This window comes from Streptomyces silvisoli (genome assembly GCF_029269905.1).
In the GTDB taxonomy this organism is placed as follows: Bacteria; Actinomycetota; Actinomycetes; order Streptomycetales; family Streptomycetaceae; genus Streptantibioticus_A; species Streptantibioticus_A silvisoli_A.
Genome location: NZ_JARJBC010000027.1, coordinates 55,729 through 111,547 on the forward strand (window position 1 = coordinate 55,729; position 55,819 = coordinate 111,547).

At 72.5% G+C, this 55,819-nt stretch carries 56 protein-coding genes, 2 pseudogenes and 1 riboswitch (2 of these 59 running past the window's edge); of the genes and pseudogenes, 31 read left to right on the plus strand and 27 right to left on the minus strand.

The window, feature by feature from the left end:
* The 4 genes in view from P3G67_RS30895 to P3G67_RS30910 are tightly spaced (at most 40 nt apart) and all read left to right on the plus strand, a layout consistent with a single transcriptional unit that may run on beyond the window.
* Window positions 1-794, plus strand: partial view of an ABC transporter ATP-binding protein gene (locus P3G67_RS30895; RefSeq protein ID WP_276096442.1) — the 3' portion only. 97 nt of this gene lie to the left of the window's left edge; 794 of the gene's 891 nt are visible here — the last part of the coding sequence; its start codon lies off the left edge, out of view; the stop codon is at window positions 792-794.
* The gene (locus P3G67_RS30900) at window positions 791-1,645 is read left to right on the plus strand and encodes an ABC transporter permease (RefSeq protein WP_276096443.1); all 855 of its coding nucleotides are present in this window, start codon (window positions 791-793) and stop codon (window positions 1,643-1,645) included. The genes P3G67_RS30895 and P3G67_RS30900 overlap by 4 nt, the downstream gene beginning before the upstream one ends.
* A gap of 3 nt (window positions 1,646-1,648) precedes the next feature.
* Entirely contained in the window at window positions 1,649-2,095 is a 447-nt protein-coding gene (locus P3G67_RS30905; protein WP_276096444.1) for a hypothetical protein, read from the plus strand.
* Window positions 2,096-2,135: 40 nt separating this feature from the next.
* On the plus strand, window positions 2,136-4,919 hold the full coding sequence (locus P3G67_RS30910; RefSeq protein ID WP_276096445.1) for a bifunctional YncE family protein/alkaline phosphatase family protein: 2,784 nt from the start codon (window positions 2,136-2,138) through the stop codon (window positions 4,917-4,919).
* A 9-nt stretch (window positions 4,920-4,928) separates the two neighbouring features.
* On the opposite strand, the gene P3G67_RS30915 is transcribed toward P3G67_RS30910, so the two are convergent.
* The 12 genes and pseudogenes from P3G67_RS30915 to P3G67_RS30970 form a co-directional block, all read right to left on the minus strand.
* Window positions 4,929-5,159, minus strand: a complete 231-nt coding sequence (locus tag P3G67_RS30915) for a ribosomal protein L7/L12 (protein WP_276096446.1) — start codon at window positions 5,157-5,159, stop codon at window positions 4,929-4,931.
* Window positions 5,160-5,170: 11 nt separating this feature from the next.
* Window positions 5,171-6,241: an Rv2231c family pyridoxal phosphate-dependent protein CobC gene (gene cobC / locus P3G67_RS30920; RefSeq protein WP_391858386.1), complete on the minus strand. Its 1,071-nt coding sequence runs from the start codon at window positions 6,239-6,241 to the stop codon at window positions 5,171-5,173.
* The gene (locus tag P3G67_RS30925; protein ID WP_276096447.1) at window positions 6,238-6,999 is read right to left on the minus strand and encodes a sirohydrochlorin chelatase; all 762 of its coding nucleotides are present in this window, start codon (window positions 6,997-6,999) and stop codon (window positions 6,238-6,240) included. The genes cobC and P3G67_RS30925 overlap by 4 nt, the downstream gene beginning before the upstream one ends.
* 115 nt (window positions 7,000-7,114) lie before the next feature.
* Window positions 7,115-7,498: pseudogene (locus P3G67_RS30930) on the minus strand (cobalamin biosynthesis protein); the annotation flags it as partial.
* 11 nt (window positions 7,499-7,509) lie between these two features.
* Window positions 7,510-8,904 (minus strand): cobyrinate a,c-diamide synthase, encoded by a 1,395-nt coding sequence (locus P3G67_RS30935; RefSeq protein WP_276096448.1) that lies wholly within the window; start codon window positions 8,902-8,904, stop codon window positions 7,510-7,512.
* Window positions 8,898-9,494 (minus strand): cob(I)yrinic acid a,c-diamide adenosyltransferase, encoded by a 597-nt coding sequence (cobO, locus tag P3G67_RS30940; protein ID WP_269854510.1) that lies wholly within the window; start codon window positions 9,492-9,494, stop codon window positions 8,898-8,900. Before cobO ends, P3G67_RS30935 begins: the two co-directional genes overlap by 7 nt.
* Window positions 9,494-11,506: a putative cobaltochelatase gene (locus P3G67_RS30945; protein WP_276096449.1), complete on the minus strand. Its 2,013-nt coding sequence runs from the start codon at window positions 11,504-11,506 to the stop codon at window positions 9,494-9,496. Before P3G67_RS30945 ends, cobO begins: the two co-directional genes overlap by 1 nt.
* A 29-nt stretch (window positions 11,507-11,535) precedes the next feature.
* On the minus strand, window positions 11,536-13,044 hold the full coding sequence (locus tag P3G67_RS30950) for a cobyric acid synthase (RefSeq protein ID WP_269854512.1): 1,509 nt from the start codon (window positions 13,042-13,044) through the stop codon (window positions 11,536-11,538).
* Window positions 13,041-13,991, minus strand: a complete 951-nt coding sequence (locus P3G67_RS30955) for a cobalamin biosynthesis protein (RefSeq protein WP_276096450.1) — start codon at window positions 13,989-13,991, stop codon at window positions 13,041-13,043. Before P3G67_RS30955 ends, P3G67_RS30950 begins: the two co-directional genes overlap by 4 nt.
* A gap of 120 nt (window positions 13,992-14,111) precedes the next feature.
* Window positions 14,112-14,237: riboswitch (cobalamin riboswitch) on the minus strand.
* Between the two features lie 146 nt (window positions 14,238-14,383).
* Entirely contained in the window at window positions 14,384-14,578 is a 195-nt protein-coding gene (locus P3G67_RS30960; protein WP_269854514.1) for a hypothetical protein, read from the minus strand.
* Entirely contained in the window at window positions 14,575-15,804 is a 1,230-nt protein-coding gene (locus P3G67_RS30965; protein WP_276096451.1) for an inorganic phosphate transporter, read from the minus strand. The genes P3G67_RS30960 and P3G67_RS30965 overlap by 4 nt, the downstream gene beginning before the upstream one ends.
* A gap of 201 nt (window positions 15,805-16,005) precedes the next feature.
* Window positions 16,006-17,397, minus strand: coding sequence for an NAD(P)/FAD-dependent oxidoreductase (locus tag P3G67_RS30970; RefSeq protein ID WP_276096452.1), 1,392 nt, complete (start codon window positions 17,395-17,397; stop codon window positions 16,006-16,008).
* Between the two features lie 105 nt (window positions 17,398-17,502).
* On the opposite strand from P3G67_RS30970, the gene P3G67_RS30975 reads away from it, so the two are divergent.
* From P3G67_RS30975 to amaP, 11 genes and pseudogenes are all read left to right on the plus strand, one after another.
* Window positions 17,503-18,150: a class II aldolase/adducin family protein gene (locus P3G67_RS30975; protein ID WP_276096453.1), complete on the plus strand. Its 648-nt coding sequence runs from the start codon at window positions 17,503-17,505 to the stop codon at window positions 18,148-18,150.
* A 97-nt stretch (window positions 18,151-18,247) separates the two neighbouring features.
* Complete coding sequence (locus tag P3G67_RS30980; protein ID WP_276096454.1) at window positions 18,248-19,378, plus strand: alpha/beta hydrolase; 1,131 nt, start codon at window positions 18,248-18,250, stop codon at window positions 19,376-19,378.
* 76 nt (window positions 19,379-19,454) lie between these two features.
* On the plus strand, window positions 19,455-20,828 hold the full coding sequence (locus P3G67_RS30985; protein ID WP_276096455.1) for a hypothetical protein: 1,374 nt from the start codon (window positions 19,455-19,457) through the stop codon (window positions 20,826-20,828).
* A gap of 197 nt (window positions 20,829-21,025) precedes the next feature.
* On the plus strand, window positions 21,026-22,624 hold the full coding sequence (gene abc-f / locus P3G67_RS30990; RefSeq protein WP_276096456.1) for a ribosomal protection-like ABC-F family protein: 1,599 nt from the start codon (window positions 21,026-21,028) through the stop codon (window positions 22,622-22,624).
* Between the two features lie 414 nt (window positions 22,625-23,038).
* Complete coding sequence (locus tag P3G67_RS30995; RefSeq protein ID WP_043263790.1) at window positions 23,039-23,260, plus strand: helix-turn-helix domain-containing protein; 222 nt, start codon at window positions 23,039-23,041, stop codon at window positions 23,258-23,260.
* A gap of 117 nt (window positions 23,261-23,377) precedes the next feature.
* Window positions 23,378-24,196, plus strand: coding sequence for an enoyl-CoA hydratase/isomerase family protein (locus P3G67_RS31000; RefSeq protein WP_269854521.1), 819 nt, complete (start codon window positions 23,378-23,380; stop codon window positions 24,194-24,196).
* Window positions 24,197-24,311: 115 nt separating this feature from the next.
* The gene (locus P3G67_RS31005; protein ID WP_276096457.1) at window positions 24,312-24,773 is read left to right on the plus strand and encodes an Asp23/Gls24 family envelope stress response protein; all 462 of its coding nucleotides are present in this window, start codon (window positions 24,312-24,314) and stop codon (window positions 24,771-24,773) included.
* Between the two features lie 16 nt (window positions 24,774-24,789).
* The gene (locus tag P3G67_RS31010; RefSeq protein ID WP_276096491.1) at window positions 24,790-24,978 is read left to right on the plus strand and encodes a hypothetical protein; all 189 of its coding nucleotides are present in this window, start codon (window positions 24,790-24,792) and stop codon (window positions 24,976-24,978) included.
* A pseudogene (locus P3G67_RS31015) lies at window positions 24,975-25,262 on the plus strand (hypothetical protein); the annotation flags it as partial. The gene P3G67_RS31010 and the pseudogene P3G67_RS31015, both read left to right, overlap by 4 nt.
* Window positions 25,238-25,912, plus strand: coding sequence for a DUF6286 domain-containing protein (locus tag P3G67_RS31020; protein ID WP_391858387.1), 675 nt, complete (start codon window positions 25,238-25,240; stop codon window positions 25,910-25,912). The pseudogene P3G67_RS31015 and the gene P3G67_RS31020, both read left to right, overlap by 25 nt.
* Before the next feature lie 7 nt (window positions 25,913-25,919).
* Window positions 25,920-26,516: an alkaline shock response membrane anchor protein AmaP gene (gene amaP / locus P3G67_RS31025; RefSeq protein ID WP_276096460.1), complete on the plus strand. Its 597-nt coding sequence runs from the start codon at window positions 25,920-25,922 to the stop codon at window positions 26,514-26,516.
* An 11-nt stretch (window positions 26,517-26,527) separates the two neighbouring features.
* Here the strand turns inward: amaP and P3G67_RS31030 are convergent, their stop codons facing one another.
* The 4 genes from P3G67_RS31030 to P3G67_RS31045 form a co-directional block, all read right to left on the minus strand.
* Window positions 26,528-27,289 (minus strand): SDR family oxidoreductase, encoded by a 762-nt coding sequence (locus tag P3G67_RS31030; protein WP_276096461.1) that lies wholly within the window; start codon window positions 27,287-27,289, stop codon window positions 26,528-26,530.
* A gap of 79 nt (window positions 27,290-27,368) precedes the next feature.
* A complete protein-coding gene (locus P3G67_RS31035; protein ID WP_276096462.1) occupies window positions 27,369-28,202 on the minus strand; it encodes an SURF1 family cytochrome oxidase biogenesis protein in 834 nt (277 codons plus the stop codon).
* A gap of 42 nt (window positions 28,203-28,244) precedes the next feature.
* Complete coding sequence (locus tag P3G67_RS31040; RefSeq protein ID WP_269854525.1) at window positions 28,245-28,496, minus strand: hypothetical protein; 252 nt, start codon at window positions 28,494-28,496, stop codon at window positions 28,245-28,247.
* Between the two features lie 87 nt (window positions 28,497-28,583).
* Window positions 28,584-29,564: a DEDDh family exonuclease gene (locus P3G67_RS31045; RefSeq protein WP_276096463.1), complete on the minus strand. Its 981-nt coding sequence runs from the start codon at window positions 29,562-29,564 to the stop codon at window positions 28,584-28,586.
* A gap of 166 nt (window positions 29,565-29,730) precedes the next feature.
* Between P3G67_RS31045 and P3G67_RS31050 the strand changes: the two genes are divergently transcribed.
* Both P3G67_RS31050 and moaA read left to right on the plus strand, forming a co-directional pair.
* Entirely contained in the window at window positions 29,731-30,774 is a 1,044-nt protein-coding gene (locus P3G67_RS31050; protein WP_269854527.1) for a zinc-dependent alcohol dehydrogenase family protein, read from the plus strand.
* 386 nt (window positions 30,775-31,160) lie between these two features.
* A complete protein-coding gene (moaA, locus tag P3G67_RS31055) occupies window positions 31,161-32,150 on the plus strand; it encodes a GTP 3',8-cyclase MoaA (protein WP_276096492.1) in 990 nt (329 codons plus the stop codon).
* Window positions 32,151-32,162: 12 nt separating this feature from the next.
* On the opposite strand, the gene P3G67_RS31060 is transcribed toward moaA, so the two are convergent.
* The 4 genes from P3G67_RS31060 to P3G67_RS31075 all read right to left on the minus strand — a co-directional run bounded on the left by P3G67_RS31060 (window position 32,163) and on the right by P3G67_RS31075 (window position 36,107).
* Complete coding sequence (locus P3G67_RS31060) at window positions 32,163-32,390, minus strand: hypothetical protein (protein ID WP_276096464.1); 228 nt, start codon at window positions 32,388-32,390, stop codon at window positions 32,163-32,165.
* A 225-nt stretch (window positions 32,391-32,615) separates the two neighbouring features.
* Entirely contained in the window at window positions 32,616-33,002 is a 387-nt protein-coding gene (locus P3G67_RS31065; RefSeq protein WP_276096465.1) for a DUF3099 domain-containing protein, read from the minus strand.
* 184 nt (window positions 33,003-33,186) lie between these two features.
* Window positions 33,187-34,581: a metallopeptidase TldD-related protein gene (locus P3G67_RS31070; protein ID WP_276096466.1), complete on the minus strand. Its 1,395-nt coding sequence runs from the start codon at window positions 34,579-34,581 to the stop codon at window positions 33,187-33,189.
* Window positions 34,578-36,107: a TldD/PmbA family protein gene (locus P3G67_RS31075; protein ID WP_276096467.1), complete on the minus strand. Its 1,530-nt coding sequence runs from the start codon at window positions 36,105-36,107 to the stop codon at window positions 34,578-34,580. The genes P3G67_RS31070 and P3G67_RS31075 overlap by 4 nt, the downstream gene beginning before the upstream one ends.
* A 198-nt stretch (window positions 36,108-36,305) precedes the next feature.
* Here P3G67_RS31075 and fabG point away from each other — a divergent pair, with 198 nt between their 5' ends.
* Together fabG and fabI are read left to right on the plus strand one after the other, a co-directional pair.
* Window positions 36,306-37,025, plus strand: a complete 720-nt coding sequence (fabG, locus tag P3G67_RS31080) for a 3-oxoacyl-[acyl-carrier-protein] reductase (protein ID WP_276096468.1) — start codon at window positions 36,306-36,308, stop codon at window positions 37,023-37,025.
* Window positions 37,026-37,030: 5 nt separating this feature from the next.
* Window positions 37,031-37,792: an enoyl-ACP reductase FabI gene (gene fabI / locus P3G67_RS31085; RefSeq protein ID WP_269854533.1), complete on the plus strand. Its 762-nt coding sequence runs from the start codon at window positions 37,031-37,033 to the stop codon at window positions 37,790-37,792.
* A gap of 99 nt (window positions 37,793-37,891) precedes the next feature.
* Here fabI and P3G67_RS31090 read toward each other — a convergent pair whose 3' ends face one another.
* On the minus strand, window positions 37,892-38,584 hold the full coding sequence (locus P3G67_RS31090) for a FadR/GntR family transcriptional regulator (RefSeq protein WP_276096469.1): 693 nt from the start codon (window positions 38,582-38,584) through the stop codon (window positions 37,892-37,894).
* Window positions 38,585-38,665: 81 nt separating this feature from the next.
* On the opposite strand from P3G67_RS31090, the gene P3G67_RS31095 reads away from it, so the two are divergent.
* From P3G67_RS31095 to P3G67_RS31110, 4 genes are all read left to right on the plus strand, one after another.
* Entirely contained in the window at window positions 38,666-39,943 is a 1,278-nt protein-coding gene (locus tag P3G67_RS31095; protein WP_276096470.1) for a CynX/NimT family MFS transporter, read from the plus strand.
* A 57-nt stretch (window positions 39,944-40,000) separates the two neighbouring features.
* Complete coding sequence (locus P3G67_RS31100) at window positions 40,001-40,123, plus strand: SGM_5486 family transporter-associated protein (protein WP_269854536.1); 123 nt, start codon at window positions 40,001-40,003, stop codon at window positions 40,121-40,123.
* 195 nt (window positions 40,124-40,318) lie between these two features.
* Complete coding sequence (locus P3G67_RS31105; protein WP_276096471.1) at window positions 40,319-40,546, plus strand: hypothetical protein; 228 nt, start codon at window positions 40,319-40,321, stop codon at window positions 40,544-40,546.
* 50 nt (window positions 40,547-40,596) lie between these two features.
* Window positions 40,597-41,115 carry a SixA phosphatase family protein gene (locus P3G67_RS31110; protein WP_276096472.1) on the plus strand — a complete coding sequence of 173 codons (519 nt, stop codon included), beginning with the start codon at window positions 40,597-40,599 and terminating at the stop codon, window positions 41,113-41,115.
* A 139-nt stretch (window positions 41,116-41,254) separates the two neighbouring features.
* Here the strand turns inward: P3G67_RS31110 and serB are convergent, their stop codons facing one another.
* Window positions 41,255-42,523, minus strand: coding sequence for a phosphoserine phosphatase SerB (gene serB / locus P3G67_RS31115; protein WP_276096473.1), 1,269 nt, complete (start codon window positions 42,521-42,523; stop codon window positions 41,255-41,257).
* 474 nt (window positions 42,524-42,997) lie between these two features.
* Window positions 42,998-44,371 (minus strand): streptophobe family protein, encoded by a 1,374-nt coding sequence (locus tag P3G67_RS31120; RefSeq protein ID WP_276096474.1) that lies wholly within the window; start codon window positions 44,369-44,371, stop codon window positions 42,998-43,000.
* A 231-nt stretch (window positions 44,372-44,602) separates the two neighbouring features.
* Here P3G67_RS31120 and P3G67_RS31125 point away from each other — a divergent pair, with 231 nt between their 5' ends.
* Window positions 44,603-47,176 carry an FHA domain-containing protein gene (locus P3G67_RS31125; RefSeq protein WP_276096475.1) on the plus strand — a complete coding sequence of 858 codons (2,574 nt, stop codon included), beginning with the start codon at window positions 44,603-44,605 and terminating at the stop codon, window positions 47,174-47,176.
* A 60-nt stretch (window positions 47,177-47,236) separates the two neighbouring features.
* Here P3G67_RS31125 and P3G67_RS31130 read toward each other — a convergent pair whose 3' ends face one another.
* Window positions 47,237-48,274, minus strand: a complete 1,038-nt coding sequence (locus tag P3G67_RS31130) for an S-adenosylmethionine:tRNA ribosyltransferase-isomerase (RefSeq protein ID WP_276096476.1) — start codon at window positions 48,272-48,274, stop codon at window positions 47,237-47,239.
* Entirely contained in the window at window positions 48,271-48,969 is a 699-nt protein-coding gene (locus tag P3G67_RS31135; protein ID WP_276096477.1) for an SDR family NAD(P)-dependent oxidoreductase, read from the minus strand. Before P3G67_RS31135 ends, P3G67_RS31130 begins: the two co-directional genes overlap by 4 nt.
* Before the next feature lie 188 nt (window positions 48,970-49,157).
* Between P3G67_RS31135 and P3G67_RS31140 the strand changes: the two genes are divergently transcribed.
* The 4 genes from P3G67_RS31140 (at window position 49,158) to P3G67_RS31155 (ending at window position 51,835) form a co-directional block, all read left to right on the plus strand.
* On the plus strand, window positions 49,158-50,306 hold the full coding sequence (locus P3G67_RS31140; protein ID WP_276096478.1) for a GAF domain-containing sensor histidine kinase: 1,149 nt from the start codon (window positions 49,158-49,160) through the stop codon (window positions 50,304-50,306).
* Complete coding sequence (locus P3G67_RS31145) at window positions 50,299-50,967, plus strand: response regulator (RefSeq protein ID WP_276096479.1); 669 nt, start codon at window positions 50,299-50,301, stop codon at window positions 50,965-50,967. Before P3G67_RS31140 ends, P3G67_RS31145 begins: the two co-directional genes overlap by 8 nt.
* Before the next feature lie 141 nt (window positions 50,968-51,108).
* Entirely contained in the window at window positions 51,109-51,351 is a 243-nt protein-coding gene (locus tag P3G67_RS31150) for a chaplin (RefSeq protein WP_269854546.1), read from the plus strand.
* A gap of 220 nt (window positions 51,352-51,571) precedes the next feature.
* Window positions 51,572-51,835: a chaplin gene (locus P3G67_RS31155; protein WP_276096480.1), complete on the plus strand. Its 264-nt coding sequence runs from the start codon at window positions 51,572-51,574 to the stop codon at window positions 51,833-51,835.
* Between the two features lie 247 nt (window positions 51,836-52,082).
* On the opposite strand, the gene P3G67_RS31160 is transcribed toward P3G67_RS31155, so the two are convergent.
* Complete coding sequence (locus P3G67_RS31160; protein WP_276096481.1) at window positions 52,083-52,889, minus strand: hypothetical protein; 807 nt, start codon at window positions 52,887-52,889, stop codon at window positions 52,083-52,085.
* Between the two features lie 107 nt (window positions 52,890-52,996).
* Here P3G67_RS31160 and P3G67_RS31165 point away from each other — a divergent pair, with 107 nt between their 5' ends.
* The 3 genes from P3G67_RS31165 (at window position 52,997) to P3G67_RS31175 (ending at window position 55,349) form a co-directional block, all read left to right on the plus strand.
* Window positions 52,997-53,788, plus strand: coding sequence for an ABC transporter ATP-binding protein (locus P3G67_RS31165; protein ID WP_269854549.1), 792 nt, complete (start codon window positions 52,997-52,999; stop codon window positions 53,786-53,788).
* Between the two features lie 69 nt (window positions 53,789-53,857).
* Entirely contained in the window at window positions 53,858-54,280 is a 423-nt protein-coding gene (locus P3G67_RS31170; RefSeq protein ID WP_276096482.1) for an NfeD family protein, read from the plus strand.
* Window positions 54,281-54,395: 115 nt separating this feature from the next.
* The gene (locus tag P3G67_RS31175) at window positions 54,396-55,349 is read left to right on the plus strand and encodes an SPFH domain-containing protein (RefSeq protein ID WP_269854551.1); all 954 of its coding nucleotides are present in this window, start codon (window positions 54,396-54,398) and stop codon (window positions 55,347-55,349) included.
* A gap of 17 nt (window positions 55,350-55,366) precedes the next feature.
* Here P3G67_RS31175 and P3G67_RS31180 read toward each other — a convergent pair whose 3' ends face one another.
* Window positions 55,367-55,819, minus strand: partial view of an HNH endonuclease gene (locus tag P3G67_RS31180; protein WP_276096483.1) — the 3' portion only. Its footprint extends 51 nt past the window's final position; only the last 453 of its 504 coding nucleotides appear in the window; the start codon falls outside the window, past its right edge; the stop codon is at window positions 55,367-55,369.

Here is a 55,819-nt window from a genome sequence, read left to right on the forward strand (position 1 = left end):
ACGGGCTGCTCGGTCCCAACGGCGCCGGCAAGACCACGCTGCTGCGCATTCTGCTCGGGCTGGTGCGGCAGGACACCGGAGACGTAAGGCTGTTCGCCGGCCAGCCGCACCGGTTGGCGGGCTTCGTGGACAGCCCGCGCTTCTATCCGTACCTCAGCGCGGAGCGCAACCTGGCGCTGCTCGCCGCCTACGACGGCGGTGACGCGGCCGACCGCGTCGACGAGGTGCTGGCCCGGGTCGGCCTGGCCGACCGCGCTCGGCGAAAGGTCGGCGGCTACTCGTACGGCATGCGCCAGCGCCTCGGTATCGCCGCCGCCCTGCTGCGCGCCCCCGACCTGCTGGTACTGGACGAACCCGGCAACGGCCTGGACCCGGCGGGCATCCGCGACATGCGGCAGCTGGTGCGCTCGCTCGCCGCGGACGGGCTGACGGTGCTGCTCAGCAGCCACCACATGGCCGAGGTCGAGGAACTGTGCGAGACGGTGACCATCCTGCGCACCGGCCGGGTGGCCTACGCGGGCTCACTGACCGAACTGCGCTCCCGCGCCCCCGACCCGGCCCACCAACTCGCCACCAGCGACGACGAGTCGGCCGCCGCCGTGGCCGCCGACCAGCCCGGGGTGCGGGTTCACGACCACCCCGAAGGCGGGCTCACCGTACATGCCAGGCCCGAGCAACTCGACGCCTACGTGCTGGCGCTCGGCCGCCGTGGCATCGCGGTGCGGGCGCTGCGGCTTGAGGCGACCTCCCTGGAGTCGCTGTTCCTCACGCTGACCGAAGGAGCCGAGCGGTGACCGCCCTCGCGCTGGACGAGCCGGCCGCCCGCCCGCGTGGCGGGGTGCGCACCGTCTACCTCTGGGAGTTGGAGAAGCTGACCGCCCAGTGGCGGGTCCGGGCGGTCGCCGCGATCTGCCTGCTGGCGCCGTTCGCGTTCGTGCTGGCGCTGAAGACACAGGACACCGTGCCGTCCGACACGCTGTTCGGCCGCTGGGTGCACGACACCGGCTACGCGGTACCGCTGGTGGTGCTGGGCTTCGCCGGGCAGTGGGGGTTTCCACTGCTCACCAGTGTGGTCGCCGGGGACATCTTCGCCTCGGAGGACCACCACGGGACCTGGCAGACCATTCTGACCCGGTCCCGTACCCGGGCGCAGATCTTCACCGGCAAGGTGCTGGCCGCCGCCACCTTCTGCGTCGTCGTGGTGGTGCTGGCGGGCGCGGGCAGCATCGCGGCGGGGGTACTGCTGGTGGGACACCAACCGCTGGTGGCGCTGGACGGCAGCCTCGTACCGTCCGGCCGGGCGGCCGAGTTGGCGCTGCTGAGCTGGCTGTGCGTACTGCCTCCGGCGCTCGGCTTCACCGCGCTGGGCGTGCTGTTCTCCATCGCCACCCGGCACAGCGCGGCCGGCATCACGGGGCCGGTGCTGGTCGGCCTGCTGATGCAGCTGTACGCGTACGTGGACGCGCTGGACGTGGTCCGGCACGCGCTGCTGACCACGCCGTTCGACGCCTGGCACGGGCTGCTCTCGGCCACCCCGTACTACCGGCCGCTGGTCGAGGGCTGCGCGGTGAGCGCCGCCTACACCGTGGTCTGCCTGGCGGCCGGGTATCTGCTGCTGCGCCGCCGGGACTTCACGAAGGGCTGACCGTTGAACAGAACCGTCGCACGCGCGGCGCTGGCCGCCGCCGCGCTCGTCCTGCTGGCCGGAACCGCCGGATGCGGCGGCTCCGACATCACCAGCGGGCGGCTTGAACGCGCCCTCGGCCCAACGTTCCGGAACCTGTTCGCCCTACAGCAGACCGAGTTGCACGGCACCGACAACGCGCCGTCACCCGACACCTGGGCCAACTGCGCCAAGGCAGGTCGCGCCTCCGGCGGCAGCGGCCCCGGAGACGACTGGGTCTGCCTGGTGCACTGGCCGGCGCCGAGCGGTATCACCCAGCCCATCGCGTACGAGGTGAGCGTGCGGCCCACCGGCTGCTACACCGCGCAGGGCCCGGCCACCCTGGTCGGCCAGCAGCGTATCCAGGGCGCCGACGGGCATCAACACACCAACCCGCTCTACGAGTTCGACGGCTGCTTCGACACGGCGTGAGCGCCCGCTCCTACGCCACGGCACTCGACAGGGGACATCGATGAGCAAGCCACACCGCACCTTCCGCCGAAGCCGAGCCAGATCAAGGGGACTTGGCGGGACGGCCGCCGCCGCGCTCGCCGTCACGGCCGTGCTGGGGGTCACCGCGGCGGCCACCGCCGTGGGAATCTCCGGTGGCTTCGGCACCGACAAGGTCGACGGGGAGCAGACCGCCAAGGGCATCCTGCTGCCGTCCAACCAGCGCATCACGCCGCTGGGCGCCCGGCACCTCGTGGACAACGGGCGGCTGCTGTCCAGCACCCTCAGCCCGGACGGCAGCAGGCTCGCGGCCCTCACCTACCGCCAGGGCGCCGGCTTCCTGACCATCATGGACGTGCGCACCGGGCGCGTCGTCCAGCAGGTCGGCACCGGTGTCGGCGCGGACAGGCGGATCGGCGACGGCAAGGTGGCCGCCGACGGTCCGCTGTACTCGCCGGACGGCCGCAGCCTGTGGTTCCCGCAGGCCTCCGACCTCGTCCGGTTCAGCCTCGACGCCGACGGCAAGGTGACCTCGGCGCCTGCGGTGGTCATCCGGCTGGCCGGTAAGAACGGGGCGGACCTGCCGTCCGGCATGGCGCTGTCGTCCGACGGTCGCACCCTGTACACGGCGTTGAACGGCAGCAACACCCTCGGCGTGATCGACACCGCCAGCAACACCCTGGTCAAGGAGATCCCGGTGGGCATCGCCCCGCGGCAGGTGGTGATCCTGGGCGACCAGGCGTATGTGTCCAACGAGGGCGGCCGTCCGGCCGGCGCGGGCGACAACACCAATCTGAGCGACGGCACACCGGTCGTCGCCGACCGGACCAACGGCGCCGTCACCAACGGCACCGTCTCCGTCGTGGACCTGCGCAGCCAGCGCCAGACCGGCACCATCAAGGTCGGCCTTGAGCCCACCGCCCTTGTGGCGCACGGAGGTTCACTCCTGGTCGCCAACTCCAACGACGACAGCGTCTCGGTGATCGACGCCCGCGCCCACCGGGTCACCCAGACCTTCAACGTCAACCCGCTGCCCGGCTCCTCGGTCGGCAGCTACCCCAACGCCCTGGCCTTCACCGACCCGCACACCCTGCTGGTCAGCGTGGGCCGGGACAACGCCCTGGTGCGGTACCGCTGGGACGGTGGGCGGTCCCCGGTGCGGTACGAGGGGCTGATCCCCACCGACTGGTACCCGGTCAACGTGCAGCGCAGCGCCGCCACCGGCCGGATCGTGGTCACCAACGACAAGGGCATCGGCGCCCGGGGCGCCTCCTCGACCATCAGTGAGGGCCCGGGAACCAACCCGGCCACCGGCCACAACACCTACGACGACACCGGATCGGTCACCACCTTCCGCCAGCCCTCCCAGGCGGCGCTGGGCGAGCTCACCCACCAGGTGTTCGTCGACAACGACTGGGAGAAGCTGCTGCGCTCCGGATCGTCCTACGGTTCGGCCGGCGACCGGGAGGCGGTCATCCCCGCACACCTCGGCAGCCCCTCGAAGATCAAGCACGTCTTCCTGATCGACAAGGAGAACCGCACCTACGACCAGGTGCTGGGCGACATCGGCAAGGGCGACAGCGACCCCTCGCTGGCGCAGTTCGGCAGCCGGGTCACCCCCAACCTGCACGCCCTGGCGAGCGGTTACGGGGTGATGGACAACTTCTACGACATCGGCACGCTGTCCGCGGACGGCCACAACTGGCTGGTGCAGGCCGACAACAACGACTACATCGAGAAGGAGTTCGGCGCCTTCTACCGCAGCTACCCCGCTCTGGGCAACGACGCGCTGGCCTACCAGCGCAGCGGCTTCCTGTGGAACACGGTGGAACGCGCGGGCAAGACGGTGCAGGACTTCGCCGAGTACGCGGGCAACATCGCACTGCCCTCGACCGGCGCGCCGACCTGGGCCCAGTGGTACCACGACTCCCAGGTCCTGGAGGGCAAGGCGTCGGGCCCGCTGCACACCCCGATCGGCAGGTACCCGACCACGTCCGACGTGCCGTCGGTGAACGCCGTCAACCACCCGGACTACCCGACCTTCGACACCGACATCCCCGACCAGTACCGGGTCGACATCTGGCAGCGGCACTTCAACGACTCGGTGCGGTCGGGCCGGTTGGCGAACCTGACGATGATTCAGCTTCCGCAGGACCACACCAACGGGATCAGCGGCACCGACCCGTACCCCACCGCGATGGCCGCGGACAACGACCTCGCCGTCGGCCGCATCGTGGACACCATCTCGCACAGCAGGTTCTGGAAGGACAGTGCCATCTTCGTCCTGGAGGACGACTCGCAGAACGGCGTCGACCATGTGGACGGCCACCGCGCCCCGCTGTGGGTGATCAGCCCGTACGCGAAGCGCCACACCGTGGTCTCCACGTACTACTCGCAGGTCAACGTGGTCCGGACGATCGAGCAGATCCTGGGCGCCCAGCCGATGAACCAGGTGGACCGCGCCGCGGAGCCGATGTACGACCTGTTCACCGGGCACCCCGACCTCACCCCGTACACCGCGCTGCCCAACCAGATCCCGTTGGACTACGGTCTCAGGTCCACCGCCGCCCAGGCCGTGCCGCAGCGCTACCAGGGCATCGCCCGGCAGTGGCAGGCGTGGAGCGCCATACAGCGGACCGGCGGCGCCAAGCCCCAGCTCGACCAGGTCAACCCGGCCCAGTTGAACCGCGTCGACTGGTACCAGGCCACCGACTGGACCCGCCCCTACCCCGGCGACCAGCGCATCCTCGCGCCGAACGAGGTCCCAGGACGCGACACCCCGCCGCAGGAGCTCGGCGGGGAGTGAACCGGCGGCTCAGGCCTGGGAAGCCAGTTGGTCCACCGCGGCCTTGGCTTCCTTCAGGCCCGCGCCGGTGGCCTCGCGGTAGGCCTTGATGGCGTTGAGCGTCTTGCCTTCCTGGATGAACTCGCGGACCTCCCGCAGTTCGGGCTGGTCGACCTGGATGCCCAGGTGTTCCATGATCAGGTCGAGCTTCTTCTCCACGCGGACCAGCCGGCGTTCCAGTAGGTCGAAATTGGTGAACATGCCTGTGGATCCTACGGGTTGTATGGGAGAGCGGCGCGGGCCAGGGCGGTGGTGAACGCGTCGGTCGTGGCGCGGTCCCGTACCGCCACCCGCAGCCAGTCGGGGCCCAGGCCGGGGAACGTGTCGGCACGGCGGACCGCGAAGCCCAACTCCCTCAGGCGCTCGCGGACCTTCGCCGCCTGCGGCAACCGCAGCAGCAGGAACGGCGCCTCGGCCGGGCCCACCACCTCGACGGCCGGGAGGTCCGCCAGCCGGGACAGCAGATGCTCCCGCTCCTGTGCGATGCGCCGCGCCGCCTCCGCGGCCTCCGCCACGGCGGGCGGGGCACAGCACGCCTCGGCCGCCGCCAGCGCCGGGGTGGCGACCGGCCACAGCGGTTGCGCGCGCTCCAGCGCGGCGATCGTCGGCGGGGCGGCGAGCACATAGCCGATGCGCAGCCCCGCCAGCCCCCAGGTCTTGGTGAGGCTGCGCAGCACCACCACACCGGGCAGATCGCGGCGCTCCGCCAGCGACGCGCGCTCGCCCGGCACCGCGTCCATGAACGCCTCGTCGACCACCACAGTGCGGCCGGGGCGGGCCAGTCCGGCGAGGGTGCGCGCCGGATGCAGCACGGACGTGGGATTCGTCGGATTGCCGATCACCACGAAGTCGGCGTCCTGCGGCACGTCCGCCGGGTCCAGCCGGAAGCCGGACTCGTACCGCAGCAGCACCCGGTGCACCGGATGACCCGCGTCCCGCAACGCCGCCTCGGGCTCGGTGAACTGCGGATGCACCACGACCGCCCGGCGCGGCGCGAGAGCACGGGCCAGCAGTACGAACGCTTCCGCCGCGCCCGCGGTCAACAGCACCTCCTCGGACGGCCTGCGGTGCCGCCGCGCGACCGCCTGCCGGGCCGCCCGGCCATCCGGATAGGCGGCAAGTCCGGCCAGCGAGGCGGTTATCCGTGCCAACAGCCACGAAGGGGGCGTTCCGGTACGGACGTTGACGGCCAGGTCCACCAGGTCCGCGCCGTCGTCACGTACCTCCGCGTCACCGTGGTGGCGCAGGTCGTGTTCGTCCGCATGGGTTGACACGGCCGTCACGGCGCACACACCTCGCAGTCCTCGCGCAGCGCCTCGTGGTACCGGGCCAGTACCAGTTCTGCCAACTCCGGTGTGCCGCCGACCGCTTCGGCGTACCGCACATCGATCCCCGGGTGCGCCTCCGCCCAGCCCTCGGCCTGCTGCCGGACCCTGCCCGCCAACGGGCCGCCGAACAGGAAGTACGGCAGCACCACCACCCGGCGCGCGCCGAGCCGCACACAGCGGTCGAGCCCCGAGGGCACATCGGGTGCGGCGACCGAGCCGAACGCGGTCTCCACGCCCGCGTAGCCGCGCCCCTCCCACAGCAGCCGTGCCGCCCGGTGCGCCTCGGCGTTGCCGTCGGGGTCGGTGGTGCCCCGGCCGACCAGCAGCACCGTGGTCGCCGCGCGGTCGGACGGGGAGCGGCGGCCGTCGCCCAGCGCCGCGTCCAGGCGGCGCTCCAACGCCTCCAGCAGTTCCGGCCGCGCGTCCAGCGGCAGGTGCCGGTACGAGGTGTCCGGGTGCCGCAGCGCTTCGCGGCGCAGCGCGTCCCGCACACCGCCGGTGGCCAGCGCCAACGGCACGGCCGCGAAGTGCCGTACGCCGTGCCGCGCCACCAGCTCGTCGACCGTGTCGGCCAGTGACTCGACGGATCCGCCGCCGACCGGTAGCCACGGCGCGCGCTCACCGACCGTTCTGACAAGCGAGTGGAGGGCGGCGGACTCCTCGGCGTCGCGCGGACCAGGACCGATCAGCAGTAGGGCGGGCGGCGAGGTCACGGGGGGTGTCTCCTTGCTGCGGGTGGTGCCGGTTCTGTGCGTGCGGCACACCGTACCGGCCCTACCCACAGGGGGAACCGGCTGGTCGCGGGGTCGTCATGAGTTACCCGCGGCGCCGGGACGCCAGGGCGGCGGTGGCCGTCGGGGGACGTTCGGCGCGCGGGGTGGACTTCCGCTTGCGGACCAGGAGTTCACCGCCGGGCGCCGCGGCGAGGGCGGCGGCCTCCGCGACGCTCGGCGTGCCGACGGTGGCGAGCGCCGCGGGAGACGGGCTGGGGACCGCGATCGCGGCGAGCACCGCCGCGTCGTACGCCAGCACCGGCACGCCGCCGAGCCGCCGGGCCGCCTCGACGATCCCGGGCTCGTCCGCCTTGGCGGCGACGGTCGCCAACGCGGCGACGCGGTCCGCTGCCAGACCCGCCTCGGCCAGCACGCTTTCGATCAGCTCGTACACCTCGTCGGCGGGCGCGCCCGAGCTGGCGCCCACGCCGACGACGACCCGGTGCCCGGTCAACCGGCGCACCGCGCGACGAACCTGTGGGCCAGGGAGGGTTCGGCCGCCCAGTGCGTGTGCAGGTAGGAGGCGTGCACGCCTCCCGTCGGTCCCGCGACGAACCCTTCGAGGCGGCGCGCCGGCTGCGACCAGCCCCACGCGGGGGTCCGCCCGGCTCCCGGTTCGATGGCGGTGCGGTGGAACTCATGGCCGCGCAGCCGGGTTCCGGCCTCGGCCAGCGCGCTGTCGGCCACCGCGACGGCATCGCGGTAGCCGAGCGTCAGCCGGTCGGTCATCCGGGCGGTGGCGTCGAGCACACCGCACATGGGCGCGCCGTCCAACTCCCTTGCCAGGTACAGCAGTCCGGCGCACTCAGCCGCCACGGGGGCTCCTGCGGACGCCAGGGTGGCGACCGCCTTGCGGAGGAGTTCGTTGGCGGAGAGCTCGGGGGCGTAGACCTCCGGGAAGCCACCGCCGATCACCAGTCCGGCGGTGCGGTCGGGGAGCCGTTCGTCGCGCAGCGGGTCGAACGGGATGACCTCCGCGCCCGCGGCGGTGAGGAGTTCCGTGTGTTCCGGGTACGAGAACGTGAAGGCCGGGCCGCCGGCCATCGCCACGACCGGGCGGGGGGCCGCCGTGGGGCTGTGCCCCTCCGTTCCGCCCCGGCGGAAGGGCCGCCCACAAGCCAGCGGGTCCCATGGTTCGGCGGTCAGCACGGGAGCCGTCCTGGCCAAGGCCAGCAGCGCGTCCATGTCGCAGCCCGCCAGGACGCGATCCGCCATCTCGCGTACCGCGCCCACCGCCTCCGTGCGGCGTTCCGCCGCCGGGATCAGGCCCAAGTGGCGTGCCGGGACGGCGAGTCGGGCGGAGCGGCGCAGTACGCCCAGCACCGGGACGCCCGACTCCTCCAGCGCCTCGCGCAGCAGCGCTTCATGGCGATCGGAGCCGACCTTGTTGAGGATGACTCCGCCGATTCGCACCTCGGGGTCCCAGGACGCGAAGCCGTGCACCAGCGCGGCCACCGAGCGGGACTGCGACGAGGCGTCCACCACCAGCACCACCGGCGCCCGCAGCAGCTTCGCCACCTGCGCGGTGGAGGCCAACTCGCCCTGTCCCGCCGCACCGTCGTACAGCCCCATCACACCCTCGACCACGGCCAGGTCGGCGGCGCGCGCACCGTGCAGGAACAGCGGCGCGACGCGCTGCGGGCCGCACAGGTAGGCGTCCAGGTTGCGGCCCGGGCGGCCGGTGGCCAGCGTGTGGTACCCGGGGTCGATGTAGTCCGGGCCGACCTTGTGCGGTGAGACGGCCAGGCCGCGCTGGGCGAAGGCGGCCATCAGACCGGTGGCTACGGTGGTCTTGCCGCTGCCCGAGGAGGGAGCGGCGATCACCAGACGTGGAACGGCTACCACTCGATGCCCCGCTGGCCCTTCTGCCCGCTGTCCATCGGGTGCTTGACCTTGGTCATGTCGGTCACCAGGTCGGCGGCGTCGATGAGCTTCTGCGGCGCGTTGCGGCCGGTGATGACCACGTGCTGGGTGCCGGGACGGTCCCGTAGCGCCGCCAGCACCTCATCGGTGTCCACCCAGCCCCAGTGCATCGGATAGGCGAACTCGTCCAGCACGTAGAGCCGGTAGGTCTCGGCGGCCAGGTCGCGCCTGACCTGCGCCCAGCCCTCCCGGGCCGCCTCCTCGCTGGACTCCAGGTCGCGCTGCACCCACGACCAGCCCTCGCCCATCTTGTGCCAGGCGACCGTGCCGCCCTCGCCGGAGTCTCCGAGCACCCGCAGCGCCCGCTCCTCACCGACCCGCCACTTGGCGGACTTGACGAACTGGAACACCCCGACCGGCCAGCCCTGGTTCCAGGCGCGCAGCGCCATGCCGAAGGCGGCCGTCGACTTGCCCTTGCCGGTACCGGTGTGCACGATCGTCAGCGGACGGTTCCGCCGCTGACGCGTCGTCAGGCCATCCTCCGGCACCACACTCGGCTTCCCCTGCGGCATTACGCGGCCCTCCTGACGTCGCGTACCAGCGCGGACACCGCGTCCGCGCGCAACTCGTCCAAAGTGACGGCGGTACCGGACAGTTCACGGGCGAGCGCGCCCGCGAGCCCCAGCCGAACCGGTCCGCTCTCGCAGTCCACGACCACCGACGCCACTCCCTCGGCGGCCAGCAGCCGCGCGGCGCGCGCCGCCAGCGCCACCGGCTCCGGCCCTCCGGTAGCGCGGCCGTCCGTCACCACGACCAGCAGCGGCCGCCGGGACGCGTCCCGCAGCCGCTCCACCCGCAGCACCTCGCGGGCCCTGAGCAGCCCGGCGGCCAGCGGAGTACGGCCACCGGTCGGCAGCTTCTCCAGCCGGGCCGCGCCCGCCTCCACCGAGGAGGTCGGCGGCAGGGCCAGTTCCGCGCCGGTGCCGCGGAAGGTCACCAACCCCACCTTGTCGCGCCGCTGGTAGGCGTCGAGCAGCAGCGAGAGCACCGCGCCCTTCACCGCGGCCATCCGCTGCCGGGCCGCCATCGAACCGGAGGCGTCGACCACGAACAGCACCAGATTGCCCTCCCGGCCCTCCCGTACCGCCTGCCGCAGGTCGTCCTTGCGCAGCACGAGACCGGGACCGCTGCGCCCGCGCGCCCGCTGGTGCGGGGCGGCGGCGGTCACGGTGGCGGCCAGGTGCAGCTTGGTCAGCGCGCCCCGGGGGCGGCGGGCGCCGGTGGTGCGGCCGTGCTCGGTACGCGCCCGGGAGCGCCGCCCGGCGACGCCGTCGCCAAGTCCCGAGACGGTGAGGGTCTTCGTGCGGAACGGCTCGGTGGCGGCCACCGCGGACTGCTCGGCGCCGCCGGGCGCGGGATCCGCCGCGTCACCGCTCGGGTCGGGCTGCCGCTCGTCGGGCCGTTCACCGGAGCGCTGGTCGGGGACGGCCGGGTCGCCCGCCGGACCGTCCTGCGGGGGCTGCCCACCGCCGTCCGGGCCGCCGGGGCCGTCCGGATCCGGGTCGTCCTCGCCGCGGGACTGCTCCAGCGTCTCGTCCAGCTTCTGCTCGTCCAGCCCCGGTGCGTCGAACGGGTTGCGGCGGCGCCGGTGCGGCAGGGCCAGCAGCGCGGCCTGCCGTACGTCCTCGTCCAGCACCTCGGTACGGCCCGCCCAGGCGGCCAGCGCGGTGGCGGTGCGGGCGGTCACGATGTCCGCGCGCATCCCGTCCACCTCGAACGCCGCGCACACCGCGGCGATCTGGCGCAGCGCGGCGTCGCCGAGCCGCACCGACGGCAGCAACCCGCGTGCGGCGGCGATGCGTTGGCGCAGCTCGTCCTCCTCGGCCGCCCAGCGCGCGGCGAACGCCGCCGGATCCTCGTCGTACGCCAGCCGCCTGCGCACCACCTCGACCCGCTGGTCCGGCTCGCGGGACGCCGACACCTCCACGGTGAGCCCGAACCGGTCGAGCAACTGCGGGCGCAGTTCGCCCTCTTCGGGGTTCATCGTGCCGACGAGCAGGAAGCGTGCGGCGTGCCGCACCGAGACGCCCTCGCGCTCGACGTACGAGGCGCCCATCGCGGCGGCGTCCAGCAGCAGGTCGACCAGGTGGTCGTGGAGCAGGTTGACCTCGTCGACGTAGAGCACCCCGCGGTGCGCGGCGGCCAGCAGACCGGGCTCGAAGGCCTTCTCGCCCTCGGCCAGGGCCCGTTCGATGTCCAGGGCGCCCACCAGCCGGTCCTCGGAGGCGCCCACCGGCAGCTCCACCATCCGCGCCGGACGGTGCGCTCCACCGTCCGCCGGGTCGTGCGGGCCGTCCGGGCAGGCCGGGTCCGGTGCCTGCGGGTCACAGGAGAAGCGGCACCCCGGCACCACCTCGACCGTCGGCATCAACGCCGAAAGCGCGCGTACCGCGGTCGACTTGGCGGTGCCCTTCTCACCCCGCACCAGCACACCGCCGACCGCCGGGGAGACGGCGTTCAGCAGCAGCGCCAGCCGCAGGTCGTCCATCCCGACGATCGCCGTGAAGGGGTAGTGGGTGCTCACGCCGGGATTCCTCCTACGAGTGATGGATGTCACGGTGCCCCCGGAGCCAGGAACGGGAGACCGGCGGGCACGCCGTCCTCGATGAGCCGCAGCAGCGCCGCGGTGTCGGCGTGCTCCTCGATCAGGTCGCCGAGGCGGTCCAACTGCTCCTCGCGCAGCGCGGCGAAGCTGGTGTCCGGCGCCGGTACGAAGCGGCGCCCGGCCGCCCGCGCCACCTCGCGCAGGAACGCCCGGCGGAAGCCGTCGCTCTCCAGCGAGCCGTGCCAGTGCGTGCCCCAGACCGCGCCCACCCGCACCCCGTCCAGGAACGGCTCGCCGCCGTCGTCGAGTCGGGCCAGGCCATGGTGGATCTCGTAGCCCTCGACCGGCTCGCCCAGCGCCTTGCCGGACGGTCGGGCGAGGGTCTTGCGCGGTGCGAACCGAACCCGCACCGGCAGCAGTCCGAGCCCCTCGACGGTTCCGGCGCGCGACTCGACCTCGTCCTCGATGGTCCGCCCGAGGGCCTGGAAGCCGCCGCAGATGCCCAGCACCGGCCTGCCCTCGGCGGCCCGCCGCCGTACCGCGTCGGCCAGTCCCCGCTCCCGCAGCCAGCGCAGGGCCTTGACGGTGCCGCGGGTGCCGGGCAGCACCACCAGATCGGCGTCCGCCAGTTCCTCCGGCCGGTCCACGAAGCGCACCACCACACCGGGTTCCGCGGCCAGCGCGTCCACGTCGGTGAAGTTGGACATCAGCGGTACGGCGGCGACCGCCACCCGCAACACGTCCTCGCCGTACGGCGGAGCCGAGTTGGACTCCCGGACCGTGCCGCGCAGCGACACCCGAAGGCCGTCCTCCTCGTCGATGCCCAACCCGTGCGCGTACGGCAGCACACCGAACGTGGCGCGTCCGGTGAGGCCGCGCAGCATCTCCAACCCCGGCTCCAGCAGCGAGACATCGCCGCGGAACTTGTTCACAAGGTACCCGGCGAGCAGCGCCTGGTCCTCGCGGCCGAGCAGCGCGGTGGTGCCGAAGAAGGAGGCGAAGACACCGCCGCGGTCGATGTCGCCGACCACCACCACCGGAAGCCGGGCGGCGCGCGCCAGGCCCATGTTGACGATGTCGGTGCGGCGCAGGTTGATCTCCGCGGGGCTGCCCGCGCCCTCGCAGATCACCACGTCATGGGTGTCACGCAACCGCTGGAGGCAGTCCGTGACGGTTTCGAGAAGTCTCTCCTGGCGGCCGCTGTGGTAGCCGCGGGCGCTCAACTCGCCCACCGGCTTGCCCAGTAGCACCACCTGGCTGGTGCTGTCGCCGCCGGGCTTGAGCAGCACCGGGTTCATCAGCGCGCTCGGCTCGACCCGGGCGGCCTGCGCCTGCATCGCCTGGGCGCGGCCGATCTCCGCGCCGTCGCGGGTGACGAAGGAGTTCAGCGACATGTTCTGCGCCTTGAACGGGGCGACGCTGACACCCCTGCGGGCCAGCCAGCGGCAGATGCCCGCCGTCACCACGCTCTTGCCCGCGTCCGACGTGGTACCCGCGACCAACAGCCCACCGCTCACCGCGTCCCCCTTCCGCTTCCGCGCAGTACGTACCGGCCCGCGACACAGGCGGCCAGCGCCAGCGCGCTCACCCGGCGGGAAAGCCGTACCGCGCGCTCGATGTCCGCCACCTCCACCGGCCGGTTGCCGTCCCCCAGCACCGGGCGGCGCTCGATCCGGCCGCCGTAGGAGAGTGTTCCGCCCAGCCGTACCCCCAGGGCGCCCGCGAACGACGCCTCCACCGGACCGGCGTTGGGGCTCGGGTGCTTGGGGCCGTCCGTCCGCCAAGTACGCCAGGCCGCGCGGCGGTTGGGCGCGGCGAGCACGGTGAGGGCGGCGGTCAACCGCGAACCGGGGTAGCCCGCGACGTCGTCCAGCCGGGCGGACGCCCAGCCGAACCGCCGGTAGCGCGGCGAGCGGTGACCGACCATCGCGTCCAGGGTGTTGACCGCCCGGAACCCGACCAGCCCCGGCACGCCGCCGAGCGCGCCCCACACCAGGGCGCCGACCACCGCGTCCGAGGTGTTCTCCGCGACCGACTCCACCACGGCGCGGGCGATCTGCTGCCCGTCCAGGGCCTGCGGGTCCCGGCCGCACAGGTGCGGCAGCCGCTCCCGGGCCAGCCGCAGGTCCCCGGCGGCCAGCGCGGCGCCGACGGTACGGGCTTCGCGGGCCAGCGAGGTGCCGCCCAGCACGGCCCAGGTCGCCGCGCCGGTCAGCGCCACCGAGGCGGCGGGGGAGCGGCGGGTCAGCCGGGAGGCCGCGGTGGCGGCGGCCACCGCGCCGCCCGCGCACAGCGCGGTGAAGACGGTGCCGCGGGCGCGGTCGTCCCGCCACAGGGCGCGTTCACAGGCGGCGGCGGCCCGGCCGAACGCGGCGACCGGATGCCCGCGGCGCGGGTCACCGGTGAGCAGGTCGCCCGCGAAGCCAAGGACCGCGCCGTACCCGAAGAGACGGTCGGCACGCATGGGTCAGACCGCCGTCGTTCCTCGGCGCGGGTGTGGCGTCAGGGCGAAGGGTGGTGTGCCGGGCATGGCAGGAGTCCTCACTCAGGGTCCGCGCCCTGGTTCGACGTGACCGGCGATGAGAGTCTCCTGGCTCCCGGATCGGCGCGCCCCCTGGCCTTCCAGCCGATCGCTCGGCCGTGACCCTCGGGTGGGAACGCGCTCCCCGGTGACAGTGGCGGGACCGCGCCGGATTCACACCGGCTTCCTCTCCTGTCGCCGTTTGGGCTTGTTGGTGCCGTATGGCACCGGGCAGTCCACCACGCTGCGGGAACGGCAGTCAACTGGGCTTTGACCGACCAGGGGTGAGTGTGCGAAGCCCCACACGCGGCGCGCACGGCGTGCGCGCCCCGCGCTCAGCCCGCGATGAGATAGAGGCCGTAGGCGACGGCCGCCGCGCACACGGCGAAGGCCGCGTACCCGGTGGTGCGCGCCGACTGCTGCTGCTTGGACAGACCGACGATGCCGAGGGTGAACAGGCCCACCAGGCCGACGGTCGCGACCAGGCTCACGCCCGCTACCGAGGCCAGGGCGCTCCAGTCGATGTTCACAGTGCGGCTTCCTTCCGGGTGGCGTTCGGCTGCGGGGCCGGGATGGTGGCGGTGAGCGCCGGGTCGGCGGCGAAGGCGTCGAACGCCGGGGCGGCGGCCGGTTGCCGCGGCGGAACCAGCTCGTCGATGTCGTTGACGTTGGTGTGGTCCACCGGCTTGCGCATCGAGACCAGCCAGGATCCGGCGCATACGGCAAGTCCGAGCAGACCGACCAGCAGCACGCCCCAACCACCCTGCAGGGCGACGAACGTGGCGCCTCCGGCCACCAGTCCGGCGGCGGGCAGGGTGATCAGCCAGGACAGCACCATGCGCCGCACCACGCCCCAGCGCACCACCGCGCCCTGGCGGCCGAGCCCGGTGCCGGTGACCGCTCCGGAGACCACATGGGTGGTGGACAGTGCGAAGCCCAGGTGGGAGGAGGCGAGGATGGTGGTGGCGGCGGCGGTCTGGGCGGCGAAACCCTGCGGCGGCTGGATGTCAGTGAGCTTCTTGCCCATGGTGCGGATGATCCGCCAACCGCCCAGGTAGGTACCGAGGCCCATGGCGCTCGCGGCGGCCAGGATGACCCACAGCGGCGGGTCGGAGTGCGGGGCGACCATGCCGCCGGTGACCAGCGCCAGGGTGATGACTCCCATGGTCTTCTGGGCGTCACTGGTGCCGTGCGCGAGTGAGACCAGGGCGGCGGAGGCGATCTGGCCCGCGCGGTAGCCCTTCGAGGTGGCCTCGGGGTCGGCGTTCCGGCCGACGCGGTAGGTCACCCTGGTCGCCAGCATCGCGGCCACACCGGCGACGAACGGTGAGACCACCGCCGGGATGAGGATCTTCATCACGATGGCGTTGCCGTGGATGCCGTGCGCTCCGACGGCCACCAGCGTCGCGCCGATCAGACCGCCGAACAGGGCGTGCGAGGAACTGGACGGTAGTCCGGCGAGCCAGGTCACCAGATTCCAGACAATGGCGCCGACCAGCGCCGCGAAGATCACTTCGGGTTTGACCCCGGCTTTTTCGTCGATGATTCCGCCGGAAATCGTCTTGGCCACCTGGACCGAGAGAAACGCGCCGACGAGGTTGAGGACTGCCGACATCGCCACCGCCGCCTTCGGCGCTAGCGCCCCGGTGGAAATGGTGGTGGCCATGGCGTTGGCGGTGTCATGGAAACCGTTCGTGAAATCGAACACGAGAGCGGTGACGATCACGACTCCGATGAGCAGCGTGAGGTGTTCCATTCACCCAGACAATCGTTCGGGCGGGCAGCGACGCGGCGACCGTACGGACTGAGTGTGAACGAAAGGTTAACGGCATACGCCCTGCCGGTGCGGGGGACGCGGATCGCGCCAGGTTTCCCCGGGAAATCGGATTGGCGCGGAACCTTCGGGCCGCGTGGGGACGCGGTCGCCTGACTTCGGCGCGCACCGGAGGGGGCCGGGTCAGTGACGGCCCGAGATCCGGTCGGCGAGCTGGGCCAGCCGGTCGGTGCGAGTGGAGCGGGCGGCCCGCTCGCGGCCGTCCGCGGCACGGTACGCCGCGTACAAACCGTGCACTCCGAGCCAGCGGAACGGCTCCGGTTCCCAGCGCCGCACCCGGTGGCCCACCCACGGCAGCCCGGTCAGCTCGGTCGCCGCGCCCTGGCCGGAGTCCAACTGGACCAGGTCGCGCAGCGTACGGGCCGCCAGGTTCGCCGTGGCGACGCCGCTGCCCACGTAGCCGCCCGCCCATCCGAGGCCGGTCGCCCGGTCCAGCTCGACGCTCGCGCACCAGTCCCGCGGCACGCCCAGCACGCCCGACCAGGCGTGGTCGATCGCCACCCCGGCGGTCGCCGGGAAGAAGCGGACCAGGATCTCCCGCAGCGCCGCCACCGTCGACTCCTGGGTCCGGCCGTCGTTGTCCGTACGCGAACCGAAGCGGTACGGGATGCCGCGCCCGCCCAGCGCTATGCGGTCGTCGGCGGTGCGCTGCGCGTACATGTAGGCGTGCGCCATGTCGCCCAGCGTCTCCATGCCCTCCCACCCGATGGTGTCCCACACGCGCCGCGGCAGCGGCTCGGTGACGATCATCGAGGAGTTCATCGGCAGCCAGGACCGCCGCTGCCCCCGGATCCCGGCCGTGAACCCCTCGGTGCAGCGCAGCACGTAGGGCGCCCGCACCGTGCCGTACGGGGTGATCGCGTGTTTCGGCCGGATCTCGGTCACCGGGGTTGACTCGTGGATCACCACGCCCAGCGCCTCGGCCGCCGCCGCCAGTCCGTGCACCAGCTTCACCGGGTGGATCCGCGCGCCGTGCGGCGTCCAGGTGCCGCCGACGGTGCCCGCGACCCGGATCCGCTCGGCGGACCCCGCGGCGCCCAGCAGCAGCCGGTCCTTCTCGCCGAACGCCGTCTCGGCCTCGTGGAACGCCTTCAGCCGGGCCAACTGGGCTGGAGTGCAGGCGACTTCGAGCACCCCGCCCTTGTGGATGTCGGCGTCGATGCCCTCCTCCTCGGCGACCCGGATCACCTCGTCCACGGTGTCGTTCATGGCCCGCTGCAGCCGCACCGCCGCGTCATGGCCGTGCAGCTTGGCGTACCGGTCGCGCCCGGCGATCCCGTTGTACAGCCAGCCGCCGTTGCGGCCGGAGGCGCCGTACCCGCAGAACCGGCTCTCCAGCACCACGATCCGGAGGAACGGCGCCGCCTTCTTCAGGTAGTACGCGGTCCACAGTCCGGTGTAGCCGCCGCCGACCACGCACACGTCGGCCGCGGCGTCGCCGGGCAGCGGCTCGCGCGGGGCGGGAGCGCCGGTGTTCGCGTACCAGAAGGAGATGCCGCCGTTGACGGTTGCCATGGGTGCCCTCGTGTCGTGATCGCTGCTGGTGGCGGGACGTTACTGCGCCTTTTTCCGTACCGGCAATGGACAACGTGTCAGGATCACCACCCGGAGGTGCGGTGAATGACGGCGGACAGCGAACTGGTGGCGGCGTGGCGCGAGGTGGTGGCCACGGCCCGGCGGACGGCCGACGAGGGACTGGTGGTCGGCACCTCGGGCAACGTCTCCGCCCGGGTCGGCGATCTGGTGCTGGTGACGCCCAGCGGAGTGCGGTACGACCGGCTCGGTGACGCGGACCTGGTCGCGGTCGGGCTCGACGGTGGTCAGCGGATCGGCGCGCTGCGGCCCACCAGCGAACTGCCCATGCACCTCGCCGTGTACCGGGCGACCGACGCCCGGGCCATTGTGCACACCCATGCCGTGCACGCCACCGCGGTGTCCACGCTGGTGGACGAACTCCCCGCCGTCCACTACATGTGCGCGGCCCTCGGGGGCGCGGTGCGGGTCGCCGGGTACGCGACGTACGGCACCGAGGAACTGGCTCGCCAGATGCTGGCGGCGCTCCGCGACCGCACGGGCTGCCTGCTGCGCAACCACGGCACGCTGGTGTACGCCGACACCCTGGAGACGGCCTACGACCACACCGCCCAACTCGAATGGATGTGCCATGTCTGGCTGACCGCCCGCGCGGCGGGCACGCCGTCGGTGCTCCCGCAGACGGAGATCGCCAGGGTCGCGGAACGCCTGCGCGGCTACGGGCAACAGGGGTGACAGGGGCCTGGGGGCTGCCCCCAGAAGGAGAGAGGGCCTTCACCCCTCCGCCCGCACCCAGTGGCCCGCGGCCGTGGCGCGATCGACACTGAAGTGGATGCGCCTTCGTACTGCCGCCGCCCTCGCCGCCGCCGGTTCCCTCGGTGTCGGCGCGGTCGCCGTGGCCACCGGCCGGTGGGTGTCGGGGCTCGCCCTCAACCCGAGCCCCGACGGCCCGGCGGCCAGCCCCGCCTCCGCCCACGGCAAGCTGACCGTGCACGCGGTCGGTGCGGGGCAGGTCACCCTGACCCGGTCCCTCGCCTCGGCGCGCCCCGGCGTCTACGGGCTGAGCGCCCCGGGCTGCCACGCCACCGTCGGCCGGGTCCTGGAGACGACCCCGGACACCGTCACCCGCCGCCTGGAACGCGTCCAGTTCGGCAGGCTGATGGACGGCGCGCAGGTGACCATGACCCCGCAGGCCTACACCGGCGAGCCGATGGGCGCGCACGGCCTGCCGTACCAGGAGGTGGCCGTCGACGGTGAACTCGGGCCAATGCCCGCCTGGTTCGTGGCCGGGGCACGCGACACCTGGGTGATCACCGTGCACGGCCTGGGCACCACCCGCCGCCATCCACTGGTCGTGCTGCCGCTGCTGCACCGGCTGCGCTTCCCGGTGCTGCTGATCAGCTACCGCAACGACCCCGGCGCCCCGGCGTCGCCCGACGGCATAGGGCATCTGGGCGACACCGAGTGGCGCGACGTGGACGCCGCGGTGCGGTACGCGGTGCGCGAGGGCGCCCGCCGGGTGGTGCTGTACGGCTGGTCGACCGGCGCCGCGATGGCGCTGCGGGTGGCCGACCACTCGCCGCTGCGGGACCGGGTGAGCGGCCTGGTGCTGGACTCCCCGGTGCTCGACTGGCAGGCCGCGGTGCGCGGGTTGGCCCGCGGGCGCGGGGTGCCGGCTCCGCTGGTGCCGCTGGGGGTGCGCGCGGCCGCGGGCCGTACCGGGCTGCACGCGGACCGGCTCGCCGGCTCCGCCGACCCGGCACTGCTGTCCGTGCCCACCCTGATCGTGCACGGCCCGGGCGACACCCTCGCCCCTTGGCGGGCGTCGCGCGACTTCGCCGAGCGGCGGCGCGAACTCGTCACCCTGCACACCGTTGCGGACGCCGAGCACCAGGCGATGTGGAACGCCGATCCGCGGGGTTACGAGGAGGCGCTGCGGCGCTTCCTGACCCCGTTGATGTGATCACTCCGTGCCCACGGGGCGCCGCTTGAGGGGTGCTCGTTTGGGAATCCGGGGACTCACCCGTAAGACTGCTCCCGTGACGTCCCGTTCCCAGCGTGACACCAGGCTCCGGCTCGTGACCAGGCAGCCCATCACGGCCGTACGCAGGGCCACAGAGGCCCGTCGCTCCAGGCCGCCGCGGCCGCCGGAGGGCACCCCGGCCCCCGCCGAACTCGCCGCGCTGGCACGGCTGGTGCTGGCCGACGCGGTGCGGCTGGCCCGATGGGCCGACGGTGAGGGGCGCCGCGGCGGCCGTACCAGCCCGCCGCGGCCCGAGCCGAACGGCATACTGCCCGCCCCCGAGTTGCGACGCGCCGCCGAGTCACTCGGTCTGACGGACCATCGGGTGCGGGCGGCGTGGAACCACGCCCGGCTGGCCGGACTGGTCGAACTGCACGACGGCACGGCCCGGTCCGGGTGGCGGCTGCGCGCCTGGGACCGCGACGACACCGCCGTGCTGCGCGGCTGGGTCGCCCTCTTCGACGCCTGGTCGCTGTGCCGTACCGCGCCGTCCGGCTCCGACCCGTCCCTGGTCGCCGAGGTCATCGAGGCCGTACCGCAACTCCTCTCGCTGCTGCACCTGTCCAGTGGCACGGCGCCCGCCCCGGCCCTGCTCGACCTGCTGCGGCAGCGGGTGGCGGAGCTGCGCACCGAACGCCACGAGCCGCCGGCCGACGGCGGCGCCGACCCGCTGCCCGCGCTGCTGGACTGGACCTGGGAGGCGCTGGTCTCGGTCGGCGCGCTGCGGCCGCGCACCGACGGCGAGGACGTGGCGCTCACCGCGCTGGGGAACTGGGCGGTGTGGGTGAAGCTGGAGCAGATCTGCGTGGCCGCGCAGTCGCCCGCCGGACACATCGAGCAGTCGGCGGAGGACCTGCTGCGGGCCTGCGCGCAGTACTCGCCGGGCCCGGCCCGGGTCGAGTACCGCGCCTGGCTGGCCGCCCGCCCGGTCGCCCAGGCGGTCAGCGAACTGCTGGACGCGGCACGCGGCGACGACGCGCTGCTGCGCGGCCTGGCGTTCGAGGCGCTGCGCACCGTCGGCGCCCCCGCGGAGGCCGCCGTGCGCGCCGTGGTCGACGAGCCACGGCTGCGCCCGTACGCGCTGCTGTGGCTCGCCGAGCAGCAGGGCGGCGAGCCGGAGCAGACGGCCCTGCTCACCCGGGAGGAGGCCACCTGGCTGTGGGTGGACACCGCCGCGGCCGTCGCCGACCACGGCGAGGCCCATCTGCTGGTCGGCCACCTGGAGACGGCGGTCCAGGAGTCGCTGCCCGCGCTGCTGGACGAGGTGCGCGCCACCGGTCATCCGCGCACCGTGCAGGTGCTGATCGCGCTGGCCGCGGCGCACCCCGACCCCGCCCTGGCCAAGGCCGTGCGGCGGGCCGCGTTCGAGGTCCACCACGGTGCGGAGTGAACGGCCCGTAGCCGAGCCCGGTGGTCGAAAGCGTTAGCGAGCCCGGTGGCCGGGAAAAGCGTTTGCCAGGCCCCGGTAGACTGCTTCGCATGGCAGTTCTCCTCGCGCATTAGACGGCAGCCGCAGTCCGCGACTGGGCTACCCAGCCGGACAGACCCCGCCCGTCCTGCCGTCCACCATGTCCTGGAGCCCCTTCCGTGATCACTGCCTCCGGCCTTGAGCTGCGCGCCGGCGCCCGAGTCCTCATCGAGTCCGCCTCCTTCCGCATCGCCAAGGGCGACCGCATCGGCCTGGTCGGCCGCAACGGCGCGGGCAAGACCACCCTCACCAAGGTCCTCGCCGGTGAGGGCCAGCCCGCCGCGGGCACGGTGACCCGCTCCGGCGAGATCGGCTACCTGCCGCAGGACCCGCGCACCGGAGACCTCGACACCCTTGCCCGCGACCGCATCCTGTCCGCTCGCGAACTCGACATCGTGCTGCGCAAGATGCGGGAGAACGAGGAGCGGATGGCCAACGGCAAGGGCGCCACCCGCGACAACGCGATGAAGAAGTACGCCCGCCTGGAGACCGAGTTCCTCACCAAGGGCGGCTACGCGGCCGAGGCCGAGGCCGCCACCATCGCCGCCGCGCTCGGCCTGCCCGACCGGGTTCTCGGCCAGCCGCTGCACACCCTCTCCGGCGGTCAGCGGCGCCGCGTCGAGCTGGCCCGGATCCTGTTCTCGGACGCCGACACCCTGCTGCTCGACGAGCCGACCAACCACCTCGACGCCGACTCGATCATCTGGCTGCGCGACTACCTCAAGACCTACAGCGGCGGCTTCGTGGTCATCTCCCACGACGTCAACCTCGTGGAGACGGTGGTCAACAAGGTCTTCTACCTGGACGCCAACCGCTCGGTCATCGACGTCTACAACATGGGCTGGAAGCTGTACCAGGCCCAGCGTGAGGCCGACGAGAAGCGCCGCAAGCGCGAGCGCGCCAACGCCGAGAAGAAGGCCGCCGCGCTCAACTCGCAGGCCGACAAGATGCGGGCCAAGGCCACCAAGACCGTCGCCGCGCAGAACATGGCCCGCCGCGCGGAGAAGCTGCTGTCCGGTCTCGAAGCCGTGCGGATGTCCGACAAGGTCGCCAAGCTGCGCTTCCCCGACCCGGCGCCCTGCGGCAAGACCCCGCTGATGGCCTCCGGCCTGTCCAAGTCGTACGGCTCGCTGGAGATCTTCACCGACGTCGACCTGGCCATCGACAAGGGGTCCCGGGTGGTCATCCTGGGCCTCAACGGCGCGGGCAAGACCACGCTGCTGCGGCTGCTGGCCGGGGTCGAGCAGCCTGACACCGGCCAGGTCGAGCCGGGCCACGGCCTCAAGCTGGGCTACTACGCCCAGGAGCACGAGACGCTGGACCCGGACCGCACGGTGCTGGAGAACATGCGCTCGGCCGCGCCGGACATGGACCTGGTCGAGGTCCGCAAGATCCTGGGCTCGTTCCTGTTCTCCGGGGACGACGTGGACAAGCCCGCGGGCGTGCTGTCCGGCGGTGAGAAGACCCGGCTGGCGCTGGCCACCCTGGTGGTCTCCAGCGCCAACGTGCTGCTGCTCGACGAGCCCACCAACAACCTCGACCCGGCCAGCCGGGAGGAGATCCTCGGCGCGCTGCGCGGCTTCACCGGCGCGGTCGTGCTGGTCACCCACGACGAGGGCGCGGTGGACGCGCTCCAGCCGGAGCGGATCATCCTGCTGCCGGACGGGGTGGAGGACCTGTGGGGCGACGAATACGCGGACCTGGTCTCCCTCGCCTGATCCCGTACCCGTGGCGGCCGGGCCGGTAGGGCGGTCCGGCCGCGTCCGTCGCCGTGATCGGCCTTCTGGATCATTCATCTGGATCATTCGGCTTACCGGTGATCCATCATCTGCGTGAGTACGGTTCGTACCCCGCCGCGCCGGGTCTGGACCAGTGCCCCGCTCGCTGATGATCAGCCGCGTAGCCGGATAACGCTCCTTACGCACGGTGATGACCAGCGACTTCTCGATCGACTTCGTCACGGTCGGGAAAGGCGGCCCGGGGAAATCCCTTCCCCGGGCCCGGCATCGCCCGGTCGGTCAATTCCGGGGGCGGCTCAGGTAGTTCTCCCAGACCTTGTCGAATGGGTGGCCAGGAAGCGCTGGAGGGGTGATCATGAGAGTCCAGAGCGCACTTCCCTAGAGGAGGCACGGGTGGCCGAGACTCTGAAGAAGGGCAGCCGGGTTACCGGCGCCGCGCGCGAAAAGCTCGCGGCAGACCTGAAGAAGAAGTACGACGCCGGTGCGAGTATCCGGGCGTTGGCCGAGGAAACCGGCCGGTCCTACGGATTCGTGCACCGGATGCTCAGCGAGTCCGGTGTGGTCCTCCGCGGTCGTGGAGGCGCGACCAGGGGCAAGAAGGCGGCCTCGGTCTGACGACCGGGCATCCAGGCGGCCACGGACTGAGCCGTGGGTGACCACCCGGTCACCACTGCTCACGGCCAAGTGGTTACTGTTCGGTAATCCTGTCCGTGGCCCGCTCGGAGGTGCCCCATGTCCGAACCCACCGCTCCGACCACCGCTGCGCAGGCGGATCCACTGCTCATACGTGACGGGGTACGGCTCACCGTGGACGGTGCCGTTGCCAGCGTCACTCTGTGCAACCCCGCCAAGCGCAACGCGCAGTCGCCCGCCCTGTGGCGGGCGCTGGTCGAGGCGGGACGGTTGCTGCCCGGTAGCGTCCGGGTCGTCGTGCTGCGCGCCGAAGGCGTCTCCTTCTCCGCGGGGCTGGACCGGCAGGCGTTCACGCCAGAGGGGTTCGACGGCGAACCGTCCTTCATCGACCTCGCGCGCGGCTCGGAAGCCGAACTCGACGCGACCATCGCCGAGTACCAGGAGGCGTTCACCTGGTGGCGACGGAACGACCTGGTCAGCATCGCGGCCGTACAGGGTCACGCCATCGGCGCCGGCTTCCAGCTCGCACTCGCCTGCGACCTGCGGGTCTGCGCCGACGACGTGCAGTTCGCGATGCGTGAGACCAGCCTCGGCCTGGTGCCCGACCTCGCGGGCACCAAGCCGCTGACCGGACTCGTCGGCTACGCACGGGCGTTGGAGATCTGCGCCACCGGCCGCTTTGTGCGCGCCGAGGAGGCCGAACGCGTCGGCCTGGCCAATCTGGTGGTGCCGTCCGCCGAACTCGACGCGGCGGTTCAGGACCTCACCGCGGCCCTGCTGGCCGCTCCGCGCGACGCCGTCGTCGAGACCAAGGCGCTGCTGCGGGACGCCCCTTCACGCACGTACGACGAGCAGCGCGTCGCGGAACGGGCCGCACAGGGCCGCCGACTGCGCGACCTGGCGGGAATCGGCGAGTAGCACCGGGCCCATCGCCCGAATGGCCGCGCGGCCACCGCGCCCGGCGGCACGGGCCGGTGGTCGCGCATAGTCTGGTGGCGGAGCGACCGATGCGGCCCGGAAGGGGTGACGCGCGATGCCCGAGATCACGCCGCAGAGCCAACAGCAGGGCTCGGCCAGACCACACGGCAAGGAGGGCCTGGGCGACCCCGCGACCCGTGGCCGCACCACCATCGCGGACGGTGTGGTGGAGAAGATCGCCGGGCTCGCCGCCCGCGAGGTGGTGGGCGTACACGCGCTGGGCACCGGCCTCGCCCGCACCCTCGGCGCGGTCCGCGAGCGGGTGCCGGGCGGCGCCCGGTCGTCCGTCAGCCGAGGGGTCAAGGCCGAGGTCGGTGAGGTGCAGACGGCGGTCGACCTGGACATCGTGGTCGACTACGGGGTCTCCATCACCGAAGTCGCCCGTGCGGTGCGGGAGAACGTGATCGCCGCCGTCGAGCGGATGACCAGCCTTGAGGTCATCGAGGTCAATATCGCGGTCGGCGATGTGAAGCTCCCCGACGAGGAGGACGAGGAACCGGAGCAGCGGCTCCAGTGACGAGGAGGAGCGGATGATGAGCGGTGCCGTGGTGGGCATGGCCGCCGGAATGGCGCTCGGCTTCGCCGGGTTCTTCGGCGGGTTCTTTGCCTTCCTGCTGGTGGCGGCGCTGGGCGCGGTCGGGTTCGTGGCCGGACGGTTCCTTGACGGCGATCTGGAGCCCGGGGACCTGTTCCGGCCGCGCGAGCGCCACCCGCGCCGATGACCGCCGAGCCAGCCGCCGGGCCGGCTCCGGCGGCCGAGCGCGGGGTGACCAGGATCGCCGATCGGGTGGTGGCGAAGATCGCCGCGCAGGCCGCCCGTGAGGTGCTGCACGAGTCGCGGTGGGCGCACCCGGTGCCCGGCGGCCTGGTCCCGCACGCGTCGGTGTCGGTCCGCCCGGCAGCCGCGCGGGACGGCGGCCGGGGCCTGGCCAGGGTCAGCCTCTCGGTGGCGCTGGGGTATCCGGTGGACGTCCGAGCGGTGTGCGCCGCGGTCCGCCGCCGGGTGGCCGAGCGGGTGGGCGCGTTGGCGGACCTGGACGTGCCCGAGGTCCATGTCGAGGTCGCACGGCTGCACTCGGCCGCCATGGCGCGCGCCGAGCTGGGGAGGGTGACATGACGGGCGGCCGTCTCTGGTCCGCCCGGCGGGTACCGTCCGCGCTGACCGCCTGCGCCGTCCTCGCGCTGGCCGGCACGTTCCTCTACGACATCACGGCGGTACGCGCCGGACACCCGGCGATGTCCTGGCGCACCGCGCTCGCCCGGCAACTGGCCACCCGGCCGCTGCACGACCCCTGGGTGCTCACCGGCGCCACGCTCGCCGCGCTGCTCGGCCTGTGGCTGGTCATCCTCGCGCTGACCCCCGGGCTGCGCTCGCTGCTGCCCATGCGTCCGGTGGCGCCACCGGTGCGCGCGGCCCTCGCCCGTACGGCCGCCGCCCTGCTGGTTCGGGACCGGGTGCTTGAGGTGTCCGGGGTGCGGTCGGCCCGGGTCACCGTCTCCCGGCGCGCCATCAGGGTCCGGGCCGACTCGCACTTCCGCGAGCTGGACGACGTGCGGCAGGACGTGGACGCCGCCCTGCGGGAGACGGTGCGCGGCCTGGGGCTCGCCCGGCGGCCCGCGGTGTCGGTCACGGTGCGGCGGGCGGCGAGGAGGTGAGCGGACGGTGCGTACCCCGGTGAACCGGACGCTGTTGTGCCTGGCCGGACTGGTCCTGCTGGCGGTCGGCTGCGCGGTGCTGATCGGCGGCCTTGACCTGCCGCGGCGCTGGGGCTTCGCCCTGCCCTCCTGGTGGTCGTACCGGGGACCGCACGACGTACTGCTCGACGTGCGGGCCCGTACCCGGTACCGGAAGGAGGGCTGGTGGTGGCCCGCGGTCATCGGGGGGCTCGCCGTACTGGCGGTGGCCGCGCTGTTCTGGCTGCTGGCACAGTTCCGGCACCGCGGACCCGGCCGGATGCTCGTGCACAGCGGTGAGGACGGCGACGTGGTGCTGCGCGGCCGTGCCATGGAGCAGGCACTGGCCGCCGACGCGGCGGAACTGCCCGGGGTGCTCGGGGCGGACGCGCTGCTCACCGGCGGCCGTACCCGCCCCCGCGTGGAGATGCGGATGCTGCTCGACCGGTTCGCCGGGCCGGCCGAGGTGGTGTCCGAGCTCGACGGGCGGGTGCTGGCCGAGGCCCGTACCTCGACCGGTGTGGACTGGCTTCCGGCCGAGGTGAGGCTCCAGGCTGAGCGCCACCGCGCCCGCCGAGTACGCTGATTGACGTGCCGTCAGTACCCGCGCCGGTGGCCGCCGTCCACCGGGACCATGATCCCGGTGAGATAGGACGCGGCGGGCGACAGCAGGAACGCCGCGGTCCTGCCGAACTCCTCCGGGGTGCCGTAGCGGCGCAGCGGAATCGACGCGATGTGCCGGTCGCGGGCGGCCTGCGCGTCACCGCCGAGCGCGTCCAGTTCACGCACCCGGTCGGTGTCGATCCGGGCCGGAAGCAGCCCGAGGACCCGGATGCCCCGCGGCCCCAGCTCGTCGGCCATGGTCTTGGCCACGCCCGCCAGCCCCGGCCGCAGACCGTTGGAGATCGCCAGGCCCGGGATCGGCTCGTGCACCGACCCGGACAGCACAAAGCCGATGACCCCGCCGGAGCCCAGCTCGGCCGCGGCGGTCCGGGCGATGCGTACCGCGCCCAGGAAGACCGTCTCGAACGCCTCGCGCCACTGGTCGTCCTCGATCGCGGTGGCCGCGCCCGCGGGCGGCCCGCCGACGCTGATCAGTGCCCCGTCGAAGCGGCCGAAACGCTCCCGGGCGGCGGCGATCAGCCGCCGAGCGCCGTCCGGCTCGGCGTTGTCCGCGACCACGCCGACCGCCTGCCGGTGGCCGCCGAGCGCCTCGACGGCGGCGCTGACCGACTCCTCCTTGCGCCCGCTGACCACGACCCTGGCACCGTCGGCCACCAGCTCGCGGGCGGCGGCGAAGCCCAGCCCGCGGGTGGCCCCGGTGAGTACGTACACCCTGTCCTTGAGCCCGAGATCCATGGCGTCATCGTGCCCGACGGCCCGGCACCGGGCCACGCAGGGGTGGCCGAATCGGGTTGGGACGCCGCCGAGTTGGGGGTCAGGCCCGGGCGGGCGCCTCGGCGGGCTCGGCCGCTGACTGCGCGGCCTTCTCCCGGGTCCTGCGCTGGTCCCTGACCTCGCGCCGCACCAGGACGACCCAGCCCACCGGGATCATCACCACGAACAGCCACCACTGCCATGCGTAGGCCAGGTGCGGCGGGCTGTACCAGCCGCCGCTGTCGCCGGGAGTCGGGGCCGGGACCAGCTCGGGCTGGTCGGCGGACGGCTTGGGGGACGTGCCGGTCAGCTCGATGTAGCCGCCGAGCAGCGGCTCGGAGACGGAGTCGGCCAGCTTCGAGCTGTTGATCAGCATGATCTGCCGTGGGGGCAGCCCGGACTTGTCGCGGATGCTGGTGCTGGCGGTGGTCTCGTCCGGCCGCATCCGGCCGGTGATCGTGACCTCGCCGGACGGGGTGCCGGGTACCGGCGGGAACGAGACGCCGTCACCGTACTGCGGGGCGGGGATCCAGCCCCGGTTGACCAGGACGGCCTTGCCGTCGTCCAGGACCAGCGGGGTGACCAGGTAGTACCCGATGGTGGAGCCGTCGGACGAGGTGCGGTGCCGGACCACGACCTGGTGCGCCGGGTCGTAGTGGCCCCTTGCCGTGACGGTGCGGAAGTTCTCCTGCGAGGGCACCTCGGCGCGCGGCGCGGTGAGCTTCTCCACGGGGACCGCGGGCGCGGCCAGGCTGCGGGCGATCGCGGAGTTCTGCCTGGCCTGGCTCTCGTGCCGGTGCATCTGCCACCGGCCGAGCTCCACCATGATGGGCATCAGGACCAGGCAGACGAGGGTGAGGATCACCCATTGCCTTGACAGCAGGAAGCGGTACACCCCACGACGGTACAACTCCGTCGTGGGGTGATCACCGTGGGGTCATGCCATGGGCGCGCCGACCCGGTCGACGATGCCCTGGACCCCCTCGGCCTTGGCGCAGTGCGCGCTGCAGAACTGGCGGCCGTCGGCCTCGACACCGTGGCCGACGACCTGCACCCGGCAGTGCTCGCAGATCGGCGCCATGCGGTGGATGGCGCACTCGAAGCAGTCGAAGACATGCACCGCGCCACCCTGTGCGTGCACCTCGAACGTCATGGAGTAGTCGTTACCGCAGACCTCGCAATGTCCCATGCGGTCAGAGTGCGGGGCAGCGCGCCGCCCGGACAACGCTGCCGCTGGCGGGTCGCGGCGACTCCGCCCGTACGGCCTACCTGCCGCTCATACCTCGGCCGCGGCGACGTCCTCCAGCAGTTCACGGAACCGTGCCTCGTCCACCACCGGGGTGCCGAAGCGCCGGGCGTTGACCACCTTTCCGGCCGGGGACCCGGGATCGTTGGTGACCAGCAGGCTGGTCAGCCGGGAGACGCTGGACGCCACATGCAGCCCGGCCTCGGTGGCCCGGTCCTCCAGCAGTTCGCGGTCCACGGCCGTGTCCCCCGAGAAGGCGACCCGCATCCCCTGTACCAACGGCCCACCCGGCAGCAGACGCCCCGGATTGGGGTACGGGCACGGCGGTCGCTTGCGCGAGTGCCGCCAACTGGTCGGCGGATAACCGGTCGAGCGCAGCGGCCCGCCGGTCGGCGACCACTCGGTGAGCGGACGGCAGGCGTGCAGCGGTAGCGGCAGGCCGTTGGCCGCCGCCAGGTGCAGGCTCGGCCGGAACGCCTCGGCCAGCACCCGGGCGTCGTCGAGGGCGTGGTGCGCCCGCTGCTGGATCACCCCGTAGTGCGCGGCCAGGGACTCCAACTTGTGGTTGGCCAGCGGCAGTCGCAACTGCTTGGAGAGCATGATGGTGCACAGCCGCTGCTCGACCGGCGGCCGGTGGTCGGCGCGGGCGTACTCACGAGCCAGCATCGACCAGTCGAAGACGGCGTTGTGGGCGACCAGCACCCGGCCGGAGAGCCGCTCGGCCAGTTCGCCCGCGACGTCCGCGAACAACGGGGCGTCGGCGAGCGCCTCGCTGGTCAGCCCGTGGATCCACACCGGGCCCGGGTCGCGCTGGGGGTTGACCGGCGAGTACCAGTGGTCCTGCACGTCGCCGTGCGCGTCCAGCCGGTAGACGGCCGCCGACACTATCCGGTCGTCCCGGCCGAGACCGGTGGTCTCCACGTCCACCACCGCGTACCCGTCCGGGTAGGCGGTGGGCCACGGGGACGGGGGCTCGGGCGGGTCCGCGCGGTCCGTTCGGTTCTCCAGCATGGTCATTGAGGATAGGGGGCGGCACCGACAGTGACCGACGAGTGCACCGCCAGGAGTGAACGGCGCTCAGTTCCCTTACCGGTGTGGCCGGTGGGCGGACGGGAATGCCCGGGTACGGGACGGTGTTGGACAACCCGAAACACCCGTTCAACCGTTGAGGACCCTCATGCGCGCCACCGTCATCCATGCCCCGAACGACATCCGCGTGGAGGAGGTGCCCGACCCCGTCATCAAGGAGCCGGGCGACGCCGTGGTCCGGGTGCTGCGCGCCTGTGTCTGCGGCAGCGACCTGTGGGCGTACCGGGGGGAGTCCGCGCGGGAGCCCGGGCAGCGAATAGGCCACGAGTTCCTGGGAGTTGTGGAGGAGACCGGCTCGCAGGTCTCCGGACTGCGGGCAGGCGACCTGGTCGTCGCCCCCTTCGTCTGGTCCGACGGTGCCTGTGACTTCTGCGCCGAGGGCCTGACCACCTCCTGCCCGGCCGGCGGCTTCTGGGGCACCCCGGGGTCCGACGGCGGCCAGGGCGAGTACGTGCGGGTGCCGTTCGCGGACGCCACCCTCGTCGCCCTGCCCTCGGACGCGGCGGGCGACGACCGGCTGCTGGCCGCGCTGCTCACCCTCTCCGATGTGCTCGGTACCGGTCACCACGCGGCGGTCGGCGCGGGCGTGCGGCCCGGCGCCACGGTGGCGGTGGTCGGTGACGGTGCCGTCGGACTGTGCGGTGTGGTGGCGGCGAAGCGGCTCGGCGCGGAGCGGATCATCGCGCTCGGCCGGCACACCGACCGCACCGACCTGGCCAGGACGTTCGGCGCCACCGATGTGGTCGCCGAGCGCGGCGAGGCGGCCGTCGAGGCGGTGCGCGAGCTGACCCGTGGGCAGGGCGTCCACTCGGTGATCGAGGCGGTCGGCACCGAGCAGTCGATGCGCACCGCCGTCGGCATCGCGCGGGACGGCGGCGCGATCGGCTACGTCGGTGTGCCGCACGGCAGCGGCACCGGGCTCGACCTGGGCGTGATGTTCGGCCGCAACATCGCCCTGCGCGGCGGCGTCGCCCCGGTGCGCAGCTACATCCCGGAACTGCTGCCCGACGTGCTGAGCGGCGCGATCGACCCGTCCCCGGTCTTCGACCTGACCGTCGACCTGGACGGTGTCCCGTCCGGCTACCGCGCGATGGACGAGCGCACCGCGCTCAAGGTCCTGGTCCGGCCCTGAACCTACCGCGTGCCGCGCAGCGTCTCGATGCTCAGCAGCGGTATGGCCACTCGCGGCCCGTACCACCGGCCGGGTACCGGCGGTACGGGTCTGCGGGGCGCGGCCGGGGGCACGGGAGCGGCCAGCCGCACGGTTCCGTACGGTCGTTTGTCCGGCCCTGGCGGTGGGGTGCTCGGCGACGCGCTCACGCCCTGTAGAACGAACCGGAGCGGTACGGGTACCGGCCTGTCACCCGCGCTGTCGCGGCGCTCCTGAGCTGGGCGGCGAGCCTCGGCACAGCGCGGATTCAACAAACTGTTGCAATCGGTCGGGCGTCGCGTACCCTGACCGACGATCTAGGCTTGAAGCCACGGGCGCACCGCGTGCCCATGAGGGGAGGCGCCAGCGTGCTGCTCGACACCTACGGCCGGATCGCCACCGACCTGCGGGTCTCGCTCACCGACCGGTGCAATCTGCGCTGCACGTACTGCATGCCGGAAGAGGGCCTTCAGTGGCTGGCCAAGCCCGAACTGCTCACCGACGACGAGATCGTTCGGCTGGTCCGGCTCGCGGTCACCGAACTCGGCGTCACCGAGGTCCGTTTCACCGGCGGCGAACCGCTGCTCAGGCCCGGCGTCGTCGGCATCGTGGAGCGCTGCGCCGCCCTCGAACCCCGCCCCAGACTGTCCCTCACCACCAACGGCATCGGCCTGGCCAGAACCGCCCGGGCGCTGCGCGACGCCGGTCTCGACCGGGTCAACGTCTCACTGGACACCCTGCGGCCCGAGGTCTTCCAGCGGCTCACCCGGCGCAAGCGGCACGAGGACGTCATCGCGGGCCTGAGCGCCGCACACGACGTCGGCCTCACCCCCGTGAAGATCAACACCGTGCTGATGCGCGGCCTCAACGACGACGAGGCGCCCGCCCTGCTCGACTGGGCCATTGGGCACGACTACGAGCTGCGCTTCATAGAACAGATGCCGCTCGACCCCCAACACGGCTGGCAGCGCGCCGACATGGTGACCGCCGAGGAGATCCTGCGGCAGCTGACCGCACACTTCACGCTGACCCCGGAGGAGTCCTCGGTGCGCGGCTCGGCACCCGCCGAACGCTGGCTGGTCAACGGCGGCCCCGCCAGGGTCGGTGTGATCGCCTCGGTGACCCGGCCGTTCTGCCGCGCCTGCGACCGCACCCGGCTCACCGCCGACGGACAGGTCCGCAACTGCCTGTTCGCCCGCGAGGAGACCGATCTGCGCACCGCACTGCGCTCCGGCGAGCCCGACAAGCGCATCGCCGAACTGTGGCGCGCCGCGATGTGGGGCAAGAAGGCGGGCTCGGGCCTGGACGACCCGTCCTTCCTCCAGCCGCAGCGCCCGATGTCCGCGATCGGCGGCTAGTCCGTCCCGTGGTCAGGACCCCTGGGAGAAGTCCCAGTCCTGGAGCTTCACCACGTCCTTGAGGAAGCCGCGCATCCCCAGGAACGACGAAAGGTGCTCGCGGTGCTCCTCACACGCCAGCCAGGTCTTGCGCCGCTCGGGAGTGTGGACCTTCGGGTTGTTCCAGGCGATGACCCACACCGCCGCCGCCCGGCAGCCCTTGGCCGAACAGATCGGCGTCTCGGCCGCGACGTGCTCCATGGTCTTCCGAACTCTCAACGCTTCGTGAACTCACCGCGAACACCTGGATGTTCACCGGAAAAGAGACGACGCCGGGCAGCCACGGGGGGAGCCGCCCGGCGTCGGTCCGTCGCTCCGACGGGGGATGCGGAGCGCCTACGAAGTATGTCACGCACCCACCCCGCCACGGCACCGGAACGACGTGATTGATCTGAGCTTTTCTTGAGCTTCCGGCATGCGCGCAGGTCAGCTCATCCGCTCGCGCCGGAACTCCTCACCGGGTTCCGCCCCGGCCGCTGGCTCGGGCTTCTCAGGGTCCTTCGGGGGCGGGTCCGTGCCCCGCTCCAGCATCGGACGCGGCGGAGGCGGCACGAACGCGGACGGCAGCGACGGCGCGTTCTCCCGTCCCGCATTGGCGATAACCACCGCGATATACGGCAGCACACCACCCAGGACCAGCGCGATCGCCGCCAGCACCGTCTGCACGTGCCACAGGGAGATCGCCAGCAGGAAGCAGAGCGTGCGCACCGTCATCGAGATCACGTAGCGGCGCTGCCGCCCCTTCACGTCCTCGGTCAGCCCGGCGCGAGCCCCCGTGATCCGGAAGACCCCGCCACTGCTGTGGTTCCGCATCACGTTCCACCACCTGTTGGATATGCCGGAATCTCCCCTGTCCGGACACTTCACACGTTACGCCGCGGCTGCGCTCGCTACGAGACCGGGGCTGACCCGTTCGTGGCGTCCGATCTGCGCCGAACGGACGACTCGGGGCCCCGGCAGGGCGACCAGCCGACCCGGGCCGCCCGTCCATCCGGCGTCACACCCCCGGGCTGACCGAGCTCATGTTGAAGTCAGGGACCCGCAGCGCCGGGGCCGCCGCGCGGGAGAAGTAGTCGCCCCACTCCCGCGGCAGGGTGCGCTCGGTGCGCCCGGCCTCCGTCGCCCGGCCCAGCACGTCCACCGGCGACTCGTTGAAGCGGAAGTTGTTCACCGCCGCGGTGACCTCGCCGTTCTCCACCAGATAGACGCCGTCCCTGGTGAGCCCGGTCAGCAGCAGCGTCGCCGGATCCACCTCGCGGATGTACCACAGGCAGGTCAGCAGCAGCCCCCGCTCCGTCCCGGCCACCAGCTCGTCCAGCGACTTGCCGCCACCGGCGTCCAGCACCAGGTTGTCCACCCCGGGAGCCACCGGCAGCCCGGTCAGCCCCGCCGCGTGCCGGGTGGCGATCAGCCGTTCCAGCACCCCGTCGCGCACCCACTCGGTGCGCTCCAGCGGCAGCCCGTTGTCGAACACCGACGACTCGTCACCCGAGGAGTGCGCCAGGACGAACGGCGCGGCCTCAAGGCCGGGCTCCCGCGGATCGCTGTAGAGGCTGACCGGCAGCTCGGTGAGCTTTTCGCCGACCCGCGTACCACCGCCCGGCCTGCTGAAGACCGTACGGCCCTCCGCGGCGTCCCGGGCGCCCGAGGACCACAGCTGGTAGACGAACAAATCGGCCACCGCGCTCGGCGGCAGCAGCGTCTCGTACCGTCCGGCCGGCAGCTCCACCCGGCGGGCCGCCCACTCCAGCCGCCGCGCCAGCCCCGCGTCCAGCGCCAGCGGATCGACGTCCGTGAAGTCACGGGTGGCCGCCCCGGCCCAGGCCGAGCGGGTGCCGTCCGGGGACTTGGCGTTCAGCTCCAGCGTGCCGGTCGGCTGGTCATGGCGCAGCCGCAGCCCGGTCGAGGTGCCCAGATAGCTGGAGACCATCGAGTGGTGTGCGAAGCCGTACAGTTCACGGCCGCCCGCGCGGGCCGTGGCGAACGACTCGCCCAGCGCGGGGGCGAACGCCGCGAACACCTCGGAGGACGTCTCGGCCGGTGCGCCGGTGAAGTCGGCGTCCACCGCGCCGCCGCCGACCAGCGGCTGCGCGTCCTCCGCCGGGCCGGCCTCGCGGGCCGCCGCCTCCGCCGCGCGCACCAGCGGCTCCAACTCCCCGGCGGTGACAGCGGATCGAGACACCACCGCGGAGGCCGTGCCCTGCGCGCCGTCCACGGTGGCGATCACCGTCAGGGTGCGTCCGCGGGTCACGCCGTTCGTGGTGAGCGCGTTACGGGCCCAGCGCAGATTGGTACTTGACTCCTCGTCAGCGATGACCACACAGCCGTCGGCCCTGGACAGCTCCAGGGCCCGCTCGACGATCTCATGCGGAGCGGTCTGCCGGACGCTCATCGCCCTGCCTCCTGCGCGGTGTTGAGGATGGTGACGCCCCGGAACAGCGCCGAGGGGCAGCCGTGGCTGACCGCGGCCACCTGGCCGGGCTGCGCCTTGCCGCAGTTGACCGCGCCGCCGAGGACGTACGTCTGCGGGCCGCCGACCGCCTCCATCGCGCCCCAGAAGTCCGTGGTGGTCGCCTGATAGGCGAAGTCCCGTACCTGCCCCGCCAGTTGACCGTGCTCGATGCGGAACGCCCGCTGCGCGGTGAACTGGAAGTTGTAGCGCTGCTGGTCGATGGACCACGACCGGTCACCCACCAGGTACAGCCCGCGCTCCACCCGGCCGATCAGCTCCCGCGTCGAGGGACCGCCCTCCGCCGGGCGCAGCGAGACGTTCGCCATCCGCTGCACCGGTACATGGGAGGGCGAATCGGCGTGCGCGCAGCCGTTGGAGCGCTCGAAGCCGCACTGCCTGGCGATCCGCCGGTCCAGCTGGTAGCCGACCAGTGTGCCGTCCCTGACCAGGTCCCAGGACTGCGCGGCCACGCCCTCGTCGTCGTAACCGATGGTGGCCAGGCCGTGTTCCGCCGTGCGGTCCCCGGTCACGTTCATGACCTCGGAGCCGTACCTCAGCTTGCCCAACTGGTCGAAGGTGGCGAACGAGGTGCCCGCGTACGCCGCCTCGTAGCCCAGCGCGCGGTCCAGCTCGGTGGCGTGCCCGATCGACTCGTGGATCGTCAGCCACAGGTTGGACGGATCGATCACCAGGTCGTACGCCCCGGCCTCGACGCTCGGCGCGCGCATCTTCTCGGCCAGCAGCGCGGGGATCTCGGCGAGTTCGGCGTCCCAGTCCCAGCCGGTGCCGGTCAGGTACTCCCAGCCGCGGCCCGCCGGCGGCGCCAGGGAGCGCATCGAGTCGAACTCACCGGAGCGCGGATCCACCGCCACCGCGGTCAACTCCGGGTGCAACCGCACCCGCTGCTGGGTGGTCGTGGTGCCCGCGGTGTCCGCGTAGAACTTGTTCTCCTGGACGGTCAGCAGCGAGGCGTCCGCGTGCGACACCCCCTCGGCGGCCAGCAGCCGGCCGCTCCACTCGGCCAGCAGCTCCACCTTCTCCTTGTCCGGTACGTGAAACGGGTTGACCTGGTACGCGGACACCCATGTGCGGTCCGCGTGCACCGGCTCGGCGGCCAGCTCCACCCTGTCGTGCGAGCCGGCACCGGCGGCCGCGGTGACCTTCGCCGACAGCTTCGCCATCGCCACCGCCTGGCCCGCCACCCGGGCCGCCGCGTCCATCGTCAACTCCACGCCCGACGCGAAACCCCACGCACCGCCGTGCACCACCCGTACCGCGTACCCCGTGTCCGTGGTGTCCGAGGAGCCGGCGAGCCTGGCGTCCCGCAGCCGCCACGAGGCGTTGCGCACCCGCTCGAACCGGAAGTCGGCATGCTCCGCGCCCAACGCCCGGGCACGCGCCAGCGCGGCGTCGGCCAACGCCCGTAGCGGCAGCGCCTGGAACGACCCGTCGATCTCCTGGGTCACGACGGCTCCCCCTTCCCGTGAGGCCTTCCCGTATCGTCCTCGCAGTGAATCATGCCCCTCTGACAGTCCGCTGGCGGCGGGATTCTGTAGGGACCCGACAGTGACTGCCGTCAGCCCCTGTGGGAGGCCGATTCTCCGTGTCCGGCCCGCGACCGATAGTTTCGTAGCGCACAGACGACTAAACGAAAGGGTGGGCCGTTGAGCCGCTCGGTTCTCGTCACCGGAGGCAATCGGGGCATCGGCCTCGCCATCGCCCGTGCCTTCGCGGAGGCAGGAGAAAGGGTCGCCATCACCTACCGGACCGGCGAGCCACCGGCCGTCCTCAGCGAGCTGGGCGTCCTCGCGGTGCGGTGCGACATCACCGACCCCGAGCAGGTCGAGCAGGCCTACAAGGAGGTCGAGGACAAGCACGGCGCGGTCGAGGTGCTGGTGGCCAACGCCGGGGTGACCCGTGACCAGTTGCTGCTGCGGATGTCCGAGGAGGAGTTCACCTCCGTTGTCGACACCAACCTCACCGGCACCTTCCGGGTCGTCAAGCGCGCCGCGCGAGGGATGCTGCGCGCCCGCAAGGGCCGCATCGTGCTGATCTCCTCGGTGGTCGGCCTGCTCGGTTCCGCGGGCCAGGCCAACTACGCCGCCTCCAAGGCCGCGCTGGTCGGCTTCGGCCGCTCGCTCGCCCGTGAGCTGGGCTCCCGCAACATCACCGTCAATGTGGTCGCCCCCGGCTTCGTCGACACCGACATGACCCGCGCGCTCTCCGACGAGCAGCGGGCGGCCATTCTCGGTGGGGTCCCGCTGGGCCGGTACGCACAGCCGGAGGAGATCGCCTCCACGGTGCGCTTCCTGTCCTCCGAGGACGCCGCTTACATCACCGGAGCCGTCGTTCCTGTCGACGGCGGATTGGGCATGGGTCACTGATCGCTATGAGTGGAATCCTCGCTGGCAAGCGCGTCCTGGTCACGGGTGTCCTGACCGAGTCCTCGATCGCCTTCCAGGCGGCGAAGGTGGCACAGGAGGAGGGCGCCGAGGTCATCCTCACCGGCTTCGGCCGACTCTCCCTGGTGGAGCGGATCGCCAAGCGGCTGCCCAAGCCCGCGCCGGTGATCGAGCTGGACGTGACCAACCAGGAGCACCTCGACGGCCTCGCCGACAAGGTGCGCGAGCACGTCGACGGCCTGGACGGCATCGTGCACTCCATCGCCTTCGGTCCGCAGGGCGCCTTCAACTTCCTTGAGGCGACCTGGGAGGACGTCTCCACCGCCGTGCACGTCTCGGCGTACTCCCTGAAGTCGCTGACCATGGCCTGCCTGCCGCTGATGCCGCGCGGCGGCTCGGTCGTCGGCCTGACCTTCGACGCGCAGATCGCCTGGCCGAAGTACGACTGGATGGGCGTGGCCAAGGCGGCGCTGGAGTCCACCAACCGCTACCTGGCCCGCGACCTGGGCGCCAAGAACGTGCGCTGCAACCTGATCTCGGCAGGTCCGATCAAGTCGATGGCCGCCAAGTCCATCCCGGGCTTCGAGGAGCTGGCGGACGTGTGGAACCACCGCGCCCCGATCGGCTGGGACCTGGCCGACCCGGAGCCCGCGGGCCGCGGCGTCGTCGGTCTGCTGTCGGACTTCTTCCCCCGGACCACCGGCGAGATCGTGCACGTCGACGGCGGTGTGCACATGATGGGCGCCTGACGGCGACGCTTCACCGGGGCCCCGGCTCCGCCCTCGGGCGGCACCGGGGCCCCTGCCGTACGCGGCCCGCGAGGGCGTACGCGAGGTGTGGGCCGCCGGTCAGGAGTCGGCGCCGTGGCTGTGTCCTCGCGGGCGGCAGCCCAGGGGGTAGGCGCCCGCCTGGGCCGCCGCCCGCTCGCCGTCCCCGGCGCGGATCGCCTCCACGAGGGCGCCGTGCTCCGCGTAGTTCTCCGGCCGCAGCTCCTCACCGACGTCGGCCCTGATCAGGTCGCGCAACACCTCACCGAGGTCGGCGTACATCTCGGCGAGCACCTCGTTGTGCGCCGAGGCCACCACCGCCAGGTGCAGCGCGGTGTCCGCGTCCACGAACGCCTCGGCGTCGCCGGACTCCCACGCCCGCTCCCGGCGGTCCAGCGCCTTGTCCAACTGCGACAGGTCGCGCTCGGTACGGCGCGCGGCGGCGAGCCGGGCCGCCGCCGCCTCCAGCACACCGCGGACCTCGGCGAGCTGGCCCCGGTCGGTGTCGGCGAACCGGCGCTGCATCACCCCGGCCAGTTCACTGGTGGCCAGCACATACGTGCCCGAGCCCTGCCGGATGTCCAGCAGCCCGTTGTGCGCCAGCGCGCGCACCGCCTCGCGCACGGTGTTGCGGGCGACCCCGAGCTGCTCGACCAGCTCGGGCTCGGTGGGGATGCGGGAGCCGACCGGCCACTCGCCGGAGGTGATCTGGGTCCGCAGCTGGGCGATCACCAGGTCGACCAGGGCGGAACGCCGGGGCGCGGTCAGCGGCATGACTCTCCTCGTGGGACTCGCGAACACGGAGTCTGGCAAACAACTGGACAGGCAATCATCCTATGATTCTATGATGAGGGTATGCGCGATGACGAGACCCTCATCCAAGAACGCCAGGCAGCCGTGGCGACCGCCACGGGACCGGCGGCCGACCGGCCCCTGTCCGCCTGGACGCGTCGGCTCGTGGTCATCGGCATGATCGCCGCCGCGCTCAACCTGCGACCCGCGATCACCAGCCTCGGCGCCCTGCTGGAGGAGGTCCGCGACGGCCTGCACATGAGCGGCACCGTCGCCGGACTGCTCACCTCGGTGCCCGCCCTGTGCTTCGCGGTCTTCGGCGTCGCCGCGCCGCGGCTGGCTCGCCGCTTCGGGCCGGGCGCGGTGGTGTGCGCCGGAATGGCCGCCATCGCCGCGGGGCTGGGGCTGCGGCCGCTCGCCGGAGGGACGCCGGTGTTCCTCGCCGCCAGTGCCCTCGGGCTGGCCGGCATAGCGGTCAGCAACGTGCTGATGCCGGTCATCGTCAAGCAGTACTTCCCGGACCGCGTCGGCCAGATGACCGGTCTGTACTCCATGGCGCTCGCCCTCGGCACCGCGATAGCCGCGGCGGCCACCGTCCCCATCGCCCATGCGCTGGGCGGCAGTTGGCGGCTCGGCCTGGGCGTGTGGGCGGCGTTCGCCGCGATCGCCGCCCTCCCCTGGCTCGGGCTGATACGCGACCGGTCGAGCGGCGCGTCGGCCTCCGCCGCCCCCGCGCCGGAGAACCAGGGGATACGTATCACCCGTAGCCCCACCGCCTGGGCGCTCGCCTGCTACTTCGGGCTGCAGGCCACAGGCGCGTACATCACCATGGGGTGGCTGCCGCAGATCTTCCGTGACGCCGGGGTCTCGGCGAGCACCGCGGGCGTGCTGCTGGCGGTCACCATGGTCATGGGCGTGCCGCTGTCCTTCGTGCTGCCCGCGGTCGCCGGGCGGATGCGGCACCAGGGGGGCCTGGTGGTGGTCCTGGCCGCGTTCGGTCTCGCGGGGTACGCGGGACTGTGGCTCGCCCCGGGGGCGGCGCCGCTGGCGTGGGCACTGATGCTCGGCGTGGCGAACTGCGCGTTCCCGCTCGCGCTCACCATGATCGGCATGCGGTCGCGCAGCGGCCCCGGTGTGGTCCGGCTGTCCGCCTTCGCGCAGAGCGCCGGCTATCTGCTCTCCATACCCGGGCCCATCCTGGTCGGCACGCTCTACCAGCGGTCCGGCGGTTGGGGTCTGCCGATCGCGCTGATGGCCGGGCTCATGGTGCCGCAGATCATCGCGGGACTGTTCGCCGGGCGCAGCCGCCACATAGAGGACGAGGCCCGGGCGGAGGGATGACACCCCTGCCGGGACCCGTGTGCGGGACCGTCAGGAAGTGGTGCGACACTGGGCCGCATGCCAGTGCTCGAACCCAACCCACCGAAGCCGCAGAAGAAGCTCCTGCTGGTCTTCGGCCTCATGCTCGGTGTCCCCGCCGTAGTCGCCGTGATCGCCTCCTTCGCCGCCCACTACGGCTGACCGACGCCCTGGCCTGCCCGGTCAGGGTCGGGGGTGGGGTTGTCCCCACCTCCCCTAGGGGGTCAGGGTCAGGGTCAACTGGGTGGAGTGCCGGATGGGTTGGCCTGCCGCGGCTGCGTAGCGTCGTCAGTACACCGAGCGGAGCGCGCGGTGTACAGCGACCGACGAAGCCACGCGATCCGGGAGGCGGTTTCCATGGCGGCCATCCGTACCCAGCCGAGGTCAGCGCGACCGCGCGCCAGCCGGGTGCCGACCAGACTGCCCTGGTGGGCGGTGGCGCTGCCCGCCGTCGCCTTCGCCGGGCTGCTGGCCCTGGTCGCCGACCCGGCGCACGCGGCCGCACCAGTGCCCGCACAGCCCCTGGACGAGCTGCTCGGCCGGCTCACCGAACTGCTGCCGCGTCTGCTGTCCCACCTGCTCTGACCGTACGTACTCCCGCGCCCGCCGCCGAGATTTCTGCGAAGCTGAAGGGCATGAGCGACGCAACGCCCCGAAGGATCATTCTCCTCCGGCACGCCAAGGCCGACTGGCCGGACGTGCCCGACCGGGACCGGCCGCTCGCCGAACGCGGACGCAAGGAGGCGCCCGCCGCCGGAGTGTGGCTTGCCGGAACGCGCATCATGCCCGATCTCACCCTCTGCTCACCGGCGGTCCGTACCCGCGAGACCTGGAAGCTGGTCGCGCACGAACTGCCGCAACGCCCCAAGACCGTCTACGAGGAGCGGCTCTACGAGGCCAGCCTCGGCGAACTCATCGCGGTGATCAACGAAACCCCCGAAGAGGCCGCCGATCTGATGCTGGTCGGCCACAACCCCGGGATGCACGCGCTCGCCGACGCCCTCGCGGGCACAGTGGAGGGCGACGCGCTGACACGGATGGCCAGAAGCGGCTTCCCGACCTCGGCGATCGCCGTGCTGACGTTCACCGGATCATGGAAGTCCGTGGAGCACGGGGTCGGACGCCTGGTGGAGTTCTGGGCTCCGCGGCCCTGAGAAAGCGGTCGTCCCAGGCTCCGTGAGCCTGGGACGGGGAGTTCCGGGCTCGGCGAGCCCGGGCGGGACGCGATGTGCGCCCTCCGGCACTGGTGGGTTACGAGTCCCCGGGCGCGGAGGCGGGGTCGCGGGGCCGGGGTTACGACTCGATGTGCAGTTCGGCGGCCTCGATCTCCTCGCGGGTGATGCCGAGCAGGTACAGCACGGTGTCGAGGAACGGCACGTTGACCGCCGTGTCCGCGGCCTGTCGGACCACCGGCTTGGCGTTGAAGGCGACCCCGAGACCTGCCGCGTTCAGCATGTCCAGGTCATTGGCGCCATCGCCGACCGCCACCGTCTGGGCGAGCGGCACCCCGGCCTCCGTCGCGAAGCGGCGCAGCAGTCGGGCCTTGCCCGCCCGGTCCACCACCTCGCCGGTCACCCGGCCGGTGAGCTTCCCGTCCACGATCTCCAGCGTGTTGGCGGCGGCGAAGTCCAGGCCGAGCCGCTCCTTGAGGTCGTCGGTGACCTGGGTGAAGCCACCGGAGACGATGCCGACCTGGTAGCCGAGGAGCTTGAGGGTACGGATGAGGGTGCGGGCGCCCGGGGTCAGCCGTACCTCGGCCCGGACCTTGTCCACCACCGAGGCGTCCAGGCCCTCAAGCAGCGCCACCCGGGCGTGCAGCGACTCGGTGAAGTCGAGCTCGCCGCGCATCGCGGCCGCCGTCACCTCTGCGACCTGCTCCTCACAGCCCGCGTGCGCGGCGAAGAGTTCGATCACCTCGTCCTGGATGACGGTGGAGTCCACGTCCATCACGACCAGCCGCTGCGCCCTGCGGTGCAGGCCGGAGGCGACCACGGCCACGTCCACACCGCGGTGTGCCGCCTCAATGGCGAGCGCGGTGCGCAGTTCCTCTGTGGGGGCGCCGGAGACCATCAACTCCACTGCCGTCACCGGGTACTTGGCGAGCCGGAAGATACGGTCGATGTTGCCGCCGACCTCGGTGATCCTGGCCGCTATGGCGGCCGCCGACTCGGCGGTGAGCGGATGGCCGAGCACGGTCACATGGGAACGGCCCGCCGCGCGGGGGCGGTTGTCGCCGGTGCCCGAGATGATTTCGGCCTGCATCTTGATCGATTCGGCCCAACTGTGCACGGTGGCGCGGAGGTCGCCCTCCGTGGCGGGGCCGCCGGTGGGCGCGGTGACCAGGGCGCAGAGCACTATGCGGCCTCGGGTGACGACCTGCTCGATGTCGATGACGTCCACGCCGAAGGCGGCGAGGGTGTCGAAGAGGCCAGCGGTGATGCCGGGGCGGTCCTTGCCGAAGATCTTGACCAGGAGAGTCGGACCGGTCTCGTGCGCGGCCGCCGCGCTCGCGGCGGAGGTGACCGGAGCGGCGGGGGCAGGTTTGGGCTGCGAGTCATCCATGGTGTGACCACCGTATCCGGAGGGGCCGTGGGGGCTCGCGTTTGGGGTTGGCGGTGCGTTTCGGGTGGCGGGGGTATGCCCGCCCGCCTGTCGCCCTCGGCCCTCGCGGTGCCGTTGCACGGCCGGGGCGGGGCTCGGTTCGCGGCCGCGCTGCGTGTGCGTGGGCTGGGGATTCGCGCCCACCCGTTTGCCGTGCGGCTTTGCCTGCCGTCGCACGCGGTTCGTTACGGGTCGGGGGTGCGCCGGAGTGTCTCCTCACCCCGCGTTGTCGGCCGCGGGTGCTTCGCGGTGCCGCTGCGGGGACCCCCGGCCCGGCCCTCCTGCGGTGCCTCGCGAAGAGGGCGGGCGGGTGGCCGCAAACCACCCGTAGCGCGCAACGGCAACCCCAAAGGCTGAAGGGCGATCGGGCGGGGTGGGGAACCCCGTAGGGCAAACCCACCGTGCCCCCTGGCGCACAACGGCTGAGCCCGAAGCTCAGCGGCGGACCCAGCGGAGCGCCAGCGCGCCTGCGGCGCCGGCCACCGCACCCCATGCCGCGCCCAGAAGGGCCGCGAGCGCGAGGGACGGATGCAGTGTGAGCGCGGAGCCCACCGCGTCGAAGCCGAAGACGGAAAGGTCCGCGTTGACGTTGAAGGCGGTCAGCCAGGCCACCAACGGCACCGCACCCGCCCCCACCAGCGCCAGCCGCCCCGCGCACCCCCCGACGTAGCGCCACCGGGAACCGTCCACCGACGGGGTGCGGGACGCCGTCAGCACCCCCGCGGCCAGCATCATGACCGCTGCCGCCACCGGCAGCAGCCACATCCGCCCGTCGACCTGGGCCAGCCGGGCCACCGTGATCGAGCGTTCGCCGCCCCCCGTACCCAGCACCACCTCCAGTGGATGCGGCAGCAGTACCGACAGCGGTCCGGACGCGTTGCCGTACCAGGGCACGAACAGCCCCAGCGTCGCTCCGAGCCACACCCCGTTGGGCGCCCCGAGCAGTGCGCTGCCGACCACCCGCCCGGGGTGGCCGTCGGTGATGGCCGAGTACACCGCGGTGGCCAGCCCGGCTACCACCGCCGCCAGCAGCATCACGCACACTGCCCACACGGCGGGCCGTACCGCCGCCCAGCCGGGCGGCAGCGGGACGGCCCGGGAGGCCAGCAGTGCGATGGCCAGCACCGCCAGCACCCAGATCAGCCCACCGGTCATCGAGGCGCCGATGTCGGCCCGGAAGCCGACCGACGTCTTGTCCTTGACCAGGTGACCGAGACCGTTCAGCAGGCCGCCGCCGAGGTTGCCGAGGTCTCCGATGCCGGGCAGCGTGCCGAGTATTCCCCCGGTACCGCCGTTGCCGTTGCCCAGCACGGCACCGTTGATCGAGATCGTGGAGTGCCCGGCCCAGGCCAGCCCGCCCAGTACGAGGAAGAACAGCGCCGCCACCGTGCCGGTGCGAGCGGCCACCTCCGGTGCGCCGACCGGCCCCCTGGCCTGCCGCAGCGACCGTAGGACCACCCACGCCAGCAGCAGTGCCCCGACCAGGCCGACACCGAGCGGAATGATGTCGATGGTGCCGCGCGCCGCCGCGCCGCTGATCCCGAAGACCGTCACATCGCCGGACGGGCTGACCTTGCCGCCCACCGCCATGGTGACCACGGCAGCGGTCATCGGTCCCAGCGACCCCTGGGCGTCCGCGCCGAGCAGGTGCAGGCCCAGTGCCGCGACCGCTGCCATGGCCGAATACGACCACCCCACCGCCGAGAACGCGGTGAGCAGCACATTGCCCCAGGGCACCGCGCGCTGGGTGGCGGGGGCGGTGTCGTGGCCGTCTCTCGCCTGGTAACCGTCAGTGTCGCCGCTGGTCATCGCGACCCCCGGTCGGAGAGTTGCCCGGATCGTCCAGACTGTGGCGATCCGTAGGCGCTTTCCACTCTCCGAGGCCGTATCGGTGGAGTCAATTCGGCGGTGTCGCGATGGTTCGGTGAGGGCGACTTTCGGTTACGTAGCAGAGCCTGAAATAGTTCCTCCCGATGTTCGACATCCCTAGACTTCCCCGGCGTGGGGGATCACTCGGGGGACAACCTTGTGGGGCATGGAGTGCCGGAACTCGTACTGGAACTGAACGGACAAACCTGGACGCTTGACGCGTCCAGGTCATATACATTGGGTCGTGACCCACAGGGTGATGTGGCGCTCGACGACGCCCGCGTCTCCTGGCGGCACGCCACCATCCGCTGGGGCGGGCGCAGTTGGGTCGTGGAGGACCTCGGCAGCACCAACGGCACCTATGTGCGGGGGCAGCGCATCCAGCAGATGGAGATCGGTCCCGGCGCCACGGTCCACCTGGGCAACGCCACCGACGGCCCCCGGCTGGCCTTCACCGCCGCACAGCCGGTGGCCGCCCCCGCGCAGGCCGCGTCCGCCGCCCATCAGGCGCCCGCGCAGGCCGCGCCCGTGGCGCACCAGGCGGCCGCCCCGCAGCAGCACGCGCCCGGCGGCTGGGCCGACCAGCCGTCCGCACAGCGGCAGTTCCCGCAGCAGCAGGCGGCCTGGGGCGCCCAGGCGCAGCACGCGCAGCCGCCGCAGGCACACGTACCGCCGCAGCAGGAGCAGCGGCCCGCCGCGCAGCCGCACGGCGACCGCAGCCCGACGACCTTCCACCACCTCGCGGTGGGCCGGGTGATGCGGATCGGCCGTGCCCTGGACAACGAGTTGGTCGTCTCCGACCTCCAGGTCTCCCGCCACCACGCGGAGTTCCGCGCCCACCCCGACGGGCGCATGGAGATCGTCGACCTCGGCAGCCACAACGGCACGTACGTCAACGGCCAGCCGGTGCAGCGGCATCTGATCGGCCCGAACGACATCGTCGGCGTCGGCCACTCCACGTTCCGCCTGGTCGGCGACCGGCTTGAGGAGTTCGTCGACACCGGCGCCGTCTCGTTCTCCGCGCGCCGGCTGACGGTCCAGGTCCCGCAGGGCGGCACCACCAAGACGATCCTGAAGGACGTCTCCTTCGGCGTCCCGGAGAAGTCGCTGGTCGGCGTCATCGGCCCGTCCGGATCCGGCAAGTCCACGCTGCTGCGTGCCCTCACCGGCTACCGTCCGGCGGACCAGGGCGAGGTGCTCTACGACAACCGGAACCTGTACAAGCAGTTCGCCGAGCTGCGCCAGCGCATCGGCCTGGTGCCGCAGGACGACATCCTGCACAAGGAGCTGACGGTCCGCCGGGCGCTGCGCTACGCCGCCAAGCTGCGCTTCCCCGGTGACACCGCGGCCGAGGAGCGCAACGCCCGGATCGAGGAGGTGCTGCGCGAACTCAAGCTGGACATCCACGCGGACAAGCGCATCACCTCGCTCTCCGGCGGTCAGCGCAAGCGCGTCTCGGTCGCCCTCGAACTGCTCACCAAGCCCTCGCTGATCTTCCTCGACGAGCCCACCTCGGGCCTCGACCCGGGCATGGACCGCGATGTGATGCAGCTGCTCCGCGGCCTCGCCGACGACGGGCGCACGGTGCTGGTGGTCACCCACTCGGTGGCCGAACTCGCGCTGTGCGACCGGCTGTTGGTGATGGCGCCGGGTGGCTCGGTGGCGTACTTCGGCCCGCCGGACGAGGCGCTGAACTTCTTCGGCTACGAGAGCTGGGCGGACGTCTTCCAGGCCTTCGAGAACTACCGCGACTACGACTGGTCGGGCCGCTGGCGCGGTTCGCAGCACTACCAGATGTACGCGGCCGACCTCGACGCCGCCGCTCCGCAGCAGGCCGCGCCCGTCGCACCGCAGCAGAGCAGGCCGCAGAAGCCGCAGAGTTGGGGCTCGCAGCTGGGCACCCTGATCCTGCGCTATGTGTCGGTGATCGCCTCCGACCGGGGCTTCATGGGCCTGATGGTCGTGCTGCCCGCGGTGCTGGGCGTGGTGAGCGTGGTCATCCCCGCGAAGTACGGCCTGGGACCCGGGCCGGTGAAGGGCGGCTTCGCCTGGAACAAGGACGCGGGCACGATCCTGATGATCCTCACCGTCGGCATGTGCTTCTCCGGCGCGGCCAACTCGGTACGAGAACTGATCAAGGAACGGGTGATCTACGAACGCGAACGGGCCGTCGGCCTGTCCCGTTCCGCCTACCTGATGTCCAAGGTCATCGTGCTCGGCGTGATCACCGCCATCCAGGGCGTGATCATCTGCGGGATCGGCTTCGCACCGCGCGCCATGCCCACCGAGGGCGTGATCTTCCACGACGCGCCCGCGGTCGAGATGACCCTGATGGTCATCGGCATCGGCTTCACCTCGATGATGATCGGCCTGGTCATCTCCTCGCTGGTCAAGACCGCCGAGAAGACCATGCCCCTGCTGGTGATGTTCGCCATCGTCCAGGTGGTCTTCACCGGCATCCTGTTCCAGTTGTTCAACAAGCCCGGCGTGGAGCAGGTCGCCTGGCTGATGCCGTCCCGCTGGGCGCTGGCGGGGCTGGCCGCCACCGCCGACCTGAACAACCTCATGCCGTGGGACCCGCCCGTTCCGCCGGACCACGCGGGCAGCGTGGACGCGCTGTGGAAGCACACCGCGGCCGCCTGGTCGCTCGACATGGCGGTCCTGCTGCTGCTCGGCGTGGCCTGCGGCCTCGCGGTCGCACGGCTGCTGCGCCGCCACGAGCCCGAGGTCATGCGCGAGAAGTGACCGGTACGCACGGCGGCGGCACCCGCGCAGGGGGTGCCGCCGCCGTCGCGTTTCCGCGCCCTACGGCAGCAGCAGGTTGACGTCGCCGAACTCGTGCCACCGATAGCGGTACCGCACCGCCTCCTGGTAGACCCGGTCCAGCAGTTCGGCACCGGCCACCGCCTCCAGCATCAGCAGATGGGAGGCCTCCGGCTCGTGCAGCCCGGTCAGCAGGCCGTCCACGACGCCCACCCCGCGCTCCGGGGTCACCACCAGATCCGTCCACCCGGCCGCCGCCCGCACCCGGCCCCGCCCGTCCCCGGCCGACTCCAGCGCCCGCACCGCCGTGGTGCCCACCGCGACCGCCCTGCCGCCGCCCGCTCTCGCCGCGTTCACCAGCCGTGCCGTGGTCTCCGGCACGGCGAACCGCTCGGGGTACGGCGGTTCGTGCGCCTCGGCAGAGGCCACCCCGGTGTGCAGCAGCAGCGGGGCGATCTGCACGCCCCGGCTCACCAGCGCGGTCACCAGGGACGGGGTGAACGGTCGGGCGGCGCTCGGCATCTCCGCCGAGCCCAGACCATCGGCCGACGGCACGCCGAACACCGTCTGGTACGCGGACAGCGGCTGGTCCCGCTCGGTGTACCCGTACCGGATCGGCCGCCCGAACCGGTACAGGTACGCCACCGGGTCGGCCATCGACACCGAGGCGATCCACAGTCGGGCGGGCCGCGGTCCCAACGGCTCCTCCAGCACCAGCCGTCCGCCCCCGGCCAGTTCCAGCACCGCGTCCGGCGGCCCGTCCAGCCGCGGCCCGGTGGTGCCCCGCCCGTCCGGGGTGCGCGGCTCCACCGCCCAGCGGCCGTCGTCCAGCCGGGTCGAGAAGTGCACCACGAGCCGCTCCCCGCGGTGCACGGCGTCCACAGCGGCGGGCAGCGTCCGCGAGGTGTTGACCACCAGCACGTCCCCGGCCCGCAGCAGCGACGGCAGATCGCGGAACGCGGCGTGCTCCACCGCCCCCGAGGACCCGCGGCCCACGACCATCCGCACCCCGTCCCGGCGCCGCGGCGGTACCCGGGCGGACAGCTCGGGCGGCACCCGTACCGCCCGTACCCCCCTCACCGTCGCACCGCCAGCAGCGCCGCGGCCGTGTAGCGGCCGCTGTCCGGCCGCTCGTCCAGCAGCCGCAACAACGCCGGAACCACGGATTCCGGCGCGGGGCGGTCCGCCTCGTCCGGATCGTCCGGGACCGCCCTGGCGTACAGGTCGGTGCGCATGTCGCCCGGATCCACCGACCACACGCGAAGCCCTGGCTCCTCCACCGCGAGCACCGCCGAGAGCTGGTCCAACGCGGCCTTGCTCGCCCCGTAACCGCCCCAGGTCCCATACGCCTCCACGGCGGCGTCCGAGCTGACGTTGAGCACCGCGCCCCCAAAGGCGCGCAGCAGCGGCAGCAGGACCTGCGTCAGGGCCAGCGGCGCCACCACGTTCGTCTCCAGGGCCTCGGCCAAACCCGTCAACGGCAGGTCGGCCAATCGGACCAGCGGCTCCGCGCCCAGTGCGCTGGCGTTGTTCACCAGCAGGTCGAGGCCGCCCAACTCCCTTGCCGCCGAGGCCAGTTCGCGGCGGTGGCCGGGATCCGTCACATCGCCGGGCACCGCCACCACCCGCCCCGGCCCCAGCAGTTGACCGGCCGCGGCGCGCAACCCGGCGGCCGACCGCGCGTCCAGCACCAGGTCCCAGCCCCGCCCGGCCAACGCCGCCGCAAGTGCCCTCCCGAGCCCCTTCGACGCACCAGTGATGATCGCGACAGGCATGCCCGGCTCCCTCCGGTCGGCGCCGGACCCGACGCCCGGCGACGTCGCCACGCTAGGCACCGGCGGACCCCGGCCGCCTCGGCCGCCCGCCGCACCCCACCAGGGCACTTCGGCCTACGCCCCGGGGACCAGCCCCCGCCCGCCGCCGGTCCGATGCCGCTGTCAGTGGCCGCCGGTACGGTGAACACATGTCCAAGGGGTCCGCACGCGACGAGATCGACGCGGTGAGCGCCGCGGTGCTGGCGATCAGCCGCCACCGTGAGATGCGGGACGTCCTCCAGACCATCGTCACGTCCGCCCGTGAACTCGTCGGCGCCAGGTACGCGGCGCTGGGCGTCTCCGACGACCACGGCGGTTTCGCGCAGTTCGTGGTCGACGGCGTCAGCGACGAGCAGTGGAAGCGGATCGGCCCGCTGCCCCGCCAGCACGGCATCCTCGCCGCCATGCTCCAGGAGGCCGCCCCGCAGCGCCTCGCGGACGTACGCACCGACCCCCGCTTCGGCGGCTGGCCCGGCGCCCACCCCGAACTGGCCGACTTCCTCGGAGTACCGATCATGGACGGGGACGGGGTTCTCGGCGCCCTGTTCCTGGCCAACGAGGAGTGCCCCGACCCGCACAAGGGCTGCGCCTTCACCGACGACGACGAGGCACTGCTGCGCACCCTCGCCGCGCACGCCGCCATCGCGCTCACCAACGCCCGGCTGTACGAGCGAAGCCGCGAGCTGACCATCGCGGGGGAGCGGGCCAGGATCGCCCACGAACTGCACGACGCCGTCTCCCAGAAGCTGTTCTCGCTGCGGCTCACCGCCCAGGCCGCCGCCGCCCTGGTGGACCGCGATCCGGACCGCGCCAAGGGCGAGTTGAAGGAGGTCGCCCGGCTCGCCGCCGAGGCCGCCGACGAACTGCGCGCCGTCGTGGTCGAGTTGCGCCCCGCCGCGCTCGACGAGGACGGCCTGGTGGCCGCCCTGCGCACCCAGGTCCAGGTGCTCAACCGGGCGCACACCGCCCGGGTCGCCTTCACCGCCCACGCCGTACGCGCCCTGCCCTCGGCCCAGGAGGAGGCGCTGCTACGGGTCGCCCAGGAGGCGCTGCACAACGCGCTGCGGCACGCCGACGCCCACACCGTCGACGTGCTGCTCGAAGGCCGGGGCGGGGGCGCGGTGCTGCGGGTGCGCGACGACGGCCGTGGCTTCGAGCCGACCGCGGTGCGCAGGGCCGGCCGCCACCTGGGCCTGGTCTCGATGCGGGACCGCGCGGCGGGAGCGGGCGGCAGGCTGACCGTGGACTCGGCTCCCGGCAGGGGGACCGTCGTCGAGATGGAGGTGCCCGGTGGCTGAACCGAGCGAGCCCCGGACCGGGGGCGGCGTCATCAGGGTGCTGCTGGTCGACGACCACCAGGTGGTGCGCCGGGGCCTGCGGACGTTCCTTGAGGTCCAGGACGACATCGAGGTGGTCGGTGAGGCGTCCGACGGGGACGAAGGGGTCCTTCGCGCCGAGGAATTGCGGCCCGACGTGATCCTCATGGACGTCAGGATGCCCGGCACCGACGGCATCGCGGCGCTGCGCAAGCTCCGTGAACTGGACAACGGGGCACGGGCGTTGGTGGTCACCAGCTTCACCGAGCAGCGCACGGTGGTGCCCGCGCTGCGTGCCGGCGCCGCCGGGTACGTGTACAAGGACGTCGCCCCCGACGCGCTGGCCGACGCGATCCGCTCGGTGCACGCCGGGCATGTGCTGCTGCAACCGGAGGTGGCCGACGCGCTGCTGGCCCGCGAGGGATCCAACGGCGCCCAGGGGCGGGGGAGTTCGCTCACCGACCGGGAACGCGAGGTGCTCGGCCTGATAGCCGACGGACGGTCCAACCGCGAGATCGCCCGCGCGCTGGTGCTCTCCGAGAAGACCGTCAAGACCCACGTCTCCAACATCCTGATGAAGCTGGACCTCGCCGACCGCACCCAGGCCGCGCTGTGGGCGGTGCGGCACGGGATAGGAACCTGACGGGTTCGCAGCCAACCGGGCTGAGATTCATACCGTCGGGTGTATGTCGCCCGGATGGCGCAACCGATGGTTTCGTCGGCCGTTCTCCATGGCGTGCCCGCCGCGACCGCGCGGGCGCACCACGCTAGGAGGAACGTAGAAGTGTTTAACCTGAAGAAGGCCGCGGCCGTGTCCGCCCTCGCCGGTGGTATCGCCCTCGTCGGCGCTGGCGCCGCTTCCGCCTGCTGCCCCCAGGCCCATGGTGAGGCCGTGAAGTCGCCGGGTGTTCTCTCGGGCAACCTGGTCCAGGTGCCGGTGAAGGTGCCGGTGAACGTCAACGGCGACACCATCAACGTGGTCGGCATCGGCAACTCGGCCTTCGACAACCACTCGGTGAACGAGTAACCATCGAACGGAAGTACTGACCGCGTCCGCGAGTCCGTTCCTGGTCAGCGGCCCCGGAGGGCATCCACCTCCGGGGCCGTTTCGTGCGTTCGGCACCGCTGTCCACTTTGCGCCGTCTGGTGGTATCAGAGGTGGAACGCGTGTCATCGGGGCTGTAGAGGCGTTTGGTCCGGTGTGGCTCCGCAGCAGCGGCCACGGAACGACAAGAGGAGCATTTTCCATGCACACTGCCAAGAAGGCTGCCCTCGTCATCGCGGCGGCCGGTGTCGCCGCGGGCGCGTCCGCCACGACCGCGTCCGCGCACGACCAGCACGCCACCTCCTGCAGCAGCGTCGCGGCGGCCAAGACGGTCCTGTCGCCGGGCCTGATCTCGGGGAACGCAATCCAGGTCCCGATCAACGTCCCGATCAACCTGGTCGGCAACACGGTGGACGTCATCGGCATCCTCAACCCGGCCTTCGGGAACACCGGCGTCTGCAGCTGACCCCACCCCCTCCGGCCCCGCGCCAGCGCGGGGCCGGCCGCGTTTCCGCTCGGCGCCGGGGGCCGTCCGGCCCCTCCCGCTCGCGTGCTGCGGCTTGGCCCGCGGAGGCGTGGGACGGAGAACTCCTCTCGCCGCGACGGCGGGCAACCGCGACGGGGTGGCCCGGCGGTCCCCCGGCCAGGCCCCGCCCCGGCCGCCTCCCGCCCCCGCGCAGCGCCCGCCCAGGGAACCGGTCCCGCGCCCGGGGCTACTCCGCCCGGCGGCGTTCCGCCTCCTCCACATACGCGTTGTACGCGGCCACCTGCGCCCTGCGGGCGGTGCGTTCCACCGGCCGCAGCAACTCCGCGCGAGCCGCCATCTGCGAGGCACTCACCGCCGTACCGTGCTCGGGACCGGCCTGGGCGTTCTGCGCGATGGACGTCAACGCCCCCACCCGCTGGGCCAGTTCGAGTACCCGCGCCGCCCGTGGCGGATATCCGGGCGCCAGCACCTCCCTGCCCCGTTCCACCCGCGCGCGGTAGGCGTCCAGCGCCGCCTGCGCGGCCGGGCCCGCGCCCGCCACGTCCAGCTGGGTCAGCGCCGCCGTCGCGTCCCGCAGCGCCTCCGCCAGCTCCCGCTCCGCCTCGCCCAGCGAGGGCACATCGGCGGGCGGCGCGTCCCGTACCTCCAGACAGTGCCAGAGCACCTCCACATGCCGGTCGTCTCGCGGCCCCGCCTCTGTGACCTCGGGCACCAGCCCGAGCGCCGCCGCGCCGACGGCGATCACCGCCTCGCCCGCCGCCAGGGCCCGGGCGTTGAACTCGGCCGGCCCGCTCAGTCCCAGCGGATGCCCCGGCACCGGCAACGCGAGCCGGAAGCCCGACACCCCCAGCGCACGCAGCCGCCCGAGCCCGAGGGTCAGCCCGACCGGACCGTCCTCGCCGGGCAGATCGAGGAGCCGGTGCACGGAATCACCGCCGACGATCTCCTCCGCCGCGTCATCGGGAGCGGCAAAACCACCAATTAGGGCATTTCCCCATGCCGTCATACGTCCTGAGCGAGGTTCCTGAAGCATCCACCCAGCCTAGGGACAGGACCGCCCGACACGTGGCGTAGGTTTTCCTTCGGGGCTGCACCCTCGACGACGAGATCGCAACAGGCAATAGGGGAGACAACGCGCTCATGAGCGATGTACTGGAGCTGGTGGACGTATCCGTGGTCCGCGACGGACGGGCTCTGGTGGACCAGATCTCCTGGTCGGTCGCCGAAGGGGAGCGCTGGGTGATCCTCGGCCCCAACGGCGCGGGCAAGACCACCCTGCTCAATATCGCCTCCAGCTATCTGTTCCCCACCAAGGGCGACGCCGTGATCCTCGGCGAGAAGCTCGGCAGCGTCGACGTGTTCGACCTGCGCCCCAGGATCGGTGTCGCGGGCGCCGCGATGGCCGACAAGATGCCGCGCCGCCAGACCGTCCTGGAGACCGTGCTCACCGCCGCGTACGGCATGACCGCGCACTGGCGGGAGAGCTACGACCGGTCCGACGAGGACCGCGCCCGGCTGATCCTCGACCGGCTCGGCATGGCCGAGTACGCCGACCGCAAGTTCGGCACCCTCTCCGAGGGCGAGCGCAAGCGCACCCTGATCTCCCGCGCGATCATGACCGACCCCGAACTGCTCCTGCTGGACGAGCCCGCCGCCGGTCTTGACCTCGGCGGCCGTGAGGACCTCGTGCGCCGTCTCGGGCGGCTCGCCCGCGACCCGATCGCGCCCTCGATGATCATGGTCACCCACCACGTCGAGGAGATCGCCCCTGGCTTCACCCACGTCCTGATGATCCGTCAGGGCAGGGTGGTCGCCGCGGGTCCGATCGAGTTGGAGCTCAACTCCCGCAATCTGTCGCACTGCTTCGGCCTGCCGCTGATCGTGGAGCGCCGCGCCGACCGCTGGACCGCGCACGGCCTGCCGCTGACCTGACCCTCAACCCCCGGGCGCCCAGCGGGCGCTCCCTGTTCCGGGCTTGACCGCGCGGCCTACCATGGCGGGGTGGACACTTGGGTGTGGTGGCTGGTCGCCGCGGCCGCGTTGGGCATCCCGTTGGTGATCACCGCGCTGCCGGAGTTCGGCATGATCGCGGCCGGTGCTGTCGCCGCGGCGATCACCGCTGCCCTCGGCGGCCCCCTCATGCTCCAGGTCGTGGTCTTCGCCGTCGTCTCCGTCGCGCTCGTCTCGGTGGTACGCCCCATCGCCAACCGCCACCGCACCACGGGTCCCGCGCTGCGCACCGGAGTTGAGGCGCTGAAGGGCCGCCAGGCGGTGGTCCTGGAGAGAGTCGACGGCGACACCGGCCGGATCAAACTCGGTGGCGAAATCTGGTCCGCTCGGTCATACGACGCCGATCAGGTCTTCGAAGCCGGACAGAAAGTCGACGTCATCGAAATCGACGGAGCGACCGCGGTCGTCCTGTGAACGGCTGACCGCCCGCGGAATTACGGGAATTCGCCGGTCCCGCAGCTTCCGCGGCCGAGGTCTGACAGACTTGATCACAACCATCGGACAGCGGCGCGTGGTACGGAGAGTGGTCGTGACCCCCATCATCATCGTCCTGGTCATCCTGGTGGTGCTCGTCTTCATCGCACTCATCAAGACGGTCCAGGTCATCCCGCAGGCGAGCGCCGCCATCGTCGAGCGCTTCGGCCGGTACACCCGCACCCTCAGCGCCGGTCTGAACATCGTTGTGCCATTCATCGACACGATCCGCAACCGAATCGACCTTCGCGAACAGGTCGTGCCGTTCCCGCCGCAGCCCGTGATCACCCAGGACAACCTGGTGGTCAACATCGACACCGTCATCTACTACCAGGTGACCGACGCCCGCGCCGCGACCTACGAGGTCGCCAGTTACATCCAGGCGATCGAGCAACTCACCGTCACCACGCTGCGGAACATCATCGGCGGCATGGACCTGGAACGCACCCTGACCTCCCGCGAGGAGATCAACGCGGCACTGCGCGGTGTGCTCGACGAGGCGACGGGCAAGTGGGGCATCCGCGTCAACCGCGTCGAACTCAAGGCCATCGAACCGCCCACCTCCATCCAGGACTCGATGGAGAAGCAGATGCGCGCCGACCGTGACAAGCGCGCCGCGATCCTCACCGCGGAAGGCATCCGGCAGTCCCAGATCCTCACCGCCGAAGGTGAGAAGGCCTCCGCCGTGCTGCGCGCCGAAGGTGACGCCCGTGCCGCCGCGCTGCGCGCCGAGGGTGAGGCCCAGGCGATCCGCACCGTCTTCGAGTCCATCCACGCGGGCGACCCCGACCAGAAGCTGCTCGCCTACCAGTACCTGCAGATGCTGCCGAAGATCGCCGAGGGCGACGCCAACAAGCTCTGGATCGTGCCCAGCGAGATCGGCGACGCCCTCAAGGGCCTCGGCGGCGCCCTCGGCAACTTCGCCCCGCCCACCGGCGGCGGCAACCCGGGCGGCAACAACGGGTCGGCGAGCCCCCGGCGGGAGACCCCCCGTCTCGACAAGGAGTGACCACGTGGCGAGCGCCGTCAGGCCGGAACGGCGAGCCAGTCCGGCAGGTCGGTGTCGCCCCGCAGCCCGAGCGCGAGCAGCAGCGCGTCCGCCGGGGTCGGCTCGAACGGCTGGGCCAGCAGCCGCATCCCGGCCTGCTCCGGCGTACGGTCCGCCTTGCGGTGATTGTCCGCCGCGCAGGCCGCCACCGTGTTGAGCCAGGTGTCCCGCCCGCCGTGCGAACGCGGCACGACATGGTCCACCGTGGTCGCCCGGCGTCCGCAGTACGCACACCGGTGCCGGTCCCGTACCAGTACCCCGCGCCGCGACCACGGCGCCCGTTGTCGAAACGGAACCCGCACATAGCGGCAGAGCCTGATCACCCGCGGCACCGGAACATCCACCTCCGCCGCACGGATCCGCAGCCCGGGATGCGCCTGCTCGACCACGGCCTTGCCCTGCATCACCAGCACCACAGCACGCCGCAGCGA

Excerpts from the sequence above, each read along its gene's own strand:
- P3G67_RS31140 (WP_276096478.1), top strand. The coding sequence starts at position 49,158 with ATGTCCAAGGGGTCCGCACGCGACGAGATCGACGCGGTGAGCGCCGCG.
- P3G67_RS31090 (WP_276096469.1), bottom strand. The coding sequence starts at position 38,584 with ATGCCGCTGACCGCGCCCCGGCGTTCCGCCCTGGTCGACCTGGTGATC.
- P3G67_RS31000 (WP_269854521.1), top strand. The coding sequence starts at position 23,378 with ATGTCCGAACCCACCGCTCCGACCACCGCTGCGCAGGCGGATCCACTG.
- P3G67_RS31160 (WP_276096481.1), bottom strand. The coding sequence starts at position 52,889 with ATGCTTCAGGAACCTCGCTCAGGACGTATGACGGCATGGGGAAATGCC.
- P3G67_RS31045 (WP_276096463.1), bottom strand. The coding sequence starts at position 29,564 with ATGCTGGAGAACCGAACGGACCGCGCGGACCCGCCCGAGCCCCCGTCC.
- P3G67_RS30975 (WP_276096453.1), top strand. The coding sequence starts at position 17,503 with ATGACGGCGGACAGCGAACTGGTGGCGGCGTGGCGCGAGGTGGTGGCC.
- P3G67_RS30970 (WP_276096452.1), bottom strand. The coding sequence starts at position 17,397 with ATGGCAACCGTCAACGGCGGCATCTCCTTCTGGTACGCGAACACCGGC.
- P3G67_RS31005 (WP_276096457.1), top strand. The coding sequence starts at position 24,312 with ATGCCCGAGATCACGCCGCAGAGCCAACAGCAGGGCTCGGCCAGACCA.
- P3G67_RS30915 (WP_276096446.1), bottom strand. The coding sequence starts at position 5,159 with ATGTTCACCAATTTCGACCTACTGGAACGCCGGCTGGTCCGCGTGGAG.
- P3G67_RS31100 (WP_269854536.1), top strand. The coding sequence starts at position 40,001 with ATGCCAGTGCTCGAACCCAACCCACCGAAGCCGCAGAAGAAGCTCCTG.
- P3G67_RS31095 (WP_276096470.1), top strand. The coding sequence starts at position 38,666 with ATGCGCGATGACGAGACCCTCATCCAAGAACGCCAGGCAGCCGTGGCG.
- P3G67_RS31060 (WP_276096464.1), bottom strand. The coding sequence starts at position 32,390 with ATGGAGCACGTCGCGGCCGAGACGCCGATCTGTTCGGCCAAGGGCTGC.
- P3G67_RS31135 (WP_276096477.1), bottom strand. The coding sequence starts at position 48,969 with ATGCCTGTCGCGATCATCACTGGTGCGTCGAAGGGGCTCGGGAGGGCA.
- P3G67_RS31070 (WP_276096466.1), bottom strand. The coding sequence starts at position 34,581 with ATGAGCGTCCGGCAGACCGCTCCGCATGAGATCGTCGAGCGGGCCCTG.
- P3G67_RS30980 (WP_276096454.1), top strand. The coding sequence starts at position 18,248 with ATGCGCCTTCGTACTGCCGCCGCCCTCGCCGCCGCCGGTTCCCTCGGT.
- P3G67_RS30910 (WP_276096445.1), top strand. The coding sequence starts at position 2,136 with ATGAGCAAGCCACACCGCACCTTCCGCCGAAGCCGAGCCAGATCAAGG.
- P3G67_RS31110 (WP_276096472.1), top strand. The coding sequence starts at position 40,597 with ATGAGCGACGCAACGCCCCGAAGGATCATTCTCCTCCGGCACGCCAAG.
- P3G67_RS31010 (WP_276096491.1), top strand. The coding sequence starts at position 24,790 with ATGAGCGGTGCCGTGGTGGGCATGGCCGCCGGAATGGCGCTCGGCTTC.
- P3G67_RS31155 (WP_276096480.1), top strand. The coding sequence starts at position 51,572 with ATGCACACTGCCAAGAAGGCTGCCCTCGTCATCGCGGCGGCCGGTGTC.
- P3G67_RS31050 (WP_269854527.1), top strand. The coding sequence starts at position 29,731 with ATGCGCGCCACCGTCATCCATGCCCCGAACGACATCCGCGTGGAGGAG.
- P3G67_RS31040 (WP_269854525.1), bottom strand. The coding sequence starts at position 28,496 with ATGGGACATTGCGAGGTCTGCGGTAACGACTACTCCATGACGTTCGAG.
- P3G67_RS30955 (WP_276096450.1), bottom strand. The coding sequence starts at position 13,991 with ATGCGTGCCGACCGTCTCTTCGGGTACGGCGCGGTCCTTGGCTTCGCG.
- serB (WP_276096473.1), bottom strand. The coding sequence starts at position 42,523 with ATGGATGACTCGCAGCCCAAACCTGCCCCCGCCGCTCCGGTCACCTCC.
- P3G67_RS31065 (WP_276096465.1), bottom strand. The coding sequence starts at position 33,002 with ATGCGGAACCACAGCAGTGGCGGGGTCTTCCGGATCACGGGGGCTCGC.
- fabI (WP_269854533.1), top strand. The coding sequence starts at position 37,031 with ATGAGTGGAATCCTCGCTGGCAAGCGCGTCCTGGTCACGGGTGTCCTG.
- cobO (WP_269854510.1), bottom strand. The coding sequence starts at position 9,494 with ATGCCGCAGGGGAAGCCGAGTGTGGTGCCGGAGGATGGCCTGACGACG.
- P3G67_RS30965 (WP_276096451.1), bottom strand. The coding sequence starts at position 15,804 with ATGGAACACCTCACGCTGCTCATCGGAGTCGTGATCGTCACCGCTCTC.
- P3G67_RS31120 (WP_276096474.1), bottom strand. The coding sequence starts at position 44,371 with ATGACCAGCGGCGACACTGACGGTTACCAGGCGAGAGACGGCCACGAC.
- P3G67_RS31030 (WP_276096461.1), bottom strand. The coding sequence starts at position 27,289 with ATGGATCTCGGGCTCAAGGACAGGGTGTACGTACTCACCGGGGCCACC.
- P3G67_RS31105 (WP_276096471.1), top strand. The coding sequence starts at position 40,319 with ATGGCGGCCATCCGTACCCAGCCGAGGTCAGCGCGACCGCGCGCCAGC.
- P3G67_RS31165 (WP_269854549.1), top strand. The coding sequence starts at position 52,997 with ATGAGCGATGTACTGGAGCTGGTGGACGTATCCGTGGTCCGCGACGGA.